Origin of the sequence: Jutongia huaianensis (genome assembly GCF_014384985.1) — a bacterium.
GTDB classification, from domain to species: domain Bacteria; phylum Bacillota; class Clostridia; order Lachnospirales; family Lachnospiraceae; genus Jutongia; species Jutongia huaianensis.
In genome coordinates this window covers 1-53,200 of record NZ_JACRSX010000020.1, presented here as the reverse complement: position 1 = coordinate 53,200, position 53,200 = coordinate 1, and the positions used below count along the sequence as shown (strand labels likewise).

The window sequence follows — 53,200 nt, the reverse complement described above, 5'->3', positions numbered from 1 at the left end:
TTTTTCTTATCCTGGAAATTAGATGAGAAAAAAGAAAGAACGTACCTTGTTTTGACGAACAAGGCAATTGAATTAAGTAATTGTCAGAAAGAAAAAATGATAGAAGCTTATGAAAAAATCGTATCGAATATACAAGAAGAAGACCTGGCAGTTACACGGTGTACATTGAGAAAAATCCGACAGCTTATGGAAGAAATAAAATAGTGATTAATACAACGGAGTAAGAAAAGCTCCTTCATATTTTTTATGAAAAATAAATTTTGTTGAGGTTAAATTGAGATTGACTTTGTATTGTATAAGTATGAAATAAAAAGGAATCAGGTGATGTACAATGAAAAAGTATAAAATATGTAAAATCCTTCTTGTTATACTGGCAATTTTTTTATGTGTGGCTTTTTATGAATTGATCGGAATCTGCGTTGCATATAAAAAGCAGCCGGAAGTGTCCAATACAACCAAAAAAGAAACAAAAAATGGGTCATGGAACGAATGCAGTGAAAATACAGAACGGGCAGTAATCATAGAAAAGAATCCAGAAGCGCTTTTACAAAGAGTGCGTTTGATCAAGAATGCAAAAAAGGAAATTATTCTTTCTACTTTTGCATTTCAATCCGATGAAAGTGGAAAATTGATTTTAGGAGCACTGCATGATGCGGCAGACAGAGGTGTACATATTCGTCTGTTAGTAGATGGAATGGAGAGCTGGATTGATATGGAAGGAAATCCGTATTTCTATGGATTATCTTCCCATGAGAATGTTGAAATTAAACTATATAATAAGGCCAATCCGTTGAAACCATGGAAGATGATGGGTAGAATGCATGATAAATATTTGATTGCAGATGGAAAGAGATATATTCTTGGGGGAAGAAATACATACAATTATTTCCTGGGTGATTTTCCGGGACATAAGAACTATGACAGAGACGTGTTAGTGGTTTGCGATGAACCTGAGAAAGAAAATTCAGTTAACCAGTTGTTAGAGTATTTTGAAACGATATGGGAACAAGAAGACAGTGGTTATTTTCATGACAATAAAAAACTGGCAAATAGAAAATCTGTAAAGAACGCAGTTTTAGAGCTGCAGAACGGCTATCAGAAATATTTTGAAGAGAATAAGGAAAGAATCTGCGATACCGATTACACGGACGAAACTTTTGAGACAGAAAAGATTGCATTAGTGTCAAATCCTATTCACACAGGTTCCAAAGAACCAGTAGTGTGGTATCAGTTGGGAGAATTGATGAAAAATGCAAAAAATCGTGTGAAGATCCACACGCCATATATTATCTGTAATGATATGATGTATAATACATGGGAGGAGATTGCAGAGAACGTTTCAGATTTTTCTATCATGACAAATTCAGTTGCGAATAATGGGAATCCATTTGGGGCTGCCGATTATGCGAAAAACAGAAATAGAATCTTAAGTACAGGAATTAATATCTGGGAATATGAAGGCGGTTATTCATACCACGGAAAAAGTATTCTGATTGACGATGATCTGTCTGTAATCGGTTCCTTTAATATGGACATGAGAAGTGCATATCTGGATACGGAACTGATGCTTGTAATTCGCAGTAAAGATATTAATAAACAGTTGGAAGAGGGCATGATGGAATATGAAAGAGTGTCCCGCCAGGTATTGGAAGATGGAACCTATCGTGATCCATATCATGTAGAGCCAATCGAATTAACAAAGAAACGTCAGAGAAAAATATTTTTGGTACAGCATCTGCTTGGATGGGCAAGGTATCTGTTTTAATTAAGGAGGAAGGAAAACGTGTTTCAAATATTGATTGTAGAAGATGATAAAGAATTAAGCCAGCTATTCCAAAAAGTGCTTGAGAAGAATGGATATCAGGTCAAAAGTGCATCGGATGGAGCACAGGCATTAGAAGTATTGGATAAGGAATATATTGATCTGATCATTTCTGATATTATGATGCCGGTTATGGATGGCTATGAACTGGTGTCAGAACTTCGTTCAGCAGGATATCAGATACCAGTGCTTATGATCACTGCGAAAGGTTCCTTTGATGATATGCGCCAGGGATTTCTTTCGGGAAGTGATGATTATATGGTAAAACCGGTAAATGTGAATGAAATGGTTTTAAGAGTCGGAGCACTGCTTCGCCGTGCACAGATACTGAATGAACACAAAATTGTGATCGGTTCAACAGAGTTTGATTATGATGTAATGACGGTTACAACTGATAAGGAAAGTCTTGTTTTGCCTAAAAAAGAATTCCTGCTTTTATATAAGCTTGCAGCTTCGCCAGGCAGAACATTTACAAAACAACAGTTGATGGATGAAGTATGGGGATACGAGACGGAGGCAGACCCACATACGATAGAGGTACATATAGGAAGAATCAGAGAGCGTTTTAAAGATAACCCTGATTTTGAAATCGTAACAATGCGTGGAATTGGATACAAGGTGGTGAAAAAATAATGGAACAAAAGAAAGAAAAAGGATTGCGGATCCGATCCTGTCTGACTGGTGCAATCTGGCTGGCACTTGTATTTTCAACAGTCATATCTGCTTTATTATTTGCTTTTTTGAATCATTTTTTTAATCTGCCGGGCAGCATACCTGTGCTTGGCTGGCTTTTGATTTTCAATACATTGATTGCAGGGCTGATCACTTCCTTTATTAATGCAAAGTTACTGGAACCAATTACTAGGCTTAGTAAAGCAATGAAGGAAGTTTCTCGGGGAGATTTTGAACAGCATTTGGAAACGAACAGCCGTATAGCAGAAGTTGGAGAATCTTATCAAAGTTTTAACGTTATGACAAAAGAACTTCGTGCAACAGAGGTGCTGCAGATGGATTTTGTATCTGATGTTTCTCATGAGTTTAAGACCCCGATTAATGCCATTGAAGGATATACAATGCTGCTTCAGGGAGAAGAACTGTCTCCGGATCAAGAGGAATATGTAGAAAAAATCTTATTTAACACCCAAAGACTTTCCGGATTGGTTGGTAATATTTTGCTGTTATCCAAGTTAGAGAATCAGAATATACCAATGAAAAAAACAGAATATCGTCTGGATGAACAGATCCGCCAGGCATTTCTTTCATTGGAAACAAAATGGACAGAAAAAGAAATTGGTTTTCAGGTAGAATTGGAGGAAGTTAAATATACTGGGAATGAAGGACTTTTTATGCATATCTGGATAAATCTTTTGGATAATGCGATTAAGTTCAGCCCTTCAAAGGGGACAATTACGATGTTTCTGAAAAAAGAACAGGATTCTGTTAAGTTCATTCTGGAAGATGAAGGACCGGGAATAGAGGATGATGTAAAATCCAGAATATTTGACAAGTTCTATCAGGTAGATGGATCTCATAAAGCAGAAGGAAATGGCCTAGGTCTTGCACTTGTAAAACGGATTGTAGATAGTGCCGGAGGAACAATCAAAGCAGAAAACCGTGAATATGGTGGATGCAGATTTGTTGTAGAGCTTCCAATACAGAAAGATGAGGCCATATAAGTTTAAGAAAAACAGATAGAGGAGGAATTACATGACATTTTATCAGGAATTGCAGTTAAATCAGGCAGGTTCTAAAAATCTGTTGAAAAAGAGTGAAACAGTGAAAGAAAAATCATATCATATGTGGGTATATCTGGTGAAGATAGCTGTTACAATGGCATTTTGTTTTTTATTTGTTACTATTTTCAGTATCTTATTTGGAAATGAGAATAGTATTGTGGGTGTAGTAGTTTTATTATGCCTTATGGTATTTCGGAATGCGGATCTGGGGATCCACACCGGACAATCTACGATGCTTTTGGCTTTGTTCTTTGTAATTATGACTGTATGTCCGCATTTAGCAAATCAGTTTTCACCGGTATTGGGAATGCTGTTAAATATTGCGGCACTGGCTGTGTTGATTCTGTTCGGATGCCATAATCCATTCATGTTTAATCAATCTACATTGGTTCTTGGGTATCTGCTGCTATATGGTTATGATGTTACGGGAAAAAGCTATCAGATGCGATTAGTCGGAATGGCTTTAGGTGCAGCACTTACCTGCTTTGTATTTTATCGAAATCATAAAAACAGAACTTATAAAAGAAATCTGAAAGATCTGATACAAGAATTTGATATCACTTCTTCCAGAACAAAATGGCAGATATGTCAGATTTTATGCGTACCGATTGTCCTTTGCATTGCAGAACTTTGTAATATGCCACGTGCAATGTGGGCTGGTATTGCGGCCATGTCAGCGATTTTGCCATTTATGGAAGATATGCACTACAGAGTCCGTAAAAGGATTGTCGGAAATATTGCAGGTGTTATATGTTTTACAGTATTATATTTTCTGCTTCCTTCGTCAATCTATGCATATATAGGAATTCTTGGTGGAATCGGTGTAGGATTTTCAGCACAATATGGCTGGCAGGCAGTATTTAACACATTTGGTGCTTTAGCCATTGCTGCAGAGACTTATGGACTACAAGGAGCGGTTAGTCTTAGAGTGATTCAAAATGTTTTTGGTGTTGTGTTTGCTTTAGCATTTTGTGTTATATTTTATTGGTTTATGTCTAAAAAAAAGGAAAGTGATGTGACCGTACATGCAGAGTGAAGTGAATCAGGAAGAAAATTTGAATAGAATTATTACGGTTCCTAATCTTCTTTCTTTTTTTCGGCTTTGTCTGATTCCGGTAATTATATGGAGTTATTGTGTAAAGAAAAATCCTCTGTTAGCTGGTGAAATCTTATTGCTGTCTGGTCTTACGGATCTTGCTGATGGATATATCGCAAGAAGATTCCATAGGATTAGTAATTTAGGAAAAATACTTGATCCGGTGGCTGATAAGCTGACACAGGCAGCGATGTTAATCTGTCTGTTTACTCGTTTTCCGCATATGCTTCTTTTAATCGTAATAATGGCAGGTAAGGAGCTGTATATGGTAGTCAGTGGATGTCTTGTGATACGAAAGACAGGAAAAGTACATGGTGCAGACTGGCATGGAAAGATAGTAACATTTTTATTATATGGAACTGCAGCGGTGCATATTATATGGTTCCAAATTACACCGATGGTATCAGATCTGTTGATTGGTTTGTGCGCTATAATGATGGTCATATCGGTCGCTCTGTATATTATCCAGAATACCAGGACTCTTAAGGGAGAGACTGTATAAGCAATTTTATATTGCAATGACTAGAAAAATATTTAGGAGAAGATAGATATAAACAGTATGTCAAACACACAAACTATGGAGTCTTTAGTCGGTTTAATAAAATTTTAGATAGAAAATAAATCATTCAATGTCATTTAGATAAGGTTTTTTATGACAAAAAGACAGATTGCTTATCTGCCTTATAATGCAGTATAATGGTAACGAGATTTATGCAACCCGATACATGAAATCCCTATTTCTCTTTGGACGGAGGTGGATAGGATATTTTCGATTGTACTTGACAGGTGTCAGATACTTTTGCATGAGAAGCATGGACTCTGTTTCGTTACCATCGTGTTTGAGATATGCCCTGCATATGTTTACTGCATTTGAAACGGATTTACTCTGCATCTGGAGCATAAACTGAATATACTCGCGGAAAGAAAGTTTGCGGTTCCTGGTAAAATCACTTTCCGGATTACGGCAGAACATGGAGTGAATTTCATCGAGTTCTGTGATGCAGTTGTCGAGTGTGGATTTTAAATTAGATAAGAAAAAATCAGCCATAATGAGCCTCCTTGAAATATGTTTATAATCAAGGCTTACGCAACATATATTGGCTTACTTGTCAACTGTTTTTTGTAATATTTTTAAAGTTTTTAGGTATAAAAACAGTGGCTTTCTATGACAGAAAACCACTAAAATGATGCTTAACTGAATGGCATTGCTTTATCACCACTTTGAAAATGGTTGTTTTATGGCGGATAGTCAGACAGTTTTGGATATAAGAGATGATCTGGGAGCAACCATGAATGAATGCAGGGAAGTGACCGAAAAGTACCGCACAGGACGGAGTGCATATTTACGGCTCGTACAGTTGTTTATGAGATTGTTTGCAGGACTATTATAGCAGAAAGAAGAGGTGTTCGATATGTGTACAGCAGCAACTTACAAAACAAAAGATTTTTATATGGGCAGAACGCTTGATTATGAATTTTCCTATGGGGAACAGATCACGATAACGCCAAGAAATTACGAATTTGATTTCCGGTTTGCTGGGAAGATAAAAAGCCATTATGCTTTGATCGGAATGGCATTTGTTGCAGAAGGTTATCCGCTTTATTATGATGCTGTTAATGAAAAAGGCCTTGGAATGGCAGGTCTTAATTTTGTCGGCAATGCGGCATATGAAGAGGCTTTGCCGGAAGATGAAACAGAAGTCAGCCAGGTGGCACAGTTCGAGTTCATCCCATGGATCCTTACACAGTGTGCTACTGTAGCAGAGGCGAGAGAGAAGCTGGCAGCAATGAGACTGACAGGTACAGCATTCAGTGAACAGCTGCCGACAGCACAGCTTCACTGGATCATTGCAGACAAAGACTCCTGTATCGTTGTTGAGTCTATGAAAGATGGGCTGCATGTATATGATAATCCGGTAGGAGTGCTTACCAATAATCCACCATTCCCGAGTCAGATGTTTGCACTGAATAATTATGCCGGAGTATCCAGAAAACAGCCGGAGAGTACTTTTGCAGGAGTATTACAGCTTGATGCATATAGTAGAGGAATGGGTGGAATGGGAATACCTGGAGATCTTTCCAGCCAGTCAAGATTTGTGAAAGTTGCCTTTACAAAATTAAATTCGATCTCCGGTGAAGAAGAGGATGAGAGTGTAAGCCAGTTCTTCCATATCTTAGGATCCGTAGATCAGCAGCGTGGATGCTGTGAGGTGACAGAAGGCAAATATGAGATCACGATATACACGTCCTGTTGTAATACAGCAAAAGGTATTTATTATTATACGACTTATGATAATCATCAGATCACAGCGGTTGACATGCATGCGGAAAATCTGGATTCAGATCAGCTGATCTGTTATCCGCTTCTGTCCAAGGGCGAAGTCAGATGGCAGAATAAATAATACGAAAATGCACGGAGAAAGCATAACGCAGAACAACAGGAGGAAAGACCATGAAAGAAGTTAAAACACCGAAAAAACCACTGGCATATTATTATGGGATTGTGTTAATAGTGCTGATCGTATTTAATCTGGTTGTCACACCAATCCTTATGGAGCATCAGGTAAAGGAAACGGATTATGGAACTTTTATGAGCATGATCGAGAAGAAGAATATTGGTGAAGTAGAAGTTAATGACAATCAGATCATCTTTACAGATAAAGATCAAAAAAATATTTATAAAACAGGTCTGATGAACGATCCGAACCTGACGGACAGGCTATATGAATGTGGAGCAGTATTCGCAAAAGATATCGATAAGCAGATGTCACCGATCATCAGCTTCTTGCTGACCGGGGTTTTGCCATTGATCCTTTTTATCGCACTGGGAAATTATATGGCGAAGAAACTGATGGAGCATGCCGGAGGAAAAAATTCGATGGCTTTTGGAATGGGAAAAAGCAATGCGAAGATTTATGTGCAATCCAGTGAGGGAATCCGTTTTTCAGACGTTGCAGGAGAAGATGAGGCGAAAGAAAACCTTTCAGAGATCGTTGATTATCTTCACAATCCGAAGAAGTATACCGATGTAGGTGCGTCTATGCCAAAAGGTGTCCTTCTTGTAGGACCTCCGGGAACCGGCAAAACAATGCTTGCAAAAGCAGTGGCGGGTGAATCAAATGTACCATTTTTCTCAATGTCCGGATCAGAATTTGTTGAGATGTTTGTCGGTATGGGAGCTTCCAAAGTTCGAGATCTTTTCGGACAGGCAAAGGAAAAGGCACCATGTATCGTGTTTATTGATGAAATTGATGCCATTGGTAAAAAGCGTGACGGACAAATGGGCGGAAATGATGAGCGGGAGCAGACCTTAAACCAGCTTCTTACAGAGATGGACGGATTTGAAGGAAATAATGGTGTCATCATTCTTGCTGCAACGAACCGTCCGGAGTCGTTAGATCCGGCACTTACACGTCCGGGACGTTTTGACAGACGTGTGCCGGTTGAACTGCCGGATCTTGCAGGCCGTGAAGCAATTTTAAAGGTTCATGCAAAGAAGATAAAAGCATCTGATGATGTTGACCTGCATACGATTGCACGTATGGCATCCGGTGCATCCGGTGCGGAGCTTGCCAATATTATAAATGAAGCAGCATTACGTGCTGTCCGTAGTGGAAGGACCGTTGTAAATGAATCTGATCTCGAAGAAAGTATAGAAGTGGTTATTGCAGGATATCAGAAGAAGAATGCGGTTCTTTCAGATCAAGAGAAGAAGGTTGTTGCATATCATGAGATAGGACACGCTCTGGTAGCTGCATTACAGAGTCATTCAGCTCCGGTCCAGAAGATTACGATCATCCCGCGTACCTCAGGTGCACTCGGCTACACTATGCAGGTTGAGCAGGGTGATAAATATCTGATGACGAAAAAAGAACTTGAGAATAAGATTGCTACATTTACAGGCGGACGTGCGGCAGAGGAGATCGTATTTGGTGAGATCACGACCGGAGCCTCCAATGATATCGAACAGGCAACAAAAATTGCAAGAGCGATGATCACCCGCTACGGCATGACAGATGAATTCGACATGGTGGCAATGGAAAACGTGACCAACCAGTATCTTGGCGGCGATACGTCTCTTTCCTGTTCTGCAGATACACAGAAGGAAATTGATGAAAAAGTCGTGCAGCTCGTAAAAGCAGAGCATGAAAAAGCAAGAAAAATCCTTGCTGAAAACAGGGAAAAACTGGACGAACTGGCTATGTACCTGTATGAGAAGGAAACAATTACAGGTGACGAATTTATGGATATTTTAGACAAAAAATAATGTAGTTAATTAGATAACCAATTCCACCCAAATATGATGAACAATTTTGGAATGAATTGTATTCATTTTTACAGAAACATTCTAACGAAGAGTATATTCTCATAGGAGATTTTAATACTATCAATAATAGAAACATGGAAGAGTTTAGAAAGATATTATAAATAGATATTAGCTCATTTGATGAAAAGTATACAGATCATCCAGGGATTATTGTAACTCTTTGAAAATCAAATATAAAAGGCATAGCACCCATCACAGGTCCTATGCCTTCGCATTTTCCGGAAGCAGCATCCGGTCATCAATATAGTAGTCGCAGGATATCTTGCGGCTGTTGTGTCCGTAGAATTCGATGATTTCCGGAAGGTTGTCATTGACGGCATCAAATTCGAGGTCTTGTTCCCGGCATTATTCGACAGAGCTTCGCCGACGCGGCAGGTCCAGAGAATGATGTTGTTGCCATTGAGTTTCCATTCCTGAAGATATTCGATCAGTGCTGGTTGGGCTGACCGAGCTCCGGCCATTTGCTGTAGCAGAGAGTGCCATCAAAATCAACAGCGATTGTCTGGAATCTAACATTTTTTTATTATTCATTAAGATTATCTCCTTTAGAGGGAGTCTGCTGAACACCAGGATGATAGCAGAACAGGCTTGTTACCGGTTTGTGAAAAAAATCTGCAATTCTCATGGCGTATAGTAGAGAAGGAATATGCTGTTTTGACTCGATATTGGCAATAGTTTTCAGGCTGATGCCGGTTGCTGATGCAAGTTCTTTCTGGGTAATGCCAAGATCTGCCCTGGCTTCAACAAGTCTGCAAGTAATTGTGTCTGTCACAGTGTTTATGTCTATATCCATATCAGTATTCATATATATGCACCTCCAAATTCAGAATTATTCAGGTCTGTTCCGCTATAATAATCCTACAGTTTTAAGTGTCCCCAAAAAAGGACTTACGAAAGGACACGACCGAATATCTTGAAAGAACTGTTTTCTGTAACCGGAATCGGATCATATTTTTTGTTGAGTGATATGAGGTAGGTTCCGAGTCTGTTATTCTGAAATTTCTTCACATATGCATTTCCATCAAGATAGAAGATGCCTATTTCGCCATCATCAAGGCAGGCTGTCTGTTCAATCCAGATGAGATCCTTATTATGATATCTAGGCTCCATACTGTCACCATCTACATATACACCGAAGGTTGCGGCTTCCGGAATATCAGGAGAGAAAATCATCTCATATTCATCGCTGTCGAGGAAAGAGCCGGTACCGGCAGAAACTGTATTGTAAAATACTTTTCTTTCCCGGATCACGTGAATAGGAATGATATCTGCTGGCTTATAGTTGCCGGTGCTTTCCAGATCTCTGATATATTCAAGCACCTTGTTCATTCCCGTTTCATTCAGGTTTCGGAATGGGTTAAGGGGACTTTGACCAATAAAATCCGTATAGATATCATAAATTTCGAGTATTTCACATAAGGCAAGAAACTGTCTGGCATTTGGTGTTGCTGTGCCAAGTTCCCAGGCACTGATTGAATTCTGCTTTACATAGATATCATAGTTTTCCAGTTCTTTTGCAAGCTGGCTCTGATTCAGCTTGTGTTCTTTTCTGTATTTAGCAATGGTCTTTCCTAAATCTTTCATAGTATTATGCCTTTCTAAGTAATCATATCAGGTATGATCTCCCTATGCGGGATATATCAACTTTAGCACAGGAATCCCTAAAAAGCAATAGAAATATCAATAACATTGATAATATGCAAAGAATTACCATTGAATAGCAATATAAAAAGTATTATATTATGCCATGTAGACGGATGGCATATCATCCGGCAGCAGGAAAGAAGGTGATTCAGTGAACCGGACAATACTGCATAGTGATTGTAACTGTTTTTATGCATCCGTAGAGCTTCTGCATCATCCGGAACTTCGGGGAAAGCCTGTAGCAGTAGGAGGTGATCCTGAGGCGAGACATGGAATTGTGTTGACCGCTGATTATACGGCCAAGAGATATGGTGTAAAAACCGGAATGGCATTATGGCAGGCAAAACAGGTATGCCCGGACATAACATTTCTTCCCCCCAGGATGGACCTTTATCTCAGATTTTCCAGAATGGCACAGGAAATTTATGCTGACTATACAGATAAGAGGGAACCATACGGAATTGATGAGTCATGGCTGGACGTGACAGACAGCGCAACTCTCAAGGGAGACGGATTTCACATTGCACAGGAAATAAGCAGCAGAATGAAAAAAGAGCTTGGCATTACGGTGAGCGTGGGTGTGTCGTTTAACAAGATTTTTGCAAAACTTGGTTCGGATTACAAGAAACCGGATGCCATTACTACTATGTATGAGGATGAATTTCAGAGAAAAGCCTGGTGTCTTCCAGTTTCTGATCTGCTATATGTGGGAAATGCAACGAATAAAAAGTTATATAGCATGGGAATCCGGACTATCGGAGATCTGGCAAAATCTGATGAAACCCTGCTAGTCAGAAAACTTGGCAAGATGGGAAGTATTCTGTGGGCTTTTGCTAATGGATATGATGAATCTCCGGTAAAGCTGGAAAACACATCAGCTCCGGTCAAGTCCGTAGGCAACAGTACAACAACGCCCAGGGATATGGAAACAGATGAAGATGTCAAGATTGTGTTATACATTCTGGCAGAAAGTGTAGCGGCAAGACTCCGGGAGAATGGTTTCCGGTGCCGGACTGTTGAGATCAGTGTCCGTGACAAAGAACTGTTCCATTTTTCAAAACAGGTAAAGTTACAGAATGCGAGCAATATCACCAAAGAGATTGCAGAGGCTGGATACAGGCTATACAAAGACAACTACAGACTGCCGGCAGATGATAAGGAACTGAAAAGCAGCCGGCCAGAGTTCTTTCAAAAGCCACTACGGAGCATAGGAATACGTGGAACGGATCTTGTGACAGATTATTTCTGGGAGCAGCTGGACATGTTCATGGATCCTCAGGCAAGAGAAAAACAGATGAAAATGGATGAGACGGTTGATATTATCCGCAAAAGATTTGGATTTTACAGTGTCCAGAGAGGGCTTATGTACCGTGACAGAATACTGTCAGCATGTGATGCAAAGTCTGATCATACGGTACATCCGCATGGGTACTTTGGATAGACAGGAGGGATTGAACTATTATGGAAAGCAGCAAGGTATATGTAAATGTCATGGCTGAATTTACAAATGACGGAAGGCTTCTACCAAGGAGCTTTATCTGGAAGGATGGCCATGTATATGAGATTCAGAAAGTAACAGATGTAAGAAGAGCGGCAAGCCTGAAAGCAGGCGGAGCCGGAATACGTTATACCTGTATTGTTGACGGAAAAGAGAGCCATCTTTTCTATGAGGACAACAATATGTGGTTTATGGAGGAGAGATAGTTTTTTTAATGGTGTTATCAAAAAGAGTTTTCAGCATTTTCTGAATGCGCAGAGTGTATATCAGGTTGTGAAGGAACCGGGGCCTGTAAAGCAGAATAATCAGGAGAGTATGGAGACAAAAGAATATATTTCCCGATCAGAGGCAGCGGCTCTTGCAGGAGTTACAAGCGGAACAATCACAAAATGGATGAAGATGGAACGCTTTTCATGTGTTGGAGCCGGGAAAGTTCTGAGAATAAACCGCAAAGAATTTCTGCAATGGCTGAAAGAATACCAGGAAGCAGCTGGATAATATTCATTCCTACATCAAAAACAAGAGTTTGCTGTATAGAATCATAATATGGCTGAGTCAGTCCTCACCTCCAGGGCTGTCTCTTTTTTTATAAAAACTTATACAATCTTAGTTTCGATTGCAGGACCCTTTTCCCTACTTAATACTTTAAGCGGTATTATGGCCTTGCAAGAAAGAAATGAGGTGAACAATTATGAGCATTACAAATGCGGCGAGAAGATTTGAACAGAGATTTGACGCAAAAGCGGAGCGCTTTATTTGGCATCATCCGCTACTTGGCTTTATCTCCATCTTTGTTGGAATGCCATTACTGGTTTTGGCGTGTGTCTGTATCAGTACGATCGTTGTCGTCTTTCCTATGGCATGGCTTTTGGGTTGGTTGTAATCTTTATTTCATCTTTAAACGCACAAAAGATGACTAATGCCATTTTTAGAGGAAAGGTTTTATGATATTGGGGACAACAAAAAAGGAGGATGAATCTTATGCAAATGCTAATTGCACTCATAGGTGTATGTGCGGCAGCAATGCTGCTGTGGTATGTCTATATTTTAATGAAGGGAGATGATCAGGCATGAGTACCATGATTCAGTATGTTTTATACCTTGCCATTCTGGTTGCTTTGGCAATTCCGCTTGGCGTATACATAAAAAACGTCATGAGCGGCGAGAAAACTTTTTTGTCCAAAGTTCTGACACCGTGCGAAAACCTGATTTACAAGGTTATGCGTGTAGACAGAGAAGAACAGATGACATGGAAAAAATATGCGGTAAGTGTAATGATTTTTTCTGGTATCGGGCTTGTTTTTCTGTTCCTGCTTCAACTTCTGCAGGGAGTTCTTCCCGGAAACCCGCAGAATCTTTCCGGTGTGAAATGGGATTTGGCATTTAACACTTCTGCAAGTTTCATTACCAATACAAACTGGCAGGCATATTCCGGTGAATCCACATTGAGTTATCTCACTCAGGCTTTAGGTCTGACTGTTCAGAACTTTGTTTCCGCAGCTACAGGTATCGCCGTTCTATTTGCATTGATCCGTGGCTTTATCAAGGTGAAATCCTCCGGGTTGGGAAGCTTTTGGGTGGACTTGACCCGCATTGTGGTTCACATCCTACTCCCGCTGAATCTGGTCATTTCTCTGTTGTTGGTAGGCGGCGGCGTGATTCAGAACCTGAAAAGTGCAGAAACAGTATCCCTTGTAGAACCGATTGCCGTCAGTGCAGAAGGCGAAATCCTTGAGGATGCGGTAATTGACTTAGACACCGAAACCGTCACTGTAGATGGCGAAATCGTTTCGAATGCACAGATCGTCACCGAGCAGTTCGTACCGATGGGTCCTGCGGCCAGCCAGGTCGCAATCAAACAGACCGGCACCAACGGCGGCGGTTATATGGGCGTCAACTCCGCACATCCTTTGGAAAATCCCAATGCCTTTACCAATCTGATCGAAATGATTTCCATTCTACTGATTCCGGCGGCACTGTGTTTCACATTCGGTTCTGCGGTAAAGAACAAGAAGCAGGGTATTGCAATCTTTATGGCAATGTTTCTCTGCCTGGTTGTTGCCTTGGGCTGCATTGCCGTCACTGAACAGGCTGGCACATCCCAGCTTGCACAAAACGGCGCAGTCAATATGTCAATGGCAGAACAGGCGGGCGGCAATATGGAGGGTAAGGAGACTCGCTTCGGCATTGCAGCGTCCTCTACCTGGGCAGCCTTCACCACAGCAGCATCTAACGGCTCTGTAAATTCCATGCATGACAGCTACACGCCGCTTGCCGGTATGGTGACTATGCTGCTGATGCAGCTTGGCGAGGTTATTTTCGGCGGCGTGGGCTGCGGTCTTTACGGTATGCTTGCTTTTGCCATTCTGGCGGTGTTTATTGCCGGTCTGATGGTAGGCCGTACTCCGGAATTCCTTGGAAAGAAAATTGAGCCTTATGAGATGAAATGGTCGGTACTGGTTTGCCTTGCAACACCCATTGCAATTCTGGTCGGCAGCGGCCTTGCCGCTGTAGTACCCTCTGTCATGGATAGCCTGCATAACGGCGGTGCCCACGGTTTCTCTGAAATGCTGTATGCCTACTCATCCTGTGGCGGCAATAACGGCTCTGCCTTTGCCGGTTTCAATGCGAATACCGTATTTCTGAATGTAAGCCTGGGACTGGTGATGCTGTTTGCCCGGTTCCTGCCCATCATCGGCACACTTGCAATCGCAGGCAGCCTGGCTGGGAAAAAGAAAATTGCCACGACTGCGGGCACCTTGTCTACCACAAATGGAATGTTTGTTTTCCTGCTGATTGTTGTGGTTTTGCTGATCGGTGCGCTGAGCTTCTTCCCGGCGCTTGCCCTTGGTCCGCTTGCTGAGTTCTTTGGCAACATTGTGTAAAGGAGGTTTACAGATATGCGTACAAAACAGAAAAGTGCTTTTGCCGACCGGAAAATGCTCGGCAGGGCAATTAAAGATTCTTTTGTGAAATTAAGTCCGAAAACACAGGCAAAAAACCCGGTCATGTTTCTGGTTTTTGTGTCTGCGATCTTGACCAGTATCCTTTGGGTGGTATCCCTGTTCGGGTTAAAAGACGCTCCAAGCGGATATACACTGGCGATTGCCATTATACTTTGGTTTACCGTGCTATTTGCCAACTTTGCCGAGGCCATTGCAGAAGGCCGTGGTAAAGCACAGGCAGATTCTCTCCGAGCATCCCGAAAAGATGTGGACGCACATAAAATTCCATCTGTATCGCAGAAGGACAGCGTGACTGTGGTTCCATCCGCCCTGCTGAAAAAGGGGGAACTGGTGATTGTCAAAGCCGGAGAGCAGATTCCGGCAGACGGTGAAGTCATAGAAGGTGCGGCATCTGTGGATGAAAGCGCCATCACCGGCGAATCCGCTCCCGTAATTCGTGAGGCAGGCGGCGACCGCAGCGCTGTAACCGGCGGCACCACTGTACTGTCGGACTGGATCGTTGTCAGAGTGACCAACGAAGCCGGAGAAAGCTTTCTCGACAAGATGATTGCGATGGTAGAAGGTGCTGCCCGAAAGAAGACGCCCAACGAAATTGCTTTGCAGATTTTTCTGGTAGCCTTGTCCATTATCTTTATCTTGGTGACAGTCTCCCTCTACACTTATTCCATTTTTTCTGCAAAGCTGGCGGGAATTGAGAATCCAACCTCTGTAACAACTTTGGTAGCGCTGTTGGTATGCCTTGCTCCTACTACCATTGGTGCCTTGCTTTCTGCCATCGGTATTGCCGGTATGTCCCGACTGAACCAGGCAAATGTTCTGGCCATGAGTGGACGTGCCATTGAAGCCGCCGGTGATGTAGACATTCTGATGCTTGACAAAACCGGAACAATCACCCTGGGCAATCGACAGGCATCGGAGTTCATTCCGGTAGATGGTGTTGATGTTCAGGAACTGGCGGACGCCGCTCAGCTTTCTTCTCTGGCCGATGAAACCCCCGAGGGCAGAAGCGTTGTTGTGCTGGCAAAGGAGCAGTTTGGAATTCGTGGCAGAAGCCTTCAGGACAAGAATATGCACTTTGTCCCATTTACTGCCGTGACTCGTATGAGCGGCGTCGACTTTGACGGCAACGAAATCCGAAAAGGCGCAGCAGATGCCATGCAAAGTTATGTGACCCATGCAGGCGGAATGTATTCTCCAGACTGTGATCGAGTTGTCAAGTCTATTGCGTCCAAGGGCGGCACACCTTTAGTTGTGGCTAAGAACCACAAGATTCTCGGTGTTATCTATTTGAAGGATATTATCAAGCAGGGTGTGAAGGAGAAATTCTCAGATCTGCGGAAAATGGGCATCAAGACCATTATGATCACCGGCGACAATCCGATTACTGCTGCGGCCATTGCTGCCGAGGCTGGTGTGGATGACTTCCTTGCGGAAGCAACGCCGGAAGGAAAGCTGGCAATGATTCGTGATTTTCAGGCCAAGGGTCATTTGGTCGCCATGACAGGCGACGGCACCAACGACGCTCCGGCTTTGGCACAAGCAGATGTTGCAGTTGCCATGAACAGCGGCACACAAGCAGCAAAAGAAGCAGGTAACATGGTGGATTTGGACTCTTCACCCACAAAACTGATCGACATTGTTCGCATCGGCAAACAGCTTTTGATGACACGAGGCAGCCTGACTACATTCTCCATTGCCAACGATGTGGCAAAATACTTTGCCATTATTCCGGCGCTGTTTATGGGACTTTATCCGGGACTGTCCGCTCTGAATATTATGGGGCTACATTCTCCGCAAAGCGCTGTCCTCTCTGCGATTATTTATAATGCACTCATCATTATTGCGCTCATTCCGTTGGCGCTAAAAGGTGTGAAATATCGTGAAGTTGCTGCTGGAAAGCTGCTGTCACGGAACCTGCTGGTTTATGGTCTGGGCGGTCTGGCGGCTCCCTTTATCTTTGTGAAACTGATTGATGTTCTGCTGGTGTTCACCGGCCTGGTATAAGGAGGAGATATATCATGAAAACAATAAAAAGTGTATTACCAAAGGCAGGTATGATCTTTTTAATCTTTACTCTGCTGTGTGGCGTGATCTATACGGGTGTTGTCACAGGAATTGCTCAGCTTATTTTCTCGGATAATGCCAATGGAAGTATCATTGAAGTAGATGGGAAAAAATACGGCTGTGAGTTGCTGGGGCAGCAATATACGGATGAGTCCCATATGTGGGGGCGCATTATGAATATTGATGTTTCTACCTATACAGATGAAAACGGAAAGGCGCTGATGTATGCCGCCCCATCTAACATCTCTCCGGCAAGCGAGGAGTATGAACAGCTCGTGGCAGAGCGGGTGGAAAAGCTCCGGGCTGCCGATCCGGATATGGATGAAACAGCTGTTCCGGTGGATCTTGTTACTTGTTCCGGAAGTGGGCTTGATCCCCATATTTCCCCGGCGGCAGCGGAGTATCAGGTAGCACGTATTGCAAAAGCGAATGATATGACCGAAGATGAAGTGCGTGAGATCATCCAAAACTGCACCGACGGACGATTCCTTGGCATCTTTGGTGAAGAGACCGTCAATGTGCTGGAAGTCAATCTGATGCTGGACGGTATTCTGGAGGGGTGAAATGAACATAGCTAAAATCATGATTCCCAAAATCTCCACTGTATTTCTTCATGAAAAGGATACGATTCGTCAGGGATTGGAACGGTTTATGGTACATGGCTATACCGCTGTCCCGGTACTGAATGATCAGGAACAGTATATTGGAAGCGTGACGGAGGGAGATTTCCTCCGCCACCTTCTTGTTTGCCAGACAACAGACTTGAAAGTACAGGAGGGATACCGACTTGGCAGCATTGTTCGCAGAGATTTTTGCCCTGCGTTACAAATAGATGCAGATTCCGAGCAGGTTGTAACTTCAATGCTGAATCAGAATTTTGTCCCCATCGTTGATGGCCGGAATGCTCTATGCGGGATTCTGACAAGGAAACGGCTGATTGAATTTCTGGCACAAGCTCGTGATAAAAAAGAATAAGTCCTGCATCTTTAGACGGCCTTAATACAGATACGCATTCTCTTTTACCTTCTTTACTCCCTTTGATTTATAATTAAGGGCACATAAAGGAGGATTGCAGTTATGGGAGTAGTGTTGTTAAAAAGGAAGTTGACTTCGTTTCAAATTATCATCCTCGGGTTTTCCAGTGTGATCCTTTTCGGCACCTTCCTTTTAATGTTGCCGTTTTCCAGCCGAAGCGGACTGGCAACGCCTTTCTCGGATGCATTGTTTACTTCTACCTCAGCAGTTTGTGTAACCGGACTCATTATACATGATACGGCAACATACTGGTCGGCCTTCGGCCAGCTTGTCATTTTACTGCTGATTCAGATTGGAGGCATGGGGGTTATTACCGTAGCCGCATCCTTTGCAATGATTTCCGGGCGGAAGATTTCTTTGATGCAGCGTAGTACCATGCAGGAGGCGATTTCAGCGCCAAAGGTAGGAGGAATCGTTCGCCTGACTGGCTTTATCGTCAGGGTGACATTGGTGATGGAACTGCTTTGTGCAGCCGTGATGGCACCGGTGTTTTGCCGTGACTTCGGGAAAATTGGCCTTTGGATGGCACTGTTTCATTCCGTGTCCGCTTTTTGCAATGCAGGCTTTGATCTGTTGGGTGTGCGCACTCCCTTTTCCTCCCTGACCAGCTATGCAGCGAATCCAGTCATAAACTTTACGATTATGTTCTTGATTGTGTTTGGAGGCATTGGCTTTCTGACTTGGGATGATATTCGGACAAATCGATTGCATTTGCACAAATATCGGATGCAGAGTAAGGTGATTCTTTGTACCACAGCGGTTTTATTGATCGTTCCGGCAATGTACTTTTATTTTTTTGAGTTTGCTGATCTTACCCGAAAGGAACGGCTTTTATCTTCTCTTTTTCAAGCTGTAACACCACGAACAGCTGGCTTTAATACGGTGGAATTAACTGATTTGAGTGAGGCGGGACAATTTATCACCATTGCGCTGATGCTGATCGGCGGTAGTCCCGGGTCTACCGCAGGCGGTTTGAAAACAACAACCATTGCTGTTTTGCTTACTACTGCGATTTCTACCTTTCGGCGCAGAGAAAATGCCAACCTCTTTGGACGTCGCATTGATGATGATGTCGTAAAAAATGCAGCGACAATTTCGCTTATGTATATCACGCTATGTTGTACCGGTGGCCTTATCATCAGCGTTTCCGAAGGACTTCCCATGCTTACCAGCCTTTTTGAAACTGCCTCAGCTGTTGGCACAGTCGGCCTGTCCCTGGGAATTACGCCGGAACTGAATCTGCTCTCACGGAGTGTTTTGATTCTGCTGATGTTTTTTGGACGAGTCGGTGGCCTTACATTAATTTTTGCGGCCTTGTCCAGTGCACAAAAGAAAGTTTCAAAACTACCAAAGGAAAAAATAACAGTAGGATAAAGGAGACATTATGAAATCAATTCTTCTAATTGGTCTGGGGCGATTTGGAAAGCATATTGCCCTGCACTTAAATCATTTGGGTCATCAAGTGATGGCGGTAGATACTTCGGAGGAACGTGTAGAGGCTGTTCTGCCCCTTGTTACCAATGCACAGATTGGAGACAGTACGAGTGCCGATTTCTTGGAATCTCTCGGTGTTCGCAACTATGATGTATGCATTGTGGCCATCGGCAACAACTTTCAAAGTTCATTGGAAACAACTTCTTTGCTCAGTGAATTAGGAATGAGGTTTGTAGTTTCCGGAGCTGCAACTGATGTTCAGAAAAAATTTTTGCTGCGTAACGGTGCAAATGAAGTAGTCTACCCGGAAAAACAGCTCGCAAAGTGGACAGCAATCCGTTACAGTGCGGATCACATTCTCGATTACATAGAACTGGATGAAAATCATGCCATGTTTGAGATTCCCATTCCCAAAGATTGGGCGGACCATTCGATTGGAGAGCTTGATATTCGTAAAAAATTCAATATTAACATTATGGGAATCAAGAAAAGCGGCAAGCTGGAGTTATCTATTTCTTCAGACACAGTGCTGAAAGCAGGAGATACCATGTTGGCGTTGGGAAGTAACAGAAATTTGCAAAAGTGCTTTCATACTTGATTTTAAGAAAAATCAAAGGAATTGGGGGTGAATCCATGCAGGATGTTATTTTACTTGTAAGTACATCAGCCATATTTATTTTTGGGTATTTTCTGATGAAAAAACTGGATGTTTTTCTGGAAAACAATTGGAATAGACAAGAAACTGCTCTGACTTACGGCGAAAACAGCTTGCGAATTGGTTTTTCCAACCCATTAATGGCAGGCGGTCTCGCAGATGCTTTCGAGACTTACGGAAAGCAGCATCCAGATGTCTCTATCCATATTTTCAGCGGAGAAGAAAGTGAATTGTGCAGAGAACTGGAAACACACAAATTGGACATAATTTTTTTACCAGAGAATACAGACATATCAAAAAAAACTCATTATAATGCACGGATGGTGCTTCTTCGTTGCGCCCCAGTTGTGATGGAATATGCTGACTTGCCCATTGAGCCGATTACCCAGAATCAAATCACACAAATAGCACTATGGAGGGATTCCAAAAAATCACCTGTCGTCGATTTTTTCATTGGATGCCTGAACAAATTTGCCGTGGATCAGTCGCAGATGTAGGTTTTAACGTTGTGTATTATAATATTGAAAAAGGGAATCGCTTTTACTTGAGTGACAGATAGGAGGGTTAAAATGGAACTGCCAAGACAAGATCCGGATCAGCTTCTTCGTGCGATCCGTAACGATGCATCTACTAAGAAAAGAGGAAAACTCAAAATCTTTTTCGGTTATGCCGCAGGTGTCGGAAAGACCTATGCCATGCTTCAGGCGGCTCATCAGGCTAAGGAGCGTGGCATCGATGTGGTTGCTGGATACATAGAACCCCATGCCCGACCCCAGACGATGGCACTTATGGACGGCTTGGAGCAGCTTCCTGTGAAACAAGTTGCTTACGAAGGAATGACCCTTCGTGAATTTGATATTGATGCTGCGCTCAAGCGAAATCCCCAGCTCATACTGGTGGATGAGTTTGCCCATACCAACGCCGAAAGCAGTCGGCACACGAAGCGGTATCAGGATGTTCAGGAACTGCTAAATACTGGAATTGATGTCTATACGACTGTAAATGTCCAACATATCGAGAGTCTCAACGATACAGTAGCCTCTATCACCGGAATTCTTGTACGGGAGCGCATTCCAGATTCCACCTTTGATCAAGCAGATCAGGTAGAACTGGTGGATATTGAGCCTGCGGAGTTGCTGGAACGACTGGCAAGTGGAAATGTGTACCGGGAAGATCAGGCGCAGCGGGCAACAGTTAATTTCTTCACGCTGGAAAATCTCACCGCATTGCGGGAAATCGCCCTCCGTCGGTGCGCCGACCGGGTGAACTTGCTGACGGAAAGCGCCAGAGTACAGAGCCGAGGCGATTACCATACAGACGAGCGCATTCTGGCATGTCTTTCCTCGTCGCCATCCAACGCAAAAATCATTCGGACAGCTGCAAGGATGGCAAGAGCCTTTAGGGGAACATTTACCGCTCTTTATGTGGAAACGCCAAATACAGCGGCGATGAGTGACGATGATAAAAAGCGTTTGCAGGATAATAAGCGTCTGGCCCAGCAACTTGGCGCTGCGATTGAGACAAGTTATGGCGATGACGTGCCTTATCAGATTGCGGAATTTGCCCGTCTTTCCGGCATCTCAAAAATCGTAATTGGACGAAGTACCATTGCACGAAAGAATATTTTCAGCAAGCCCACCTTGACGGAACGCCTGATTTCCAGCGTACCTAATCTGGATATTCATGTGATACCGGATGCCAGCACAGGAACCAGCTATCAGGAAAAAAAGAGTAAGGCGCAGGTAGATGCGATGCCCCTGCGTGATGTTCTGAAGAGTATAGCCGTATTGCTGGTAGCTACACTGATTGGCTGTGGCTTTGACGCTCTTGGGTTCACGGAGAGTAATATTATCGCAGTTTACATATTAGGCGTACTTGTGACCGCTGTAATCACAATCAACCGACTGTGCGGGATTCTGACCTCGGTTGTCAGTGTGCTGGTTTTCAATTTCTTTTTTACCACTCCGAGACTGACATTCCATTTTGACGATCCGAACTATATTGTTACCTTTACCATTATGTTTATAGTAACACTGCTTTCCGGATCTCTCGCTACCCGGCTGAAAGAAAATGCGAAACAATCTGCCCATACAGCTTACCGTACAAAGATTCTTTTTGAAACCAACCAGCTTCTGCAAAAAGAACAGGATGAGAATGCGGTAATCACCGCTACGGCAGGGCAGCTCATGAAGCTGCTGAAAAAAGATATTGTCGTCTACCTGTCTGATGGTAAAGAACTTGCCACCCCTAACGTTTTTCGTGCTGTTAATAGCATTCAGGAAGATTTAATTTCTGAGAACGAGAAAGCAGTCGCCGATTGGGTCTTCCGAAACAATAAACACGCCGGTGCCACAACAGATACATTATCCAGTGCAAAGTGTTTATACCTTGCGATTCGGGTCAACCAGCATGTATATGGAGTGGCTGGTATTGCGGTGAACGGTATTCCGCTGGACTCTTTCGAAAACAGCGTACTCCTCTCTATGCTTGGCGAGTGCGCTTTGGCACTTGAAAACATCAAAAACGCCAAAGAAAAGGAGGAAGCGGCTGTCCTGGCACAAAATGAACAACTTCGTGCCAACCTGCTGCGGGCAATCTCCCATGATCTTCGGACGCCTTTGACAGCGATTTCCGGCAGCGCAGACAATTTGCTTGCAAATTATAAAAAAATGGACGATGCACTACGGGAGCAGACCTTTACTGATATTTATGACGATTCCATGTGGCTAATCAATCTGGTTGAAAATTTGTTAGCAGTCACACGAATTGAGGGCGGACAGGTCAATCTAACTCGGAGTATCGAACTCATGGATGAGGTCGTTTCTGAAGCGCTGAAGCACATCAACAGAAAAAGTAAAGAACACACCATTCGTGTGATCAGCGGTAAAGACTTTATCCTTGCCCACATTGACGCGAAGCTGATCGTTCAGGTGATTATCAATTTGGTTGACAACGCCATCAAATATACCCCTGTCGGTTCAGTAATTGAAATACACACCGATCAAAAAGAGCAATGGGTCACGGTTTCCGTTTCCGACAACGGCCCTGGGATTCCCGATGAGCAGAAACCCCGTATTTTTGATATGTTTTATAGTGGTGCCAATAAAGTGGTCGACAGCCGCAGAAGCCTTGGATTGGGGCTGTCCCTCTGTAAGTCCATTGTGACCGCCCACGGCGGCACGATTTCCGTATCAGACAATCAGCCAAATGGCACTGTTTTTAAATTTACATTACCAGCAGAGGAGGTAGAACTTCATGAATAAACCTTTGATATTAGTGGTTGAGGATGACCCGTCTGTACGAAATCTCATTACGACCACTTTAAAAACAAATGCTTATCGTTATGTGGTAGCACCTAATGGCTCGGCAGCCATTATGGAGGCCACATCGCACAATCCTGAAATCATCTTACTGGATTTGGGCTTGCCGGATATGGATGGCGTTCAAGTTATTCAAACGGTTCGCTCTTGGTCCAATGTTCCGATTATTGTAATCAGCGCCCGAAGCGAGGATAACGATAAAATCAAGGCGCTGGATGCCGGAGCGGACGATTATTTGACAAAGCCTTTTTCGGTAGTAGAACTGCTGGCACGACTTCGGGTGACGCAGCGAAGACTCTCTCTGATGACGGCAGAGATGTTTACTGCCAGTTCTGTATTTGTGAATGGTAAGTTGAAAGTGGATTATGCCGGGGGATGCGCTTATCTGGATGAAAACGAACTTCACCTGACACCCATTGAGTATAAGCTGTTGTGTCTGCTGTCCAAGAATGTCGGCAAGGTACTGACCCATACCTTTATCACACAAAATATCTGGGGCCGCAGTTGGGATAACGATGTGGCTTCGCTGCGGGTATTTATGGCAACATTGCGAAAAAAACTGGAGCCAACAGAGGAGTCTCCACAATATATTCAAACACATATTGGTGTGGGCTACCGCATGATGAAAATAGAATAACGCTAAGAGGACGGCCAGTGTTCGCACATGGCCGGCCTCGCTAATTGTGTTATGACGATTTCTCTTGTCCGTAAAAAGTGTTGCATCTAATCGTCGAAAGCGAGCCTGTTTCTGTAAGTCTCCGCAAACGCACAAATGTCGATAAAGCTTGATAGGACAGGCATTTTCGGATGAAGTCAAAACATAAAAGTTCCTATTTCCCTACGCATCCCCACGCAGAAATGGCGTAAAAATGGCGTAGAGGAACCGGCGGTATGCAGTTGCGAAAATCGCCTGCTGCAACATTACCAACAATATTTAAGCTGCCCTGCGCAAAAGCAGGGTAGCTTTTTTATCTGCGCACCGGCGCAGAGAGATACAAGGCGTTTCACTCCTTTGATCCTCCAAACAAAAATGAGCCTTCTCCGTTTGATATAGAAACGGAAAAAGCTCATTTGCATTGTACACGCCTGTCAAGCGGCGTAGAACTTTGGCAGCGCTATGCCTCATCCTCCGCCAGCATACGGTATCCGACGCCAAGCTCGTTGATGATGTAGCGCTTTTCACCGGGCGTCACGCCCATTTTCTTGCGGATGTTCTTCATATTGACTTGCAGCTTTTTGACGCTGCCATAGTCCGAATACCCCCAGACCGCCTGAATGATGGCGGCATACGTCAGCACCTTTCCGGCGTGAACGGAGAGAAACGCCATGATGTTGTATTCCGTCTGGGTCAGGTCGATCTCCTCTTTCCCTACAAAAACCTGCCGTGTATCGTAATCAATCAGCAAATCCTGCAGGCGGAATTTCCCGTCGGGACTGCTTTCATCCTCTTCACTGTGCCGATGGCTGCGGAGAACGGCGCGGATGCGAGCCAGTAGTTCCTCCGTGCCAAAAGGCTTGGTGATATAGTCATTCGCGCCCAGATCCAACGCCTCCACCTTGTCCCTCTCGTTGGAACGGGCGGAAAGCACAATGATGGGCACGGTGTCTGTCTCCCGAACTTCTTGAATCAAGCTCATACCGTCTCGATCCGGCAGACCAAGATCCAAAAGGATGAGGTCCGGATGATGGGAGGCATACATCATCATGCCAAGCTCGCAGGTTTCCGCGCAGAGCACCTGATAGTCGCTGGTTTCCAGATTGGCTTTGATAAAACTTTTGATGTTGGTCTCGTCCTCTACGATCAGGATCTTGAATTTGTTATTGCCCATCGTCCTCACCCCCTCTTTCCAGAGCAAAGCGGAATACTGCGCCGCCGCCCTTCCTATTTTCCGCAGTAATCTCGCTGTTGTGTGCCTTGACGATGGCGGCGCACACGGATAGTCCGATTCCCATATTGCTGCGGGTTCCGTCCACCGGCGCGGCGGACTTTTCATAACTTCCGGTGAAAATCTTTTGAAGTGCATCATCCGGGATGCCGCAGCCGTTGTCGGCAACCTCAAATACCGCCTTATCCCCCACAAGAGAAACGGAAAGAGTCAGCTCCGTCATGCCTTTTGCGTGGAATACGGCATTTTCCAGAAGATTCAGCAGTACCTGTTCAATAAGGAGCGAATCCATGGGAATGTCCACAAATTCCTCCGGTATCTGTGTGATGACCTTCTGATTCGGATGCTTTTTGGAAAACTTCATGAGAACCGAGTCAATCAGCTCATCCAGAACCGTGGGTGTCTTCACGACTTCCACTTTCGCACCGTCGATTCTTGTAACCGACAGAAGATTTTCAACCATGCGGATGAGCCATTCGCTGTCCTCCTGAATTTCTCCCAACAGCTTGAGCTGCTGCTCCTTTGGCAGCGCGTCATACTTGGAGATCAGCGTGGAGGATGACCCGTATATGGAGGTAAGGGGCGTGCGCAAGTCATGGGAGATCGCCCGCAGCAGATTGCCCCTCATTCTCTCTTTTTCGTTTTCTGAGCGCAGCTTCTCCTGATCGCGGATGCGAATGTTCAGCGTGCTGGTGGAAACGGCGACGACCAGCATAATGACAGCGGATAGGATGCTTTCTTCTACGAAAAAGTCAAAGGCATAATAGGGATATGTAAAGGCGAAATTCACCGCAAACACGCTGATGATGGCCGAAATGATACCATAGCAATACCCGTGGGTTTTCAGCGAGATCAAAAATACGCCGAACACAAAGATCATGGGTACCAGTGTCTGTGTGGTAAAGAGCTTCTGAATCAGCAAATTGATGGCAAAGGCACTGCAAAAAATAAGGATCGAAAATAGAGTATCTTTTTGTCGCTGTCGATTCTTCATCATGCTTCTCCTGAAATTTATTGCGGTATAATACGCCATGTTTTTCGGTTTCGGGCGAAGCCCGGGAGAAAAACGGCTTAAATCCAGTGGTATAAATAACTGCCAACAGTTATTATATCGCATAAGCGGAAGCGTTTCAAGATTTCTCGCAGGAGGATGTTGTACCGCATCTGTTTCTTTACTGAATCTACACCACGAAAATGCTATGATGGAAACACTAAATAAAAAGGAGGAAGAAATCCGTGGAAAACGACAGTAGCGACGATAACGGCAGCCGCTCTTATATGGTCTGTTCGTATGTGACATATCTACGCCCTTTGCTGCGATATCGGGTATAGACGTGTCTTTTTTGTATGAAATAATCGTAGGAACAGAACATAAAGGAGTTTGAAATGAATTATTTTGGAAGTATTTTCGTAATGGTGGCCTGCATTGCCATGTCCGCCTATTTCAGCGCCACAGAAACGGCGTTCTCGTCTCTGAATAAGACCCGCCTCAAGGTGTTGGCGGACAATGGAAACAAGCGGGCAGCGCTGGCGCTCAAGCTATCTGAAGACTATGATAAGCTGATCTCCACCATCCTGATCGGCAACAATATCGTGAATATCATGGTGGCATCCATCGGCACACTTTTGTTCGTAGGGCTTTATGGCGATATTGGCGCGACAATTTCTACGGTCGTCGTAACGATCGTTGTTTTGATTTTTGGTGAGATCACCCCTAAAAGTGTTGCAAAGGATACCCCGGAACGTTTCGCTTTGTTCAGTGCTCCGTTTATCCGCCTTTGGATTTTGATTCTGACGCCGCTGAATTTCCTCTTTTCCCAGTGGAAGAAGCTGGTTTCCCGCTTCTTCAAGACGGATGACGATGCAAAAATGTCCCACGAGGAACTGCTCCTTTTTATGGAGGACGTGGAGCAGGACGGCGGAATTGACGAAAACGAAGGCGAGCTGCTGCGCAATGCCCTTGAATTCCGTGACCTGACGGCGGCAGAAATTTTGACCCATCGAATTGACCTGGAAGCCGTGGACATCGACAAGAGTCATGAGGAAATTTCCAGAGCCTTTACCCAGTCCCGCTTTTCCCGTCTGCTGGTCTACCGGGATACCATTGATCAGATCGTCGGCGTTCTTCATCAGAAGGATTTCTATATCAACGGCAAGATGACGGATCAGCCCATTGCGGAGATCATGACGAAACCGTTGTTTGTCTATCAGTACACAAAAATCCGGGATATTTTGAAAATGTTCCAGCATCAGAAGTCCCATATCGCCGTGGTCGTAGATGATTTCGGCGGAACGCTTGGTATTGTTACGATGGAGGATATTCTGGAAGAACTGGTTGGTGAAATTTGGGACGAACACGACGAGGTGGAGGAAGATTTTGAAAAGCTGGACGAGAATACCTATCGCGTGGACTGCTCCGTCAGCCTGGAGGATTTTACGGAATTCTTTGACATCAAGCTGGAATCGGACAGTGTTTCTGTCGGCGGCTGGGTCATGGAGCAGCTGAATAGAGTCCCCGTCAAGGGCGATTCCTTTACCGCTCAGAATTTGGAGATCACGGTCTCCGATCTGAGCGCGTACAGGGTATCCTTCATCACAGTCAGGCAATGCGACGTGTGTTTGACCTGTGAACAATAAAGCAATCACGCGATTCATAATGGGTGAGGATGATGTCGGAAGAAATGGTTTGCAGAAAGCACCGCCTTTCGTCTTTTCAAATTATCATATTGGGTTTTGCCGGGGTCATTCTGTTGGGTGCGTTGCTGCTGATGCTGCCGCGACCTTCCGCCAGCGAGACAGCGCCCAGTTCTTTGGGCGCAGAGTCGATTGCAGCGCCGTCAAAACCGCCGCGACCATCCTGACGATGTACCTTGCGCTGTTCTTTGGCGGAGGCGTTTTTATCAGCGTATACGAGGATCTCCCGCTGTCCTCCTGTCTGTATGAAGCAGCGTCGGCGGTAGGCACGGTTGGACTGAAATTGGGTATTACGCCGCAGCTGCATATTCCCTCGCAAATGGTATTGATCGCGCTGATGTATCTGGGTAGAGTCGGCGGGCTTACACTCATTTATGCGGCGGTGTCCAGCAAGAAAACCGGCAGCGCAAAGCTGCCGCAGGAAAGCATCACGATTGGATAAGTAAAGGAGCATCTATCCCATGAAAAATGTTTTATTGATCGGAGCAGGCCGCTTCGGGCGGCATATCGCCATGCAGCTCTCTCAACTGGGGCATCAGGTCATGGCAGTCGATACCAATGAGGAACGGATCAACGATGTGCTTCCGTTTGTCACCAACGCACAGATCGGCGACAGCACCAATGCGGAGTTTCTGCGTTCGCTCGGTATCGGAAATTTTGATGTTTGTTTTGTGACCATCAGCGGCAGCTTCCAGAACTCGCTGGAGACCACCTCGCTGCTGAAAGAGCTGGGTGCCAAATGCGTGGTATCCCGCGCCGAACGCGATGTGCAGGAGAAGTTTCTGCTCCGCAACGGCGCAGATAACGTGGTCTACCCTGAAAAGCAGATGGCAAAATGGGCGGCGATCCGATTCACTGCCGACCATATTTTCGACTACATAGAGATCGACGAGCAGCACGCCATCTTTGAAGTGCAGGTGCCGGAGGCGTGGATCGGGAAAAGCGTTGGTGAGCTGAACGTCCGCAGAAAGTTTGGCATCACCATTCTTGGCATCAAACGCGCAGGAAAAACGGATGTTTCCGTTACGCCGGACACCATATTGTCCGATGACACTACGATTTTGGCGTTGGGTGAGTATAAAGCCCTGCAAAAGTGCTTTCGGATTTGAAAGGCTCTCCCATACTGACAGAAAGGAAATACATGGAGAAAAAACCACAAAACACAGCCGGTGACAGAAACAAGAATCCCGCGCCGCAGGGAAGCAAGTGGCCGGACAAGACGATCATTCGCTATATTACCCGCGCACTGGTGCTGCTGATCATATTCGCATGGGCACTGGTAAACCTTGACGTTGTTTTGCGGTTTCTCGGCAAGGTGCTTGCGCTGTTCACTCCGTTTTTGATCGGCGGCGCGATTGCTTTTTTGATCAACGTAGTACTTCGACCGTTGGAATGCTGCTGGAACAAGGTGTGCCGCAAAGCTCCTGCAAAGCTGGTCCGCCCTGTGTGCCTGACAGCAAGCACCGTACTTGTCCTTGGAATTCTGTTTGCCGTGGTGTTTATGATGATCCCCAGCCTGCGGGAATCCGGCGAAGAGTTTGTCCAAAACATTCCGCTCTATGTGGAGGAAATCGGGCGGTGGTGGACAGGCGTTGTCCAATTTGCCGCAAAATATAATATTGTCCTGCCCGAATACACCATAGACTCTGACCTGTTGATCGAGAAGCTCACCGCCTTGATCAGCGATGAGGGAAGCGGCATCCTCACCGTGACGTGGGGCGCGGCAATCTCTGTCCTGTCGGTTTTGGTGGACGTTCTCTTGGGACTTGTCTTTGCGCTGTATCTGCTTGCAAAGAAGGAAGTCGTCGCGGCACATTTGAAAAAGCTCGTTGTGACAGTCCTGCCGCAAAAGAAGGCGCAGCGGCTGCTGAGTATCGCCTCTCTGACCAACCAGACATTTACAAATTTTGTCAGCGGTCAGCTTACCGAAGCGGTTATCATCGGCGTTCTGTGCTTCTTTGGAATGCTGATTCTTGGGATCCCGTATGCCGGTGCGGTCTCGGCGTTTGTGGCTGTTACTGCGCTGGTGCCGATTTTCGGCGCATGGATCGGCGGCGGTCTTGGTGCGTTTTTGATGCTGCTGGCAGAACCCGGCAAGGCGCTGTGGTTCATTCTCTTTTTGCTCGTTTTACAGCAGGTGGAGGGCAACCTGATTTATCCCAAGGTGGTCGGTAAGTCCGTTGGGCTTCCCGGACTGTTGGTGTTGATGGCTGTCACAATCGGCGGCGAAGCATTCGGCATCTTAGGGATGCTGTTCAGCGTTCCCGTCTGCGCCGTGCTGTACAGTCTTTATCTGGAGTTCATGAAGAAAGCAAGTGCTCGGCACTGAATGATTCATAATCGGATAACTTCTGAGCATTGGGCTGTATGCCAAATGCAAAGGGCTTGGGATGTTCCAAAAATCGCCGCGTGTATGGACAGCGGCTGTGCTTGCTGTTCTCTCAAATCTCAATATCCGCAGATCGTGATGTCCCCGCTTTTTCGAAAGCGGGGACATTTTTTCTTCTCCGATACTTAAAAAACGGCAGAAAAATGTCCGTTGTAAAGTGAGAGGAAACCACTCGCGAGGCAGAACCGTGACAGACCGCATCATTTTGTCCGTTGGAAAGTAGAAAGGGCAATTTGGAGCAGCGCACAGAGATTGTTTCGCCGTCTCCGAAACTTTTTCAAGAAATCTGGGACAAAACCGGCCTCTGATTCACTTAGCTAAGTAGAGGGGGGATCAGGGGCAGAAGAAGTTTTTTGAAAGAGGGTGCCAAGTTTTTGAGGAAAAATGTCCGTTGTATTGTGAGGAGTGTTTCAATATGCCGGATCACACGCGACCCATCCGCAAGGAAATCTGCCTGAACGAGCAGGAACTGAATCTCATAGCCACAATAACAGGCACATGAGAGTGAATAAATTATTGGAATTGGATGAAGATGTGCCAGATAGCGACAGAATTGAAAAACAGCATTACATAGAGAAAATGAAGCCGGAATACAAAAATCACAAGTGAGTATCAGAGGTATTGTGCTTATGATAGATTATGATCATGATGGGAAAATTGATAAAAATGATTTTGTCATTGAAGAAATGATGAATGAGGAGCATGAAGAGAGAGAACATTCTGATTTCATAAGTTCTATAAAAGGATTGGGATTGGTAATGATAGGTCTTTTATTGTTATATGGGATAATCAAGGCTATTTTCTGATTGATAAAATAGAAATGAATTTCCGGGAGGATGTAGTATGGTTGAAAAATTTATAGAATGGGCAGAAAATGCATTGCAGGGTGCTGAATTATCAAATGTTGTGGCACTCAATTTTAATCTGTATGAGGATCAAGATTCCTTTTGGGCAGTAGAGATAGTTGGAACATCTTCATTTGATGAGAATGATGCAGATTGGGCATGTGATGAGGTTTTTGTAACGAGAGACAATCCATTTACATGGGAAGAAGAAACGGATTGCGATGCTATACTTGAAGAAGTGACAGAATGGATCGGAGATTTGATGGACGATACTGTGCTTAGTAGGTTTGGTGATTGTTGCTTGGCTGCTGCTGTACCTTTTGATTAGTGTGGGCTGTATCTATCCGGCGAATTATGCAGAGCAAAAGATTAATGAAGCATATGATACGATTTTACGTGTGGATAAAGTAACTGCTGAGATGATTCCTGCACTTTGTGATTATGTAATCTTTTCAGAGAATGGAGAGAAAATAGGTGGAGATCTGTCAGAACAATACGAACAGATAGCATGGAATGTTGCAAAGTACGGAAACGCATCCGGAAAATATTTTTATAAAGTAATTGTAAGGGAAAATGAATATGTTGTATTGCAATATCGCCTGACACCTCAATATCATTCAGCTTTTTTGAGGGAGCATTTTATAGGACCACAGAATGTGATGAGTATTATGTCAGTGATTGGAGCGGTAGCGATTATCATCATTCCGTCCATACGTTTTGGAAAAAGAATCAAAAAGCAGATGCAGCCTGTATTAGACGCAATCAGACAAATAAAGGATCAAAATCTGGAATATGAGACATCCTGTTCCGGTATCAAAGAGTTTGATGACTGTTTATCGGCAATCGATGATATGCGAGATGCATTGCGAGAATCTTTAGAAAAGCAGTGGAAAACAGAGCAGGAAAAGAAACAACAGATGGGATGGGACTATTTTTTGCAAAAACTGTGGCTGAAAAATATGGTGGAGGTATTAAACTTTCAAATTCTGAAAATACAGGTGGGGCGAGGGTAGAAATATTTTTCCTGAGTAGTCAAGAAACAAGCTAAATAGACCGCAAGACCAAAATTCATTTGTTGAATTATATTGAATCAAGGACAGATAATAATATAGCGTTATTTGTGTCGTTAAACAAACCACACAGTAGACTTACTGAAAGCGGTGTGGAGTTACGATTACGAGAAATGGGGAAGAAGTTAGGGGTAGAAAAGGTACACCCACATAAGTTCAGAAGGACTATGGCCACCAGAGCAATTGAGAAAGGTATGCCGATTGAACAGGTACAGAAAATTCTGGGACATGAGCAAATAGATACAACGCTCAGATATGCAATGGTTAATCAAAACAATGTGAAGCTATCGCATCGAAAATATATTTCATAGATTGACTTGTAACGCAAAAGACGTTACAATAAAAGAAAGATGGAGGTGTATTCTATGGGAAAAACAGCAACATTAAATATAAGAGTAAATCCAGATGTAAAAGAAAATGCAGAAAGTGTATTGGCACAATTAGGGATACCAATGGCTACTGCTATAGATATGTATTTAAAACAAATATCATTAGTAGGAGGAATTCCCTTTTCTATTGTATTACCAAAAGCAGCTAATTCAGTGAATGCAGATATGATGTCTGTTACACAGATTCATCAAAAGTTAGAAAAAGGATATGCCGATATAGAGAAAGGAAATGTTGAGGATGCAGCTAGTGCGTTTGTGGCATTTAGAGAGAGGCATTAATGAAGCAATATAAGGTAGAGATTACAAAAGAAGCTTTGCAGGATATGGAAGATATATACAATTATATTGCTATAGATTTGCTTGCTCCGGATAATGCAATGGGGCAATATAATCGCATTGCTGATGAAATACTTACATTAGACACTTTCCCAGAACGATTTAGGATTATGGATTCTGAGCCGGAAAAGAGAATGGAGTTGCGTAGAATGCTCGTCGATAATTATTCAGTGTTTTACACAATCCGTGACGAAAGGGTAATTGTAACGGATGTGTTATATACGGCATCTGGTATAGAAGCACGTTTGAGAGGCGAGCTATAAAAGCACGCGTTTATTTGAATTTTACGCACTGTAAAATACTTTTGACATGGCTAAAATGGACAATGTAAAAGCATTTTGATAGACCAAAATTTCTTTTTTGATTAAAGTGGGTTATGAAGGAGGTGACAAAGATGGAACTTAGCAAGCAGATAAAAAAATATCGAACAGAGACAAATTTATCGCAAGAGGAGTTGGCAGATAAAATTTATGTTTCAAGACAAACTATATCAAATTGGGAAAATGAAAAAAATTATCCTGATATTAAAAGTTTAGTGCTTATGAGTGAAGTCTTTCAGGTATCTCTTGATAATTTAGTCAAAGGAGATTTAGAAAGAATGAAAAAAGAAATTGACACACAGGAATATGCAAAATTTCAAAAGGATAGCACTATTTTTACCGTATTATTTATTGCTTTGCTGATAGTACCTATACCGCTTGTAATGTTATGGAAGTGGTTTGGAATGGCATTGTATTTATGTTTGTTTGGAATAGGAATGTATTTTGCTGTCAGAATTGAAAAGTACAAGAAGAAATATGATATTCAGACTTTTAAAGAAATTGTTGCATTTACTGACGGGAAGAGTTTGGATGAAATTGAAAAAGCAAGAGAAGAAGGCAAAAGGCCATATCAAAAAGCTCTCTTGGTAGCTGGTTCAGCGGCATTGGCTGTTATCATTGCACTTATAATGACTGCTGTAATGAGATTATTCTCTTGAGAACACGAAAATTTCAGTTTCATGTTGCTTTTAATAATTGAATATTGAATGATTTTACATAGCCGTTAAGGAGTAATTTTTGCTCCCTAGCGGCTTATTTTATTTTTTAAAGTAGGAGGTGAGAAAATTGAAAATTAGAAAGGTTGATGACAAACCGATGGTCATTCACACCAAGGAGAAAGCCAAGATTTATGCCCACGAACTGAAGGAAGCTAAGATTAAAGGCAGCAACATCTATACAGTAGAGAGAGGTCCTAAGACAGCTGGTGCAAGTACAAATGTTGCGTGTTGGTAATAGCAATTTTGTATGGTAGAGGAGTTGAACTGAATTGGAGAAGAATTGGAGTACAGTGCAGTTGCATTGCAGAGAATGTAATGCGAGGATGATGGATTATACCTTGTGTCAGGACGATGACCGGATCGTCCTACAGGGCATTATGATCAAATGCAATCGCTGCAAACGGGTAATGATGTTGAAGAAATATACAGAAGGCATGATACGGAAGCGTGCCGGCAAAGGTGTGTTCTGTATCTGACAGATCTGGGATCTGTTACATAGAAACAAAATTACAATTAAATGAACAGCCCACCTGATAAGGGCACATCAGCAATTATGGAAGTACCAGAGACGCAGGGGAAAGATAACCAGTAGATAACTGGCTTTCCTTTGTGCCTTTTTGCGTGGATCAGGGAGCAGAAAATTCAAAGTTAATTTTTCATCATCTTACTTCTGGCTATCGAGATGGCTGGAAAGGATGAAGAATTATGATGATTTATGACATGGAAGCAAGCGGAAAGAGATTAAAGGCATTAAGAAAACAGGCAGAAAAGACACAGGAGCAGGTAGCGGAGGCAGTTGGACTTGAGCCGGGAATGATCAGCCGGATAGAGCGTGGAGTGAAGGGAATGTCGATTGATTCGCTGTTGATGTTTAGTGAAATTTATGGAGTGAGTACGGATTACATACTGAAGGGGGATAAGTCTGTGGCACCATCTGACGCATTATTGGAAGAATTGGGGGCATTGGTACAGAAATATAAGAGTTTGTAGGCGGGAGAAAATTTGATTTTTTCATTTCGTCATGCAAGTTGGTGATTGCAAAGGTTATGATGTCTGATATAATATGATGTGTGACGGAGATGTGGTCAGTTACAAATCGGAATTTACCTATTAAGACATATAAACTCTTGACAATAAAGCTCCTATATAGTATGTTTTTAATAAACTACTATATAGGAGCTTTTGTATGGAAATGAATGGAGGATTTCTTGTCACCAAAATAAAACAGCTTGGAGACCGGATTTTCGAGAAGATTCTCAGTGAAAAGAATATTGATGCGTTTAATGGAGCTCAGGGACGTATTCTTTATGTGCTGTGGCAGGAGGATGGTATCTCAATCAGGTCACTCTCGACTAAATGCGGATTAGCGATAACATCTCTTACTACGATGCTGGAAAGAATGGAAAATCAAGGGCTGATAAGCCGTGTTCAGTCTGAAACGGACAAAAGGAAAACACTCCTGTTTCTGACTGAGAAAGCACATGCCTTAAAGGGCGAGTACGATTCTGTATCTGATGAGATGGGCAGTATTTACTACAAAGGTTTTTCAGAGGAAGAAATTACCCGGTTTGAGGAATGCCTCGACCGCATCAGAAAGAATCTTGAGGAGTGGCAGAAGTCATGAGTATTTGTATCAAAGATCTGATTCAGAACATGAATATCGTCATTGGCTGCACAGTGGGGTGTACATATTGCTATGCCCACAATAACGTGAAACGCTGGCATATGATTGATGACTTCGCTGACCCTGAATTCTTTCCGGGTAAGCTTAAGATGATGGAAAAGAAACGTCCGCAGAACTTTCTTCTTACCGGCATGAGCGATCTCTCCGGATGGAAGCCGGAATGGAGAGACGAGGTATTTGCAAAGATCCGTGAAAATCCGCAGCATCAGTTCCTGTTCCTTACCAAGCGACCTGATTTGCTGGATTTTGATACCGATCTGGAAAACGCATGGTTTGGCGTTACGGTGACGAGGAAAGCAGAACTGTGGCGTATCGACGCCCTTCGGAAAAACGTCAGAGCAAAACATTACCATGTTACCTTTGAGCCGTTATTCGATGATCCCGGCACAATTGACCTTTCCGGAATCAATTGGATCGTTGTCGGCACCATGACCGGAGCTCAGAGCAGGAAGATTCATACGGAGCCGGAATGGGCATGGTCTCTGACGGACCAGGCACATAAGCTCGGCATTCCGGTGTTTATGAAGGAAGACCTTGTCCCTGTCATAGGGGATGAAAATATGATTCAGGAAATGCCGGAAGAATTTAATAAAGTGTTAGAGGTACAGAAATCATGGAAGAAGTAATGAATGGAATCCTCATTCGTGAGGTGGAAACAAAGAACATCATGACTAAGTCAAGTCTGCCGGTAGGCGGTTACTCGGTCAATCCCTATGTGGGCTGTACACATGCCTGCAAGTATTGCTATGCTTCTTTTATGAAGCGCTTTACCGGGCACAAGGAGGAATGGGGCACTTTCCTTGATGTGAAGCATTGGCCGGAAATTAAAAATCCGAAGAAATATGCCGGACAGCGGGTGGTCATCGGTTCTGTGACAGATGGCTACAATCCACAGGAGGAGCAATTCGGGAATACCAGAAAACTTCTGGAGCAGCTGATCGGCAGTGACGCAGATATTCTGATCTGCACAAAGTCGGATCTTGTGGTACGGGATATTGATCTGTTGAAGAAGCTTGGACGTGTAACCGTTTCATGGTCGATCAACACACTAGATGAAAATTTCAAGAACGATATGGATTCTGCTTCGAGCATTGAGCACCGTATTGCTGCTATGAAGCAGGTATATGAGGCAGGTATCCGTACAGTCTGTTTCGTATCCCCGGTATTCCCCGGTATCACGGATTTTGAAGCAATCTTTGAGCGGGTAAAGAATCAGTGCGATCTGTTCTGGCTCGAAAATCTCAATCTTCGAGGCGGTTTCAAAAAGACAATTATGGATTATATCGCCGGAAAATATCCTGATCTTGTACCACTTTACGACGAGATCTATAACAAGCATAACCGCAGCTACTTTGAAGCACTTGAAGTAAAAGCTGAGAAAATGGCTAAGAAGTATGATTGTGCCTTTGTGGATAATGAAATGCCTTATGGCAGAGTCCCGCAGGGGCATCCGGTGATCGTAGATTATTTCTATCATGAGGAAATCCGTGGGACAGAGAATACCGGAAAAAGAAATCGCTAAATTCCAGTTTGACGGAGTAATAAATATGAAAATCCGAGAAGTGAATGAGAATAAAAAGCAATTTATAGCATTATTGTTATTAGCTGATGAGCAGGAAAATATGATTGATCACTATCTTGAAAAAGGTACTATGTATGTACTTGAAGATGGTAATGTAAAAGCTGAATGTGTCGTTACTGATGAAGATAATGGAATACTTGAAATTAAAAATATTGCAGTTGATCCTCAGAATCAAGGACAGGGCTATGGGAAAGCATTGATTGACTTCCTTTCAAGTAAATATGCAGATGAATATTCTATTTTGCAGGTTGGAACAGGTGACAGCCCGTTGACCGTACCGTTTTATGAAAAATGCGGATTTGTCCGATCTCACAATATTCCGAATTTCTTTACGGACAATTATGACCACCCAATTTATGAGTGTGGTGTACGGTTAATAGATATGGTATATTTGCAAAGATGTTTATAACTTCCAGTTTTTGAAACTGAGAAATCGGAATTTATCAGAAAATGAGGAATAGTTGAAATGGAGGCGCTATAATAACATGAAGATTGAAGGGAACCAGAAAGAACTGGATGCAATGGTAGAATTTCATAAGGGAAACCGTGTCGAGGGACTGAGACTGCAAGAAGAATTTGCAGCGGAATTTCGTAAGGAGTATAAAGACAAAGATCACTGTCCTTGCCTGAAAGCCTGTCGTTATCACGGAAACTGTAAGGAATGTGTAGCAATCCACAGAGCGCATCAGGAACATGTTCCTAATTGTATGCGACCATTGATTAATAAAAAATTGAAATTGATGTCAGAATTAACAGAGCATACCTTGGCAAATGAAATAGAAGCTCCACATGAGATTTTAAGAAAATAGGCAAGTCAAATTCAAGTTTTTGAAACTGAAAAATCGGAATTTTAAGAATTGTCTAGGAGATATGATTTATGAAAAAAACACATTTAATAATTGTAAATATAATTCTTTTACTGTGGTATTTTCTTTCAATGATAGGATTGAAGATTGGAGACAAATACTTGGTAACAGATGCATTTGAGGAAGAATGGCTATTTATGCTTATTCCGACAATTACATTCGTTTTAATGTTAGTTACAAAAAATGTTGGAAGGAATATACATTTGATATGGTTGGCAGGGTGGTTTGTCACTCAGTTCTTAAGTCATGAATGGTATACTTTATTTGGAAAAGGATTTATGGGAGAAATGGACAAGAAGATTTAGTCGTGTGATACAGGAACCATATTACCTGACGGCAGATATAATCAGGAGGAAACAGACAATGACAAATGATAGTAGAAGATTTGGATTTACCTATGGTTATGACGATGCTGTTACAGCAGCTATGCAGGAAAGAACATATCAATGGATGGATATTGTATTTGTGGACTTTGGTGAGATCAGCGGTGACTGCCTGCTTAGAAAGTCCAGACTGGCAATTGTGTTAAGCGGGACAGAATACAATGAGAGTTCACCAATTCTTACTGTTGCACCGATGATTACTGTTTTTAGTGACAGAATTGAAATTTTATCACGTGGTACCATTCCGCCGGGACAGACAATGGAAGGCTTTTATGCAGGAGAATCCGTTCCGGTTAATCAAAAACTTTCAGATATGCTATTGCAGCTGCATTAAATCTTTATACAATCTTAATACAGAATTAGAGACTCTTATACCATCTTTGAAAGCAATTATATATAATAAAAACAGCACAAAGATAGCAGTATTTAGAATCAATAATAAGGAGTGCTGATTATTTATGCCAGAAAAAACATATAAGAAAAAACATCTGACATCCTTTCAGTTAATTATTCTGGGGTTTGCAGGAGTGATTTTTTTAGGAACCGTTCTGCTGATGCTTCCATTTTCCACTTTGGATAAAGTATCAACTCCATTTCATGAGGCCCTTTTTACAGCCACTTCCGCAGTGTGTGTGACAGGTCTGGTGGTGAAGGATACTGGAAGCTACTGGTCCATGGCAGGACAGACGATTATTCTTGTACTCATACAAATTGGCGGGCTTGGCGTGGTAACGGTGGCAGCATCTGTCTCCATTCTTTCCGGGAAAAAAATATCTCTTATGCAAAGAAGTACTATGCAGGATGCAATATCAGCACCTAAAGTTGGTGGAATTGTCAGACTAACAAGATTTATTTTAAAGGGGACATTTCTGCTGGAAGCTGCAGGGGCGCTGTTGTTACTGCCAGCTTTTTTACCTGATTATGGTGGAAAGGGAATCTGGATGTCGGTCTTTCATTCAATCTCAGCTTTTTGTAATGCCGGGTTTGATATCCTGGGAACGGCTGACAATCCCTTCCCTTCCTTGACTAGATATTCTGGAAATGCCTTTGTAAATGTGGAAATTATGCTGCTGATCATTGTAGGAGGGATTGGTTTTCTCACCTGGGATGATATTTATACGAATAAACTAAACTTTAAATGTTACCGTATGCAAAGCAAGATTATTCTGATGACTACTGCAGGTCTGATATTGTTTCCTACAGTTTTTTTCTTCGTCTGTGATCTGAAAAATCTATCTGCAGGAAAACGCCTATTAGCTGCGGTGTTCCAATCGGTAACGACAAGGACAGCAGGATTTAACACGATAAATATTTCAAAGATGAGTGAGGCTTCAAAAGCAGTTATGATCATGTTGATGCTGATCGGTGGTTCGCCGGGTTCTACAGCAGGTGGAATGAAAACGACAACCTTCACAGTGCTTATCTTAAATGCAATTGCGACATTCCGAAGTAAGGAAAATGTAGGGGCTTTTGGACGAAGATTGGAATATCCTGTGATAAAAAATGCAGCAACGATAGCTATGCTTTATTTTAACCTGTTTTTTTTAGGTGGAATCGCAATCAGCGTATATGAAGGTCTTCCACTTTTAGATTGCCTGTATGAAGCTGCTTCAGCTGTAGGTACGGTGGGACTGACACTGGGGATTACACCGGGGCTTCACGTTTTTTCACAAACTGTGCTGATTATACTAATGTATCTGGGACGTGTGGGCGGTCTGACCTTAATTTATGCGGTGTTTTCCGGAAGAGATAAGGGGAATGCAAAACTGCCCTTGGAGAAGATTACAGTTGGATGAGAAGGAGAAAGATAAAATTATGAAAAATGTATTGCTTATTGGACTTGGAAGATTTGGAAGGCATATTGCTATGCAGTTAAGCCAGCTGGGCCATGAAATTATGGCGGTTGACTGGAATGAAGAAAGAGTGGACAAAGTACTGCCGTTTGTGACCAATGCGCAAATCGGTGACAGCACTAATGCGGAATTTTTACGCTCCCTTGGAATTGGAAACTATGATATCTGTTTTGTGGCCATTGGGGGAAGTTTTCAAAATTCCCTTGAAACAACGTCACTTCTAAAAGAGTTGGGAGCAAAACTGGTAATCTCCAGGGCTGAACGTGATGTTCAGGAAAAATTTCTTTTACGCAATGGTGCCGACAAAGTGGTTTATCCCGAAAAACAGGTTGCCAAATGGGCCTCTATCCGTTACACAGATGATCATATCCTTGACTATATGGAGGTGGATGCGTCCCATGCAATCTTTGAGGTAGAAGTGCCAGAAGGATGGGTTGGAAAGACAGTAGGTGAGATGGATGTCAGGAAACGTTATAACATTAATATCCTGGCGGTAAAGGATGAAGGGGAATTCAGTATTGCGATTTCCCCGGATACATATTTTGCAGCGAATAATAAATTACTGGTGTTAGGAGAATACAGGGCTCTTCAGAAATGCTTCCATATATAATTAAGTTGCCAGATAGACTGATAAAGAGGTGATGGTAATGGGACAGGGAATGCTAGTGGTTGCTGTATTTTGTATGTTTGGTGTTGGCTTTTATATTGCAAATAAAATAGATCAGTTTTTGGATATCATCAGGAAACAGAAATTATGATTTTTGATAGACAGGCCGAAGAGGCAGAAAAGATTTTGACCATAACACAGTCGCATGATATAATTTCTAAAACAGCAGAAAAAGGGGATAGGCAGGATGAATCAGAAAATTGAAGATGATATTCAAAAGGCAGATGACCATATTCTTGTTTGTCTGTCCGCAGCACCCTCGAACCTAAAAATAGTAAATACTGCAGCAAAGATGGCAAATACGCTGCAGGCTCGTTTTACAGCTCTGTATGTGCAGACAGGTACAAAAGCAGAAGCTAGGGATAAAGAAAAGCTGGAAGAACATATCCGGTATGCGGAAAAACTCGGGGCAGAAATAGTAATGACCCATGGGGAAAATGTGCCCGTGCAGATCGCAGAATATGCCAGACTTTCTAGCGTTACAATAATTGTTATCGGACAAAGCAATGCCAGACGAAATCACTTTTTCAGCAAATCAACTCTGACGGAAAAGCTAATTGAAATTGTACCGGATATTGATATCCATATTGTTCAGGATGCGGTAAAAAATAGAACTTATTCGAAATGGTCATTTACAGGACCTGCGGGAAAGCCGTCTGCAAAAGACTATGTCCTGACAGCTTTTATATTTGCAATATGTACTTTAATCGGTCTGTTATTTCAAAAGTTGAATTTTACGGATACAAATATTGTAACTATATACATTCTGGGGGTTTTGCTTACTTCAATTGTGACAGATGGATATTTTTGCAGCATAGCCGGATCTATTTTAAGCGTATTCTTGTTTTGTTTTTTTCTCACAGAGCCGAGAATGTCTTTTCAGACGTATGCGGTGGGATATCCGGTAACATTTCTTATCATGCTTATTTCGTCCGTGCTTACAGGAACACTTGCGGCAAAGCTGAAAACACATGCTAAACTGTCCGCACAGCTTGCCTTCCGTACACAGGTTCTGTTTGACACAGATCGCCTGCTGCAAAGGGAAAAAGGAGAAACGGAGATCCTTGAGGTTACCTGTACACAGCTGATTCGCTTATTAAACTGCAATATTACAGCATATATTGTGAAAAATGGAACTTTATCAGAGGGAAAACTTTTCTCCGGGGAAAAAGAAAATACTGAAGATTTTTTAACACAAGAAGAGCAGAATGCAGCCAGATGGATCTATGAAAACAGCCAGCGTGCCGGTGTAACCGCACACTATTTTTCACAGGTCAAATGTTTATATCTGGCAATCCGAAGCGGGAATAATGTTTATGGCGTAATTGGGATACCGATGAAAAAAGAAACACTGGATTCTTTTGAATACAGTATTCTGCTTTCTGTAATAAATGAATGTGCGCTTGCCATGGAGAACGCACAAAATGCTATGGAAAAAGAGAAAAATGCAGTTTTAGCCAAAAATGAGCAGCTCCGTGCAGATCTTCTTCGTGCAATCTCTCATGATCTTCGGACCCCGCTCTGTTCCATTTCCGGCAATGCAGATATGCTTCTTAGCAACAGCGACCGCTTGGATAAAGCTACTAGGCATCAGATTTACACCGACATCTATGATGATTCCGAATGGCTGATCGGAGTTGTGGAGAATCTTCTTTCCATTACCAGGCTGAATGATGGAAGGTTGAAATTTAAATTTACGGATCAGCTTTTGGATGAAGTGATTGCAGAGTCACTTCGGCATATTAGCCGGAAACATGATGATTATAAAATTATGGCAGACTGTGAAGAACTTGTTCTTGTACGTATGGATGTACGGCTCATTATACAGGTTCTGGTAAATTTAATTGATAACGCAATAAAATATACGCTGCCAGGTTCTGTAATCTGCATTCGGGGAATCAAAACAGAGGGAAAAGCACAGATAAGTGTAGAGGATAACGGTCCTGGAATTCCGGAAGAAATGAAGCCGCATATTTTTGAGATGTTTTATACAGGGAAAACAACAGTTGCAGATAGTCACCGGAGTCTGGGACTTGGTTTGGCACTTTGCCATTCTATCATAGAAGCACATAACGGAACCCTGATTCTTGCGGATCATGCTCCTCATGGTTGCAATTTTATTTTTACTTTACCCTTAAGTGAGGTGACATTAAATGAATAAAACATTAATACTTGTGGTTGAGGATGACAGGCCTATACGAAACCTGATCATTACTACATTAAAAACACATGACTATAAATATCTGGCAGCAGAAAACGGATCTTCAGCTATTCTGGAGGCTTCGTCTCATAATCCGGATATTGTTCTTCTGGATCTGGGTCTCCCGGATATAGAAGGAGTAGAGGTAATAAAGAAAATTCGGACATGGTCGAATATGCCGATTATTGTGATCAGTGCCAGAAGTGAGGATACGGACAAAATAGAAGCACTGGATGCAGGGGCTGATGACTATATTACAAAACCATTTTCGGTAGAGGAATTACTTGCACGTATCCGCGTCACTCAAAGGAGGCTTGCCATAACACAGGCTGGGGATCAGCTGGAAACCTCTATTTTTGAAAATGGGGAATTAAAGATAGATTATACGGCTGGCTGTACATATCTGAAGGGAGAAGAACTACATTTGACGCCCATTGAGTATAAGCTGCTCTGCCTTTTATCCCGCAATGTGGGAAGGGTACTGACACATACCTATATAACCCAGCAGATTTGGGGACGATGTTCAGAAAATGATGTTGCTTCTCTTAGGGTTTTTATGGCAACACTGAGGAAAAAGCTAGAATCTGAGAAAACTGGGGAAAAATATATCCAGACGCATATTGGTATTGGATATCGTATGCTTAGAATCGAGAAAACTGAACATGAGACTTACAGCTAAGGGGTAACGTTCGGCAATACATCCACCGACATATTCTGCGTCATTATCGCAAACACCGGTTCGCCGCTCTGGTGAGGGAAGCAGTTCCGGTGCAGTGTCAAGAGATATCAAGAGTATGTGCGGGGCTGGGTGTAATATTTCGGTTTTGCAGATATGAATTGCGTAATGGAAATTCTACTCCTCTTGCAAAGAGAACAAATAATTCCGTGGAGTTAGAGAAAAGATATAGAATCTATCAGAGATGATTATATAGTGTAGGTAAGATTAAGAAAAGAAAGTTGAAATACACTTTCTTTTTTTGTGCAATAAAAATCAGACAAGAAGATTTAGTCGTGTGATACAGGAACCATATTACATGACGGCAGATAGAATCAGGAGGAAACAGACAATGACGAATGATAGTAGAAGATTTGGATTTACCTATGGTTATGACGATGCTGTTACTGCAGCTATGCAGGAACAATGGGAGATACTATACGATGAAATCAGTGAATTTTAATAGTAATGTTTGAATATAATAGTAATGTCCGTAGGGAGGTGTGGGTAATGCCTTAATCCGAATATCCCATTGGCGGGTAGGCAGTCCGAAAGAGGCCTGCCTATTTTTTGTGTAGAAAACGAGCTAAGCAGCTAGATATTTTGTATTTGGGATTGGGAGCTTCTGCGCTTTGCTTTGTGACATGGAATTTTGCAGTAAAAGAGTTGGGCGCAGTAAAGACAAGCGTTTATATCTATATGGTTCCGGTGATAACGGTCATTACTTCTGTACTAATTTTACATGAGAAACTGACCTTATTAGCCGGAATAGGAACGGTACTTACTTTGATAGGATTATTTCTGTCGGAGTATAAGCCGGAAAGAAATAGGACTAAAAATGGATTTACAAAATGAAAAGTGCGTCAAATGGATTGCATATAAATGGGGTATTCTCTTGTCTTCACATAGAAAAAGTGACCGGTGCCGATAAAAAAATCTTGAAATCAACATAATTTGCGATATAATAAAACTGGTATGGTACAGTAAACAGAAATAATTATTTGTTGTACGCAAGGTTATGAAGGTATAGGAAAATTTATAAGGAGAACGAGGAGGAAAAATATGACAGAAAATCAATATCAGAGAGCAAACAGGATGGTACTGATCACGATTCTGATAGTATTTGGGTTTATTGCAGTAACAGTCTTAGCGGCATTAGGAGTTTCAAAGGGAGAACGGGCAGGCAGGATTATAATACAGTTTATCACAGCGTTGGTTGTTATGATTGCATCAATCGCAGCATACATAATGAAAAAGAAAACACATACATGTGAGGTTCTATTATCAGTAAATATAGCGATTGGATATGTTGTTGTTGTATTACTGAATTCTACGGATACCGTGTGGACATATGGAATTCCGATGATTATTTCCGTTATGGTTTATCTTAATAAAAGATTGATGTATTGTGCCAATGGTTTAGCTATATTAGCAAATATTGTGCGATTAATAAGGGATTTTGACAGTAGCAATTCGGAACTGTTATCAAGCAGGATATTAGCTATCCTTGTAATCATTCTTGTGACGATCATATCGATCAATATAGCGAATATATTGATTCAGTATTTTGGCGAGAAGGTATCCCGGATTGAGGAGGCGGCTGCAAAACAGAATGAAAGCAATACGAAAATGGTTGTTATTGCGGATAATATTTCTGACGAGTTTGAAAAAGCGATGACTATGCTGAATGAACTTGAGAAAAGTATAGATATCAGCCACAGCTCTATGGGGGATATCGCAGACAGCACGGAAAGTACGGCAGAGGCAATCCAGAGACAGGCGGTTATGTGTTCTGAGATTCAGGAAAACACGGATATGGCGGAAAAAGAAATTAATCAGATGATAAGTGCATCTGATAAGACAGATGAATCGGTAAATAACAGCAAGGTGGTTGTTGGTCAATTAAAAGAACAGGCACAGAATGTACAGGACGCAAGTAATATCATTGTTGATGTAATAAGTGGTCTTACAGAGAAGGTTAATGATGTACAGAATTTTGTTGGGGATATCGTTAATATATCCGCAAGGACAAATCTTCTTGCACTGAATGCGTCGATTGAGGCAGCCCGCGCAGGAGAAGCGGGAAAGGGGTTTGCGGTCGTTGCGGAGGAAATCCGTCAGCTTTCGGAACAGACCAAGAAGGCTTCTGAAAGTATTACAAATATCATACATAAGCTGAATGAAGATACCCAAAAAGCGAACGAGAGTATCAATGAATCTGTGTTATCCGTTGATAAACAGAACGCACTTATTGATGAAACAGAAAAAACATTTGTTGAAGTAGGCAATACAATGGATGTGCTGATGTCAAGCATACATGTTGCAGAGCAGAGCATCAATAAAATACTTGATTCAACGTCAGTGATATCGGATAATATATCACATCTGTCGGCAACAGGAGAAGAGGTTGCGGCTGCATCTGCGGAGGGCATCAAGGTATCAGATTCCACGGTAGAGGGCATGAAGGATTGTAAAATAATACTCAACAATATATATGAGCTTGCCAATGAATTAAAAGCTTCTGTTGAGACGAAGGATATTTATTAGAGAGAAAAAGTGCACAAGAAAAAGTACGGTGCATAACGGAAGGCACACATTTTATGGAACGAAGCTCATTTGATGTATTCAAAAGTAACATATGCCATCTGGTAAAGGATCAGGGAGAATTAGAATTTATCAAACAGATTCTTTGCTCCAAAGAGGTAGAAGGCTTCAATAAGCTTCGATCCTGCAAACTGGATAAGGTGCTTTATCCTTCCAGTGTCACTATGCTGTACTCCCTTTCGAAAGACCCATCTATTCTTGAACAATATTACAATGCTTCCATTCCGGAATTTAAACGATTCAATATTGTAGAAAATGAGATAGAATGGAACAATGGAGAAAACGGGCAGGACAAACAAGGTCGTAAAAAAGCTTCAAGTGATTGAGGCTGTTGCATCAGGAAGAAAATAAAAATGCCTGAATTAAGTAAAAGAGTACAAACCTTTACGGATTCTGTGATCCGGAGAATGACGCGTATCAGTGATGAATATGGAGCCATCAATTTATCCCAGGGATTTCCTGACTTTGATCCACCGAAAGAAATAATGGATGCGCTTGCGGAGGCGGCGTATAAGGGACCGCATCAGTATTCTGTAACCTTTGGTGCTCCGAATTTCCGGGAGGCATTGGCGCAGAAGCAGGGAAAAGCAATTCACAGGGCGATCGATCCCAATAAAGAAATCGTTGTTACCTGTGGTGGAACGGAAGCTATGATGTGTGCCATGATGACAATCTGTAATCCCGGTGACAAGGTGATGGTATTTTCTCCGTTTTATGAAAATTATGGTGCAGATGCGATTCTTTCCGGAGCCGATCCCATTTATATTCCGTTGATTCCGCCGGAGTATGAGTTCGATATTACGCTGGTAGAACAGGGATTTCGGGATGGCGCAAAAGCGATCATCGTCTGTAATCCATCGAACCCGTGCGGAAAAGTTTTTCGCAGGGATGAGCTGATGGCAATCGGTGAACTGGCAGTCAGATATGATGCATTTGTTGTGACGGATGAAGTGTATGAACATATGGTATATGCACCGAATAAGCATATTTGTATGGCTTCCCTTCCGGGAATGTATGAGCATACCATTACCTGCAATTCATTGTCAAAAACATACTCTATTACAGGATGGCGGCTTGGCTATCTGATCGGACCTGAGAAGGTCTTTGAAGCGGCCAAGAAGGTTCATGATTTCCTGACGGTTGGAGCGGCAGCGCCTCTCCAGGAGGCAGCAACGGTGGGGTTGAAATTCTCGGATGAGTATTATGAGAAGCTGCTACAGACTTACACAGAAAAAAGAAATTATTTTCTAAAGGGACTGGATAAAATTGGTCTGAAGCATAATGTACCACAGGGAACGTATTTTGTGCTGATCGATATATCAGACTTTTTGGAGCTTCCGCAGTTTCCTGGATTCTCAGATCTGGAATTTTGTGAATGGATGATCAAAAATATTGGCGTGGCAGCAGTTCCGGGCTCCAGCTTTTTCAAAGAGGATGTCAATCATCTGATCCGGCTGCATTTTGCACGGGAAAAGAAAACTCTGGACGAAGCTTTGTGTCGTCTGGAAAAAATGAAGGAATGTTTTCGTTCATATTAAGAGTGACCGGCATTTGTTGCATTACGAAACCTGATATGGTACACTTTATGAGGTAACAAATATGACATGGAGGAAAAGACATGCAGAAAATCATGAGTGTACGGGGATCTCTGGAGCAGGGATCACTGGATCAGAGGATCAAGGAAATCTATGTGGATGAGCAGAGAGTTCCTTATAATAGAGAGCGGTATATCCGGGCGATTGACCGGTTTACCGAGTTATTCCCTTCCGAAAAGGAAATTGAGATATATAGTGCGCCGGGGCGCAGTGAGGTATGTGGCAATCATACGGACCATCAGAATGGTATGGTGCTTGCGACTTCGATTAATCTGGATGCCATTGCGATCGTGGCAAAGGCAGAGGAGCCGGTGATCCGTTTGGTATCCGGAGATTTCCCGATGGAGGAGGTTGATGTAGCGGATCTTTCTATGAAGGAAGAGGAGCAAAGCACCACCACAGCATTGATCCGTGGAGTTGCAGCGGGGATGAAGGAGCGTGGTCACAAGGTCGGCGGCTTTACGGCATATATTACCAGTGATGTGCTGATGGGAGCTGGGATGTCTTCTTCCGCAGCATTTGAGAGCCTGATCGGCACGATCCTTTCCGGGCTCTACAATGATATGAAAGTTTCCAGCATCGAGATTGCCCAGATCGGCCAGTATGCAGAGAATATATATTTTGGCAAGCCATGTGGTCTGATGGACCAGATGGCTTGTAGTGTTGGCGGTATGATCTTTATTGACTTTAAGGAGAAGGAGCATCCGGAGGTCAGGCAGGTACACACCGATTTTGAAAAGGCAGGCTTAAGCCTTTGTATTGTGGATACCAAAGGATCTCATGCCGATCTGACACCGGACTATGCCGCAGTACCGGCAGAGATGAATCAGGTGGCACAGGCTCTGGGCAGGGAGCATTTAAGAGAAGTGCCGAGGGAGACATTTTTTAAAGAGCTTCCCAAGCTTTGGAAAGAGACTTCCGGCAGAGCGGTACTTCGTGCCATTCATTTCTATGAGGAAGAGGAGAGGGTTCTACGGGGCGTGAAATCACTGGAGGAGTCTGATTATCCGGGATTTTTAAGTGTGATCAAGGCAAGCGGAGATTCCTCTGCAAAATACCTGCAGAACATTTACAGTCCAAAGGATGTGGATTCCCAGAATGTAACCGTTGCTCTGGCAGTCAGTGAGAGTATTCTGGGGGAGAACGGTGTGTGCCGTGTCCATGGCGGCGGTTTTGCCGGCACGATCCAGGCATTTGTAAAAAATGAGGCAGTGGCTGCTTACAAGGAGCAGATCGAAGCAATCTACGGGGACGACAGCTGTCACGTATTAAAGGTGCGTTTGCAGGGTGGCATACGAGTTTTATGATGAACCCTTCAGATAGACATAAAAGCAAGGACGAAAGGGAGGTTCGCTATGAAGATTTTAGTTACAGGTGGAGCAGGGTACATAGGAAGTCATACCTGCGTGGAGCTTTTAAATGAAGGTTATGAGGTAGTTATCGTGGATAACCTGTACAATGCTAGCGAGAAGGCAGTACAGAGAGTGCAGGAGATTACCGGGAAGGAGCTGACCTTCTATAACAGCGATATCAGAGACTATAATGCAATGAGCAGCATTTTTTCAAAGGAAAAGCCCGATGCCGTGATCCATTTTGCGGGGCTTAAGGCGGTGGGAGAGTCTGTCTCCAAGCCATTGGAGTACTATGAAAATAATATCGGCGGCACCCTGAATCTGTGCAAGGCGATGCGGGAGAACGGCTGCAAAAACATTATCTTTTCATCCTCTGCAACGGTTTATGGAGACCCTGCATTTATCCCGATCACAGAGGAATGTCCAAAGGGCGTATGTACCAATCCTTACGGTTGGACAAAGCATATGCTGGAGCAGATCCTGACGGATTTCCATACAGCAGACCAGGAGTGGAACGTGATCCTTCTTCGTTATTTCAATCCGATTGGAGCCCACAAAAGCGGTCTGATCGGCGAGGATCCGAAGGGGATCCCAAACAACCTGCTCCCTTATGTGGCACAGGTGGCGATCGGTAAGCTGGAGTGTGTCGGTGTCTTCGGGAATGACTATGATACACCGGACGGAACCGGAGTACGTGATTATATTCATGTAGTAGATCTGGCAAAGGGACACGTTAAGGCGATCAACAAGCTGATGGAGCATCCGGGAGTTAAGATCTACAACCTGGGAACCGGAAAGGGATACAGTGTTCTTGATGTGATCAAGGCATTTGGAAAAGCCTGCGGCAAGGAGATTCCATATCAGATCAAGGCGAGACGTCCCGGTGATATTGCGACATGCTACTCCGATGCATCCTTAGCCAAAAAGGAGCTGGGCTGGGAGGCACAGTATGGGATTGAGGAAATGTGTGCAGATTCCTGGAGATGGCAGACCATGAATCCGGACGGATACAATACAGAGAATCAATAAAATGCAGAAGGAACAAAAAATTACGATCATTTCCCATCGTCGGAGGGTGACAATTTCGGTACGGGATATCCTATACGTTCATATGCGCCGGAAGTATGCAGATATACATATGAACAGAGGTGAGGTTCTGGAAACGAGAATGACCTATAGGGAGCTTTCGGAACTGCTAGGGACAGCTTTTATCGAGGTGCGCCGGGGGTGTCTTGTATCTGCGATCGCGGTATACAGTATTACCGATACCATCAATCTGAATAACGGGGAAATACTGGATTATACCCAAAGCCGCAAAAAGGAGATTGATGAAAAGCTGTATCGTCAGAGAAAAAGGGTCATACGGGGATTTTCAACGATAGGGACGCCTGTTTCCACCGCCGAATATTGTGAATACTATAAAGGGTTTGAGCATATGCCCTTTGCTTTTGCGGATATTGAGATGATATTTGAGGACGATTTCCGGGCGATCGACTGGGTATTCCGGTATGGAAACCCTGCATTAGCGAGACTGGAAGGAATGCCCTTGGAAAAGATAATCGGTCACAGCTTTCGAAGTATCTTTCCGGATATGGATGAAAAGTGGCTTCGGGGATACGAGCGGACGATTTTGTATGGAGAAACGCTGTCCATGAATGAGTACAGTCCGGAGATCGATGCGGATCTGCTGATCGTATGTTTTCCGACTTTTGAGGGACATTGTGGCTGCATCCTGCTGAATCAGGATGATGTTTTGCATATCCGGAGTGAATGTGAACCGGATGGAGTCGTAAAAATGCTTTTTGGAAGATCATAATAGAAACCGCCGTCAGGCTGTGGAGTATATCCGTAGTCTGGCGGCTTTTTTAGTGTATAGGAAAGTGCCGGCTTAACTTTATATTCGACCGGTAGAAAATATCTGAAAAACAGTTTCGTACCGCTTTGCGCTATGATTGGAAGGATTTGTACCGGTTTGAAGTGAAATTTATACCGTTTTACAGGCGAAAAATCTCTTTTTGTGTTGTATTTATCAGACGCTGCATAGTATAATCAAAGTAGGACTGATGAATGAATGCACAAATGGAGGTATTGTATGAAAGTGAGAGGAAAATGGAAGAAAACGCTGGCTCTGTTGGTCAGCCTGGCGATGTTGTTAGGAATGATGCCGGATCTGACATTGACAGCGGTTAAAGCTGCGGCAGAGGAAAATGCGGCAGAGTCGACGCAAACGGTAACATTTGAAGGAATTGATGGAACAAGTGGATGTGGTTACGGGGAAGGATATGAAAGTCTTTTCGATGGAAAATATACAGAATCAGATGGCACAAAATGGTGCTGTGACTTTTCTGATTCTGCGTATGTGATCATTGAAGCATCTGTACCGGTGTGGATCGGCGGTTATACCTTTGTCACAGGAAATGATAACGCACGCGAAAGTGGAAGAAATCCAAAGACCTGGAAGCTGTATGGATGTGAGGCATATAGATTCGAAGATGAGGATAATTCATGGACAGAGATTGCTTCTGTGACCGGGGATACTACGATGCAGGATAAAAACTATACTTCGTATCCGTTTTCAGTAGATGGTAATGAAACGAAATATCAATATTATAAGTTTGAATTTACTGCAAACCAGGGTGCAGATGTTATGCAGCTGAGTGAGATCCTGTTTGATTATAACGTATGTGACCATGAATGGGTGAATGGTGAAACGCAGGCAGCTACCTGCACAAAGGATGGCTTTCAGAAGAAATCCTGCAAAAATTGTAAGCGAGAAATCACCACAATCATACCGGCTGCTCATCGGTGGGGAGCAATCGGACAGACGAAAGAGGCAACATGTACGGAAGGGGAGCTTCAGGAAGAGAAGTGTCTTGCTTGTGAGGAAACACGATGGGTGTCTAAGTCCGGTGGAGCACCGGCTCTGGGGCATGATTGGGAGGAGACAGGCACAGAAGCACATACCTGTACCGAAAATGGAAAAATTATAAGGACCTGTACCAGGTGTCATGCTGTCGACGAGAAGGATGATCCGGATGATCCGGCAACGGGACATGACTTTGGGACAGATGGAAAATGTACGCAGTGTGATGCAGCGAAAAGTGATTATTTAACCCCAACCACACCAAAAGGAGAAGGTACAAAAGAGAGTCCTTATGAAATAAAAACCGCAGAAGGTAGGAAGCAAGCTGAAAGGGAAAAATGGAGTACAGTATAGAGTCACCAGCAGCAAAAAGGATAAGTTGACGGTGGCGTATAAGCTTTCTAAGAAATCCAAAAAGAAAAGCATTGTTATTCCGAAAAGTGTTACGATTGCGGGAGTAAAATATCAGGTATGGTGTTAGAATATAAATAGTACAAGTCAAAGTGAGAGCTTTTCATTCCGTCGATTAGTGATACAATAAAAGTATCGTACTGAAGGAGGAATTTATCATGGCAAAACATTTTGACAAAC

55 protein-coding genes and 6 pseudogenes are annotated in these 53,200 nt (G+C 43.1%); 55 read left to right on the top strand and 6 right to left on the bottom strand.

Features of this window, described 5'->3' with window-relative positions; genetic code table 11:
• The 6 genes and pseudogenes from H8704_RS12285 to H8704_RS12260 form a co-directional block, all read left to right on the top strand.
• Nucleotides 1–204: pseudogene (locus H8704_RS12285) on the top strand (MarR family winged helix-turn-helix transcriptional regulator); the annotation flags it as partial.
• A 127-nt stretch (nucleotides 205–331) separates the two neighbouring features.
• On the top strand, nucleotides 332–1,765 hold the full coding sequence (locus H8704_RS12280) for a phospholipase D family protein (RefSeq protein ID WP_055175213.1): 1,434 nt from the start codon (nucleotides 332–334) through the stop codon (nucleotides 1,763–1,765).
• Between the two features lie 18 nt (nucleotides 1,766–1,783).
• Nucleotides 1,784–2,455 (top strand): response regulator transcription factor, encoded by a 672-nt coding sequence (locus H8704_RS12275; protein WP_249298449.1) that lies wholly within the window; start codon nucleotides 1,784–1,786, stop codon nucleotides 2,453–2,455.
• A complete protein-coding gene (locus tag H8704_RS12270; RefSeq protein WP_249298448.1) occupies nucleotides 2,455–3,498 on the top strand; it encodes a HAMP domain-containing sensor histidine kinase in 1,044 nt (347 codons plus the stop codon). The genes H8704_RS12275 and H8704_RS12270 overlap by 1 nt, the downstream gene beginning before the upstream one ends.
• Nucleotides 3,499–3,529: 31 nt before the next feature.
• A complete protein-coding gene (locus tag H8704_RS12265) occupies nucleotides 3,530–4,594 on the top strand; it encodes an FUSC family protein (protein WP_249298447.1) in 1,065 nt (354 codons plus the stop codon).
• A complete protein-coding gene (locus H8704_RS12260) occupies nucleotides 4,584–5,156 on the top strand; it encodes a CDP-alcohol phosphatidyltransferase family protein (RefSeq protein ID WP_006858451.1) in 573 nt (190 codons plus the stop codon). The genes H8704_RS12265 and H8704_RS12260 overlap by 11 nt, the downstream gene beginning before the upstream one ends.
• Nucleotides 5,157–5,363: 207 nt before the next feature.
• On the opposite strand, the gene H8704_RS12255 is transcribed toward H8704_RS12260, so the two are convergent.
• The gene (locus tag H8704_RS12255) at nucleotides 5,364–5,702 is read right to left on the bottom strand and encodes a hypothetical protein (RefSeq protein ID WP_249298446.1); all 339 of its coding nucleotides are present in this window, start codon (nucleotides 5,700–5,702) and stop codon (nucleotides 5,364–5,366) included.
• Nucleotides 5,703–5,862: 160 nt separating this feature from the next.
• Between H8704_RS12255 and H8704_RS12250 the strand changes: the two are divergent.
• The 3 genes and pseudogenes from H8704_RS12250 to ftsH form a co-directional block, all read left to right on the top strand.
• A pseudogene (locus tag H8704_RS12250) lies at nucleotides 5,863–6,045 on the top strand (hypothetical protein); the annotation flags it as partial.
• A 21-nt stretch (nucleotides 6,046–6,066) separates the two neighbouring features.
• Nucleotides 6,067–7,056 carry a choloylglycine hydrolase gene (bsh, locus tag H8704_RS12245; protein ID WP_008396540.1) on the top strand — a complete coding sequence of 330 codons (990 nt, stop codon included), beginning with the start codon at nucleotides 6,067–6,069 and terminating at the stop codon, nucleotides 7,054–7,056.
• Between the two features lie 50 nt (nucleotides 7,057–7,106).
• Nucleotides 7,107–8,921 (top strand): ATP-dependent zinc metalloprotease FtsH, encoded by a 1,815-nt coding sequence (gene ftsH / locus H8704_RS12240; RefSeq protein ID WP_249298445.1) that lies wholly within the window; start codon nucleotides 7,107–7,109, stop codon nucleotides 8,919–8,921.
• A gap of 405 nt (nucleotides 8,922–9,326) precedes the next feature.
• Here ftsH and H8704_RS12235 read toward each other — a convergent pair whose 3' ends face one another.
• The 3 genes from H8704_RS12235 to H8704_RS12225 all read right to left on the bottom strand — a co-directional run bounded on the left by H8704_RS12235 (nucleotide 9,327) and on the right by H8704_RS12225 (nucleotide 10,565).
• Entirely contained in the window at nucleotides 9,327–9,512 is a 186-nt protein-coding gene (locus H8704_RS12235) for a hypothetical protein (RefSeq protein WP_249298444.1), read from the bottom strand.
• A complete protein-coding gene (locus H8704_RS12230) occupies nucleotides 9,505–9,786 on the bottom strand; it encodes a helix-turn-helix transcriptional regulator (protein ID WP_249298443.1) in 282 nt (93 codons plus the stop codon). Before H8704_RS12230 ends, H8704_RS12235 begins: the two co-directional genes overlap by 8 nt.
• An 83-nt stretch (nucleotides 9,787–9,869) precedes the next feature.
• Nucleotides 9,870–10,565, bottom strand: a complete 696-nt coding sequence (locus H8704_RS12225) for an XRE family transcriptional regulator (RefSeq protein WP_249298442.1) — start codon at nucleotides 10,563–10,565, stop codon at nucleotides 9,870–9,872.
• Between the two features lie 211 nt (nucleotides 10,566–10,776).
• Between H8704_RS12225 and dinB the strand changes: the two genes are divergently transcribed.
• The 13 genes from dinB (at nucleotide 10,777) to H8704_RS12160 (ending at nucleotide 24,234) form a co-directional block, all read left to right on the top strand.
• A complete protein-coding gene (dinB, locus tag H8704_RS12220; protein WP_005601640.1) occupies nucleotides 10,777–12,066 on the top strand; it encodes a DNA polymerase IV in 1,290 nt (429 codons plus the stop codon).
• A 20-nt stretch (nucleotides 12,067–12,086) separates the two neighbouring features.
• The gene (locus H8704_RS12215; protein WP_005601638.1) at nucleotides 12,087–12,329 is read left to right on the top strand and encodes a hypothetical protein; all 243 of its coding nucleotides are present in this window, start codon (nucleotides 12,087–12,089) and stop codon (nucleotides 12,327–12,329) included.
• Nucleotides 12,292–12,621 carry a helix-turn-helix domain-containing protein gene (locus H8704_RS12210; RefSeq protein ID WP_249298441.1) on the top strand — a complete coding sequence of 110 codons (330 nt, stop codon included), beginning with the start codon at nucleotides 12,292–12,294 and terminating at the stop codon, nucleotides 12,619–12,621. The genes H8704_RS12215 and H8704_RS12210 overlap by 38 nt, the downstream gene beginning before the upstream one ends.
• Before the next feature lie 193 nt (nucleotides 12,622–12,814).
• On the top strand, nucleotides 12,815–13,006 hold the full coding sequence (locus tag H8704_RS12205; protein ID WP_249298440.1) for a hypothetical protein: 192 nt from the start codon (nucleotides 12,815–12,817) through the stop codon (nucleotides 13,004–13,006).
• 187 nt (nucleotides 13,007–13,193) lie between these two features.
• A complete protein-coding gene (gene kdpA / locus H8704_RS12200) occupies nucleotides 13,194–15,008 on the top strand; it encodes a potassium-transporting ATPase subunit KdpA (protein ID WP_249298439.1) in 1,815 nt (604 codons plus the stop codon).
• 15 nt (nucleotides 15,009–15,023) lie between these two features.
• Nucleotides 15,024–17,093, top strand: a complete 2,070-nt coding sequence (gene kdpB / locus H8704_RS12195; protein ID WP_249298438.1) for a potassium-transporting ATPase subunit KdpB — start codon at nucleotides 15,024–15,026, stop codon at nucleotides 17,091–17,093.
• Between the two features lie 14 nt (nucleotides 17,094–17,107).
• Nucleotides 17,108–17,716: a potassium-transporting ATPase subunit KdpC gene (gene kdpC, locus H8704_RS12190; protein WP_249298437.1), complete on the top strand. Its 609-nt coding sequence runs from the start codon at nucleotides 17,108–17,110 to the stop codon at nucleotides 17,714–17,716.
• Nucleotide 17,717: 1 nt separating this feature from the next.
• Nucleotides 17,718–18,128 carry a CBS domain-containing protein gene (locus H8704_RS12185; RefSeq protein ID WP_216570252.1) on the top strand — a complete coding sequence of 137 codons (411 nt, stop codon included), beginning with the start codon at nucleotides 17,718–17,720 and terminating at the stop codon, nucleotides 18,126–18,128.
• A 102-nt stretch (nucleotides 18,129–18,230) separates the two neighbouring features.
• Nucleotides 18,231–19,562, top strand: coding sequence for a TrkH family potassium uptake protein (locus H8704_RS12180; RefSeq protein WP_249298436.1), 1,332 nt, complete (start codon nucleotides 18,231–18,233; stop codon nucleotides 19,560–19,562).
• A gap of 10 nt (nucleotides 19,563–19,572) precedes the next feature.
• Nucleotides 19,573–20,220 (top strand): potassium channel family protein, encoded by a 648-nt coding sequence (locus H8704_RS12175; RefSeq protein ID WP_249298435.1) that lies wholly within the window; start codon nucleotides 19,573–19,575, stop codon nucleotides 20,218–20,220.
• Nucleotides 20,221–20,255: 35 nt separating this feature from the next.
• Nucleotides 20,256–20,774: a type 2 periplasmic-binding domain-containing protein gene (locus tag H8704_RS12170; protein ID WP_249298434.1), complete on the top strand. Its 519-nt coding sequence runs from the start codon at nucleotides 20,256–20,258 to the stop codon at nucleotides 20,772–20,774.
• Between the two features lie 72 nt (nucleotides 20,775–20,846).
• Nucleotides 20,847–23,540, top strand: coding sequence for a sensor histidine kinase (locus tag H8704_RS12165; RefSeq protein WP_249298433.1), 2,694 nt, complete (start codon nucleotides 20,847–20,849; stop codon nucleotides 23,538–23,540).
• Nucleotides 23,533–24,234, top strand: a complete 702-nt coding sequence (locus H8704_RS12160; RefSeq protein ID WP_249298432.1) for a response regulator — start codon at nucleotides 23,533–23,535, stop codon at nucleotides 24,232–24,234. Before H8704_RS12165 ends, H8704_RS12160 begins: the two co-directional genes overlap by 8 nt.
• A gap of 478 nt (nucleotides 24,235–24,712) precedes the next feature.
• On the opposite strand, the gene H8704_RS12155 is transcribed toward H8704_RS12160, so the two are convergent.
• Together H8704_RS12155 and H8704_RS12150 are read right to left on the bottom strand one after the other, a co-directional pair.
• The gene (locus H8704_RS12155; RefSeq protein ID WP_249298431.1) at nucleotides 24,713–25,426 is read right to left on the bottom strand and encodes a response regulator transcription factor; all 714 of its coding nucleotides are present in this window, start codon (nucleotides 25,424–25,426) and stop codon (nucleotides 24,713–24,715) included.
• A complete protein-coding gene (locus tag H8704_RS12150; RefSeq protein ID WP_249298430.1) occupies nucleotides 25,416–26,477 on the bottom strand; it encodes a sensor histidine kinase in 1,062 nt (353 codons plus the stop codon). Before H8704_RS12150 ends, H8704_RS12155 begins: the two co-directional genes overlap by 11 nt.
• Before the next feature lie 392 nt (nucleotides 26,478–26,869).
• Here H8704_RS12150 and H8704_RS12145 point away from each other — a divergent pair, with 392 nt between their 5' ends.
• The 33 genes and pseudogenes from H8704_RS12145 to H8704_RS11985 all read left to right on the top strand — a co-directional run bounded on the left by H8704_RS12145 (nucleotide 26,870) and on the right by H8704_RS11985 (nucleotide 52,963).
• Nucleotides 26,870–28,120, top strand: coding sequence for an HlyC/CorC family transporter (locus tag H8704_RS12145; protein ID WP_249298429.1), 1,251 nt, complete (start codon nucleotides 26,870–26,872; stop codon nucleotides 28,118–28,120).
• Nucleotides 28,121–28,250: 130 nt separating this feature from the next.
• Nucleotides 28,251–28,619: pseudogene (locus tag H8704_RS12140) on the top strand (potassium transporter TrkG); the annotation flags it as partial.
• Nucleotides 28,620–28,638: 19 nt separating this feature from the next.
• A complete protein-coding gene (locus H8704_RS12135; RefSeq protein WP_118547331.1) occupies nucleotides 28,639–29,286 on the top strand; it encodes a potassium channel family protein in 648 nt (215 codons plus the stop codon).
• Between the two features lie 32 nt (nucleotides 29,287–29,318).
• The gene (locus tag H8704_RS12130) at nucleotides 29,319–30,506 is read left to right on the top strand and encodes an AI-2E family transporter (RefSeq protein ID WP_249298428.1); all 1,188 of its coding nucleotides are present in this window, start codon (nucleotides 29,319–29,321) and stop codon (nucleotides 30,504–30,506) included.
• A 689-nt stretch (nucleotides 30,507–31,195) separates the two neighbouring features.
• Complete coding sequence (locus H8704_RS12125) at nucleotides 31,196–31,372, top strand: hypothetical protein (protein ID WP_249298427.1); 177 nt, start codon at nucleotides 31,196–31,198, stop codon at nucleotides 31,370–31,372.
• 37 nt (nucleotides 31,373–31,409) lie between these two features.
• Nucleotides 31,410–31,739: a hypothetical protein gene (locus H8704_RS12120; RefSeq protein WP_249298426.1), complete on the top strand. Its 330-nt coding sequence runs from the start codon at nucleotides 31,410–31,412 to the stop codon at nucleotides 31,737–31,739.
• A pseudogene (locus tag H8704_RS12115) lies at nucleotides 31,681–32,331 on the top strand (sensor histidine kinase); the annotation flags it as partial. The gene H8704_RS12120 and the pseudogene H8704_RS12115, both read left to right, overlap by 59 nt.
• 131 nt (nucleotides 32,332–32,462) lie before the next feature.
• Nucleotides 32,463–32,792: pseudogene (locus tag H8704_RS12110) on the top strand (tyrosine-type recombinase/integrase); the annotation flags it as partial.
• Between the two features lie 54 nt (nucleotides 32,793–32,846).
• Nucleotides 32,847–33,149, top strand: a complete 303-nt coding sequence (locus tag H8704_RS12105; protein WP_015553867.1) for a type II toxin-antitoxin system RelB/DinJ family antitoxin — start codon at nucleotides 32,847–32,849, stop codon at nucleotides 33,147–33,149.
• Nucleotides 33,149–33,469 carry a type II toxin-antitoxin system RelE/ParE family toxin gene (locus tag H8704_RS12100; protein ID WP_249298425.1) on the top strand — a complete coding sequence of 107 codons (321 nt, stop codon included), beginning with the start codon at nucleotides 33,149–33,151 and terminating at the stop codon, nucleotides 33,467–33,469. Before H8704_RS12105 ends, H8704_RS12100 begins: the two co-directional genes overlap by 1 nt.
• 131 nt (nucleotides 33,470–33,600) lie before the next feature.
• Nucleotides 33,601–34,185: a helix-turn-helix domain-containing protein gene (locus tag H8704_RS12095; protein WP_249298424.1), complete on the top strand. Its 585-nt coding sequence runs from the start codon at nucleotides 33,601–33,603 to the stop codon at nucleotides 34,183–34,185.
• Between the two features lie 127 nt (nucleotides 34,186–34,312).
• A complete protein-coding gene (locus H8704_RS12090; RefSeq protein ID WP_182448340.1) occupies nucleotides 34,313–34,480 on the top strand; it encodes a hypothetical protein in 168 nt (55 codons plus the stop codon).
• A 34-nt stretch (nucleotides 34,481–34,514) separates the two neighbouring features.
• Nucleotides 34,515–34,721, top strand: coding sequence for a hypothetical protein (locus tag H8704_RS12085; RefSeq protein ID WP_249298423.1), 207 nt, complete (start codon nucleotides 34,515–34,517; stop codon nucleotides 34,719–34,721).
• A gap of 229 nt (nucleotides 34,722–34,950) precedes the next feature.
• Nucleotides 34,951–35,235 carry a helix-turn-helix domain-containing protein gene (locus tag H8704_RS12080; RefSeq protein WP_249298422.1) on the top strand — a complete coding sequence of 95 codons (285 nt, stop codon included), beginning with the start codon at nucleotides 34,951–34,953 and terminating at the stop codon, nucleotides 35,233–35,235.
• Between the two features lie 196 nt (nucleotides 35,236–35,431).
• Entirely contained in the window at nucleotides 35,432–35,869 is a 438-nt protein-coding gene (locus H8704_RS12075) for a radical SAM mobile pair system MarR family transcriptional regulator (RefSeq protein WP_004853467.1), read from the top strand.
• Entirely contained in the window at nucleotides 35,866–36,555 is a 690-nt protein-coding gene (locus H8704_RS12070) for a radical SAM mobile pair protein A (protein ID WP_249298421.1), read from the top strand. Before H8704_RS12075 ends, H8704_RS12070 begins: the two co-directional genes overlap by 4 nt.
• Nucleotides 36,543–37,451, top strand: coding sequence for a radical SAM mobile pair protein B (locus H8704_RS12065; RefSeq protein ID WP_015567824.1), 909 nt, complete (start codon nucleotides 36,543–36,545; stop codon nucleotides 37,449–37,451). The genes H8704_RS12070 and H8704_RS12065 overlap by 13 nt, the downstream gene beginning before the upstream one ends.
• A gap of 25 nt (nucleotides 37,452–37,476) precedes the next feature.
• Nucleotides 37,477–37,920 (top strand): GNAT family N-acetyltransferase, encoded by a 444-nt coding sequence (locus H8704_RS12060; RefSeq protein ID WP_249298450.1) that lies wholly within the window; start codon nucleotides 37,477–37,479, stop codon nucleotides 37,918–37,920.
• Between the two features lie 76 nt (nucleotides 37,921–37,996).
• On the top strand, nucleotides 37,997–38,320 hold the full coding sequence (locus tag H8704_RS12055; protein WP_004613237.1) for a hypothetical protein: 324 nt from the start codon (nucleotides 37,997–37,999) through the stop codon (nucleotides 38,318–38,320).
• Nucleotides 38,321–38,388: 68 nt separating this feature from the next.
• The gene (locus tag H8704_RS12050) at nucleotides 38,389–38,682 is read left to right on the top strand and encodes a hypothetical protein (protein WP_249298420.1); all 294 of its coding nucleotides are present in this window, start codon (nucleotides 38,389–38,391) and stop codon (nucleotides 38,680–38,682) included.
• 58 nt (nucleotides 38,683–38,740) lie between these two features.
• Nucleotides 38,741–39,094 carry an ATP-binding protein gene (locus H8704_RS12045; protein ID WP_249298419.1) on the top strand — a complete coding sequence of 118 codons (354 nt, stop codon included), beginning with the start codon at nucleotides 38,741–38,743 and terminating at the stop codon, nucleotides 39,092–39,094.
• 124 nt (nucleotides 39,095–39,218) lie between these two features.
• A complete protein-coding gene (locus tag H8704_RS12040) occupies nucleotides 39,219–40,556 on the top strand; it encodes a TrkH family potassium uptake protein (RefSeq protein ID WP_249298418.1) in 1,338 nt (445 codons plus the stop codon).
• A 19-nt stretch (nucleotides 40,557–40,575) separates the two neighbouring features.
• Entirely contained in the window at nucleotides 40,576–41,223 is a 648-nt protein-coding gene (locus tag H8704_RS12035; RefSeq protein ID WP_022465567.1) for a potassium channel family protein, read from the top strand.
• Between the two features lie 244 nt (nucleotides 41,224–41,467).
• Entirely contained in the window at nucleotides 41,468–43,441 is a 1,974-nt protein-coding gene (locus H8704_RS12030; protein WP_249298417.1) for a DUF4118 domain-containing protein, read from the top strand.
• Entirely contained in the window at nucleotides 43,434–44,159 is a 726-nt protein-coding gene (locus tag H8704_RS12025; protein ID WP_249298416.1) for a response regulator, read from the top strand. Before H8704_RS12030 ends, H8704_RS12025 begins: the two co-directional genes overlap by 8 nt.
• Before the next feature lie 594 nt (nucleotides 44,160–44,753).
• Nucleotides 44,754–45,050, top strand: a pseudogene (locus H8704_RS12020) (DMT family transporter); the annotation flags it as partial.
• Nucleotides 45,051–45,257: 207 nt separating this feature from the next.
• Nucleotides 45,258–46,742, top strand: a complete 1,485-nt coding sequence (locus H8704_RS12015; protein ID WP_249298415.1) for a methyl-accepting chemotaxis protein — start codon at nucleotides 45,258–45,260, stop codon at nucleotides 46,740–46,742.
• Nucleotides 46,743–46,795: 53 nt separating this feature from the next.
• Entirely contained in the window at nucleotides 46,796–47,125 is a 330-nt protein-coding gene (locus tag H8704_RS12010; protein WP_118689554.1) for a hypothetical protein, read from the top strand.
• 27 nt (nucleotides 47,126–47,152) lie between these two features.
• Nucleotides 47,153–48,337 (top strand): pyridoxal phosphate-dependent aminotransferase, encoded by a 1,185-nt coding sequence (locus H8704_RS12005; protein ID WP_249298414.1) that lies wholly within the window; start codon nucleotides 47,153–47,155, stop codon nucleotides 48,335–48,337.
• 80 nt (nucleotides 48,338–48,417) lie between these two features.
• Entirely contained in the window at nucleotides 48,418–49,701 is a 1,284-nt protein-coding gene (locus tag H8704_RS12000) for a galactokinase (protein WP_249298413.1), read from the top strand.
• Nucleotides 49,702–49,749: 48 nt separating this feature from the next.
• On the top strand, nucleotides 49,750–50,775 hold the full coding sequence (galE, locus tag H8704_RS11995) for a UDP-glucose 4-epimerase GalE (RefSeq protein ID WP_249298412.1): 1,026 nt from the start codon (nucleotides 49,750–49,752) through the stop codon (nucleotides 50,773–50,775).
• Nucleotide 50,776: 1 nt separating this feature from the next.
• Nucleotides 50,777–51,562 (top strand): LytTR family transcriptional regulator DNA-binding domain-containing protein, encoded by a 786-nt coding sequence (locus H8704_RS11990; protein ID WP_249298411.1) that lies wholly within the window; start codon nucleotides 50,777–50,779, stop codon nucleotides 51,560–51,562.
• 276 nt (nucleotides 51,563–51,838) lie between these two features.
• Entirely contained in the window at nucleotides 51,839–52,963 is a 1,125-nt protein-coding gene (locus H8704_RS11985) for a hypothetical protein (protein ID WP_249298410.1), read from the top strand.
• Nucleotides 52,964–53,200: the final 237 nt, after the last annotated feature.

Excerpts from the sequence above, each read along its gene's own strand:
- H8704_RS12280 (WP_055175213.1), top strand. The coding sequence starts at position 332 with ATGAAAAAGTATAAAATATGTAAAATCCTTCTTGTTATACTGGCAATT.
- H8704_RS12270 (WP_249298448.1), top strand. The coding sequence starts at position 2,455 with ATGGAACAAAAGAAAGAAAAAGGATTGCGGATCCGATCCTGTCTGACT.
- H8704_RS12265 (WP_249298447.1), top strand. The coding sequence starts at position 3,530 with ATGACATTTTATCAGGAATTGCAGTTAAATCAGGCAGGTTCTAAAAAT.
- H8704_RS12260 (WP_006858451.1), top strand. The coding sequence starts at position 4,584 with ATGCAGAGTGAAGTGAATCAGGAAGAAAATTTGAATAGAATTATTACG.
- H8704_RS12255 (WP_249298446.1), bottom strand. The coding sequence starts at position 5,702 with ATGGCTGATTTTTTCTTATCTAATTTAAAATCCACACTCGACAACTGC.
- bsh (WP_008396540.1), top strand. The coding sequence starts at position 6,067 with ATGTGTACAGCAGCAACTTACAAAACAAAAGATTTTTATATGGGCAGA.
- ftsH (WP_249298445.1), top strand. The coding sequence starts at position 7,107 with ATGAAAGAAGTTAAAACACCGAAAAAACCACTGGCATATTATTATGGG.
- H8704_RS12235 (WP_249298444.1), bottom strand. The coding sequence starts at position 9,512 with ATGAATAATAAAAAAATGTTAGATTCCAGACAATCGCTGTTGATTTTG.
- H8704_RS12230 (WP_249298443.1), bottom strand. The coding sequence starts at position 9,786 with ATGAATACTGATATGGATATAGACATAAACACTGTGACAGACACAATT.
- H8704_RS12225 (WP_249298442.1), bottom strand. The coding sequence starts at position 10,565 with ATGAAAGATTTAGGAAAGACCATTGCTAAATACAGAAAAGAACACAAG.
- H8704_RS12215 (WP_005601638.1), top strand. The coding sequence starts at position 12,087 with ATGGAAAGCAGCAAGGTATATGTAAATGTCATGGCTGAATTTACAAAT.
- H8704_RS12210 (WP_249298441.1), top strand. The coding sequence starts at position 12,292 with ATGAGGACAACAATATGTGGTTTATGGAGGAGAGATAGTTTTTTTAAT.
- H8704_RS12205 (WP_249298440.1), top strand. The coding sequence starts at position 12,815 with ATGAGCATTACAAATGCGGCGAGAAGATTTGAACAGAGATTTGACGCA.
- kdpA (WP_249298439.1), top strand. The coding sequence starts at position 13,194 with ATGAGTACCATGATTCAGTATGTTTTATACCTTGCCATTCTGGTTGCT.
- kdpB (WP_249298438.1), top strand. The coding sequence starts at position 15,024 with ATGCGTACAAAACAGAAAAGTGCTTTTGCCGACCGGAAAATGCTCGGC.
- kdpC (WP_249298437.1), top strand. The coding sequence starts at position 17,108 with ATGAAAACAATAAAAAGTGTATTACCAAAGGCAGGTATGATCTTTTTA.
- H8704_RS12185 (WP_216570252.1), top strand. The coding sequence starts at position 17,718 with ATGAACATAGCTAAAATCATGATTCCCAAAATCTCCACTGTATTTCTT.
- H8704_RS12180 (WP_249298436.1), top strand. The coding sequence starts at position 18,231 with ATGGGAGTAGTGTTGTTAAAAAGGAAGTTGACTTCGTTTCAAATTATC.
- H8704_RS12175 (WP_249298435.1), top strand. The coding sequence starts at position 19,573 with ATGAAATCAATTCTTCTAATTGGTCTGGGGCGATTTGGAAAGCATATT.
- H8704_RS12170 (WP_249298434.1), top strand. The coding sequence starts at position 20,256 with ATGCAGGATGTTATTTTACTTGTAAGTACATCAGCCATATTTATTTTT.
- H8704_RS12165 (WP_249298433.1), top strand. The coding sequence starts at position 20,847 with ATGGAACTGCCAAGACAAGATCCGGATCAGCTTCTTCGTGCGATCCGT.
- H8704_RS12160 (WP_249298432.1), top strand. The coding sequence starts at position 23,533 with ATGAATAAACCTTTGATATTAGTGGTTGAGGATGACCCGTCTGTACGA.
- H8704_RS12155 (WP_249298431.1), bottom strand. The coding sequence starts at position 25,426 with ATGGGCAATAACAAATTCAAGATCCTGATCGTAGAGGACGAGACCAAC.
- H8704_RS12150 (WP_249298430.1), bottom strand. The coding sequence starts at position 26,477 with ATGAAGAATCGACAGCGACAAAAAGATACTCTATTTTCGATCCTTATT.
- H8704_RS12145 (WP_249298429.1), top strand. The coding sequence starts at position 26,870 with ATGAATTATTTTGGAAGTATTTTCGTAATGGTGGCCTGCATTGCCATG.
- H8704_RS12135 (WP_118547331.1), top strand. The coding sequence starts at position 28,639 with ATGAAAAATGTTTTATTGATCGGAGCAGGCCGCTTCGGGCGGCATATC.
- H8704_RS12130 (WP_249298428.1), top strand. The coding sequence starts at position 29,319 with ATGGAGAAAAAACCACAAAACACAGCCGGTGACAGAAACAAGAATCCC.
- H8704_RS12125 (WP_249298427.1), top strand. The coding sequence starts at position 31,196 with ATGATAGATTATGATCATGATGGGAAAATTGATAAAAATGATTTTGTC.
- H8704_RS12120 (WP_249298426.1), top strand. The coding sequence starts at position 31,410 with ATGGTTGAAAAATTTATAGAATGGGCAGAAAATGCATTGCAGGGTGCT.
- H8704_RS12105 (WP_015553867.1), top strand. The coding sequence starts at position 32,847 with ATGGGAAAAACAGCAACATTAAATATAAGAGTAAATCCAGATGTAAAA.
- H8704_RS12100 (WP_249298425.1), top strand. The coding sequence starts at position 33,149 with ATGAAGCAATATAAGGTAGAGATTACAAAAGAAGCTTTGCAGGATATG.
- H8704_RS12095 (WP_249298424.1), top strand. The coding sequence starts at position 33,601 with ATGGAACTTAGCAAGCAGATAAAAAAATATCGAACAGAGACAAATTTA.
- H8704_RS12080 (WP_249298422.1), top strand. The coding sequence starts at position 34,951 with ATGATGATTTATGACATGGAAGCAAGCGGAAAGAGATTAAAGGCATTA.
- H8704_RS12075 (WP_004853467.1), top strand. The coding sequence starts at position 35,432 with ATGGAAATGAATGGAGGATTTCTTGTCACCAAAATAAAACAGCTTGGA.
- H8704_RS12070 (WP_249298421.1), top strand. The coding sequence starts at position 35,866 with ATGAGTATTTGTATCAAAGATCTGATTCAGAACATGAATATCGTCATT.
- H8704_RS12065 (WP_015567824.1), top strand. The coding sequence starts at position 36,543 with ATGGAAGAAGTAATGAATGGAATCCTCATTCGTGAGGTGGAAACAAAG.
- H8704_RS12060 (WP_249298450.1), top strand. The coding sequence starts at position 37,477 with ATGAAAATCCGAGAAGTGAATGAGAATAAAAAGCAATTTATAGCATTA.
- H8704_RS12055 (WP_004613237.1), top strand. The coding sequence starts at position 37,997 with ATGAAGATTGAAGGGAACCAGAAAGAACTGGATGCAATGGTAGAATTT.
- H8704_RS12050 (WP_249298420.1), top strand. The coding sequence starts at position 38,389 with ATGAAAAAAACACATTTAATAATTGTAAATATAATTCTTTTACTGTGG.
- H8704_RS12045 (WP_249298419.1), top strand. The coding sequence starts at position 38,741 with ATGACAAATGATAGTAGAAGATTTGGATTTACCTATGGTTATGACGAT.
- H8704_RS12040 (WP_249298418.1), top strand. The coding sequence starts at position 39,219 with ATGCCAGAAAAAACATATAAGAAAAAACATCTGACATCCTTTCAGTTA.
- H8704_RS12035 (WP_022465567.1), top strand. The coding sequence starts at position 40,576 with ATGAAAAATGTATTGCTTATTGGACTTGGAAGATTTGGAAGGCATATT.
- H8704_RS12030 (WP_249298417.1), top strand. The coding sequence starts at position 41,468 with ATGAATCAGAAAATTGAAGATGATATTCAAAAGGCAGATGACCATATT.
- H8704_RS12025 (WP_249298416.1), top strand. The coding sequence starts at position 43,434 with ATGAATAAAACATTAATACTTGTGGTTGAGGATGACAGGCCTATACGA.
- H8704_RS12015 (WP_249298415.1), top strand. The coding sequence starts at position 45,258 with ATGACAGAAAATCAATATCAGAGAGCAAACAGGATGGTACTGATCACG.
- H8704_RS12010 (WP_118689554.1), top strand. The coding sequence starts at position 46,796 with ATGGAACGAAGCTCATTTGATGTATTCAAAAGTAACATATGCCATCTG.
- H8704_RS12005 (WP_249298414.1), top strand. The coding sequence starts at position 47,153 with ATGCCTGAATTAAGTAAAAGAGTACAAACCTTTACGGATTCTGTGATC.
- H8704_RS12000 (WP_249298413.1), top strand. The coding sequence starts at position 48,418 with ATGCAGAAAATCATGAGTGTACGGGGATCTCTGGAGCAGGGATCACTG.
- galE (WP_249298412.1), top strand. The coding sequence starts at position 49,750 with ATGAAGATTTTAGTTACAGGTGGAGCAGGGTACATAGGAAGTCATACC.
- H8704_RS11990 (WP_249298411.1), top strand. The coding sequence starts at position 50,777 with ATGCAGAAGGAACAAAAAATTACGATCATTTCCCATCGTCGGAGGGTG.
- H8704_RS11985 (WP_249298410.1), top strand. The coding sequence starts at position 51,839 with ATGAAAGTGAGAGGAAAATGGAAGAAAACGCTGGCTCTGTTGGTCAGC.